The sequence below is a fragment of the Kitasatospora sp. NPDC093102 genome, from assembly GCF_040683915.1.
Classification (GTDB): Bacteria; Actinomycetota; Actinomycetes; order Streptomycetales; family Streptomycetaceae; genus Kitasatospora.
Genome location: NZ_JBFBFA010000008.1, coordinates 112,550 through 166,478, shown reverse-complemented (window position 1 = coordinate 166,478; position 53,929 = coordinate 112,550). Strand labels below are relative to the sequence as shown.

General features: G+C 72.4%; 57 protein-coding genes and 1 tRNA gene (1 of these 58 only partly in view). 24 read left to right on the top strand and 34 right to left on the bottom strand.

The window, feature by feature from the left end:
* Nucleotides 1-236 precede the first annotated feature (236 nt).
* Nucleotides 237-1,004 (top strand): CDP-alcohol phosphatidyltransferase family protein, encoded by a 768-nt coding sequence (locus AB0O11_RS14590; RefSeq protein WP_363385860.1) that lies wholly within the window; start codon nt 237-239, stop codon nt 1,002-1,004.
* 178 nt (nt 1,005-1,182) lie between these two features.
* Nucleotides 1,183-1,770, top strand: a complete 588-nt coding sequence (locus AB0O11_RS14585; protein ID WP_363385857.1) for a hypothetical protein — start codon at nt 1,183-1,185, stop codon at nt 1,768-1,770.
* A gap of 266 nt (nt 1,771-2,036) precedes the next feature.
* Here the strand turns inward: AB0O11_RS14585 and AB0O11_RS14580 are convergent, their stop codons facing one another.
* The gene (locus AB0O11_RS14580; protein ID WP_363385854.1) at nt 2,037-2,234 is read right to left on the bottom strand and encodes a hypothetical protein; all 198 of its coding nucleotides are present in this window, start codon (nt 2,232-2,234) and stop codon (nt 2,037-2,039) included.
* Nucleotides 2,235-2,399: 165 nt separating this feature from the next.
* Between AB0O11_RS14580 and AB0O11_RS14575 the strand changes: the two genes are divergently transcribed.
* The 3 genes from AB0O11_RS14575 to AB0O11_RS14565 all read left to right on the top strand — a co-directional run bounded on the left by AB0O11_RS14575 (nt 2,400) and on the right by AB0O11_RS14565 (nt 5,025).
* Nucleotides 2,400-3,689, top strand: coding sequence for a LuxR C-terminal-related transcriptional regulator (locus AB0O11_RS14575; RefSeq protein WP_363385852.1), 1,290 nt, complete (start codon nt 2,400-2,402; stop codon nt 3,687-3,689).
* A gap of 117 nt (nt 3,690-3,806) precedes the next feature.
* A complete protein-coding gene (locus tag AB0O11_RS14570) occupies nt 3,807-4,391 on the top strand; it encodes a hypothetical protein (RefSeq protein ID WP_363385849.1) in 585 nt (194 codons plus the stop codon).
* Between the two features lie 52 nt (nt 4,392-4,443).
* Nucleotides 4,444-5,025, top strand: a complete 582-nt coding sequence (locus AB0O11_RS14565) for a hypothetical protein (protein ID WP_363385847.1) — start codon at nt 4,444-4,446, stop codon at nt 5,023-5,025.
* Between the two features lie 230 nt (nt 5,026-5,255).
* On the opposite strand, the gene AB0O11_RS14560 is transcribed toward AB0O11_RS14565, so the two are convergent.
* Nucleotides 5,256-5,864, bottom strand: coding sequence for a hypothetical protein (locus AB0O11_RS14560; RefSeq protein ID WP_363385844.1), 609 nt, complete (start codon nt 5,862-5,864; stop codon nt 5,256-5,258).
* Between the two features lie 322 nt (nt 5,865-6,186).
* Nucleotides 6,187-7,119, bottom strand: a complete 933-nt coding sequence (locus AB0O11_RS14555; protein ID WP_363385841.1) for a zinc-binding dehydrogenase — start codon at nt 7,117-7,119, stop codon at nt 6,187-6,189.
* A 79-nt stretch (nt 7,120-7,198) separates the two neighbouring features.
* Here AB0O11_RS14555 and AB0O11_RS14550 point away from each other — a divergent pair, with 79 nt between their 5' ends.
* On the top strand, nt 7,199-7,906 hold the full coding sequence (locus AB0O11_RS14550; RefSeq protein ID WP_363385838.1) for a TetR family transcriptional regulator: 708 nt from the start codon (nt 7,199-7,201) through the stop codon (nt 7,904-7,906).
* A gap of 39 nt (nt 7,907-7,945) precedes the next feature.
* Here AB0O11_RS14550 and AB0O11_RS14545 read toward each other — a convergent pair whose 3' ends face one another.
* Entirely contained in the window at nt 7,946-8,536 is a 591-nt protein-coding gene (locus AB0O11_RS14545; protein ID WP_363385835.1) for a TetR/AcrR family transcriptional regulator, read from the bottom strand.
* 93 nt (nt 8,537-8,629) lie between these two features.
* On the opposite strand from AB0O11_RS14545, the gene AB0O11_RS14540 reads away from it, so the two are divergent.
* A complete protein-coding gene (locus tag AB0O11_RS14540) occupies nt 8,630-9,475 on the top strand; it encodes an NAD(P)H-binding protein (RefSeq protein ID WP_363385833.1) in 846 nt (281 codons plus the stop codon).
* A gap of 115 nt (nt 9,476-9,590) precedes the next feature.
* Here the strand turns inward: AB0O11_RS14540 and AB0O11_RS14535 are convergent, their stop codons facing one another.
* Nucleotides 9,591-11,057 carry an MFS transporter gene (locus AB0O11_RS14535; RefSeq protein ID WP_363386101.1) on the bottom strand — a complete coding sequence of 489 codons (1,467 nt, stop codon included), beginning with the start codon at nt 11,055-11,057 and terminating at the stop codon, nt 9,591-9,593.
* Between the two features lie 188 nt (nt 11,058-11,245).
* On the opposite strand from AB0O11_RS14535, the gene AB0O11_RS14530 reads away from it, so the two are divergent.
* On the top strand, nt 11,246-11,701 hold the full coding sequence (locus tag AB0O11_RS14530) for a MarR family transcriptional regulator (RefSeq protein WP_363385830.1): 456 nt from the start codon (nt 11,246-11,248) through the stop codon (nt 11,699-11,701).
* An 81-nt stretch (nt 11,702-11,782) separates the two neighbouring features.
* Here AB0O11_RS14530 and AB0O11_RS14525 read toward each other — a convergent pair whose 3' ends face one another.
* Entirely contained in the window at nt 11,783-12,118 is a 336-nt protein-coding gene (locus AB0O11_RS14525; RefSeq protein WP_363385828.1) for an NIPSNAP family protein, read from the bottom strand.
* A gap of 137 nt (nt 12,119-12,255) precedes the next feature.
* Between AB0O11_RS14525 and AB0O11_RS14520 the strand changes: the two genes are divergently transcribed.
* Nucleotides 12,256-12,453, top strand: coding sequence for a hypothetical protein (locus AB0O11_RS14520; RefSeq protein WP_363385826.1), 198 nt, complete (start codon nt 12,256-12,258; stop codon nt 12,451-12,453).
* Here AB0O11_RS14520 and AB0O11_RS14515 read toward each other — a convergent pair.
* The gene (locus AB0O11_RS14515; protein WP_363385824.1) at nt 12,450-12,779 is read right to left on the bottom strand and encodes a hypothetical protein; all 330 of its coding nucleotides are present in this window, start codon (nt 12,777-12,779) and stop codon (nt 12,450-12,452) included. The two genes, AB0O11_RS14520 and AB0O11_RS14515, sit on opposite strands and share 4 nt — an antisense overlap.
* Before the next feature lie 132 nt (nt 12,780-12,911).
* On the opposite strand from AB0O11_RS14515, the gene AB0O11_RS14510 reads away from it, so the two are divergent.
* Nucleotides 12,912-13,598, top strand: a complete 687-nt coding sequence (locus tag AB0O11_RS14510) for a proline dehydrogenase (protein ID WP_363385821.1) — start codon at nt 12,912-12,914, stop codon at nt 13,596-13,598.
* A 24-nt stretch (nt 13,599-13,622) separates the two neighbouring features.
* Here AB0O11_RS14510 and AB0O11_RS14505 read toward each other — a convergent pair whose 3' ends face one another.
* From AB0O11_RS14505 to AB0O11_RS14490, 4 genes are all read right to left on the bottom strand, one after another.
* On the bottom strand, nt 13,623-14,660 hold the full coding sequence (locus AB0O11_RS14505; protein ID WP_363385819.1) for a 2-dehydropantoate 2-reductase: 1,038 nt from the start codon (nt 14,658-14,660) through the stop codon (nt 13,623-13,625).
* A gap of 97 nt (nt 14,661-14,757) precedes the next feature.
* On the bottom strand, nt 14,758-15,144 hold the full coding sequence (locus AB0O11_RS14500) for a hypothetical protein (protein WP_363385816.1): 387 nt from the start codon (nt 15,142-15,144) through the stop codon (nt 14,758-14,760).
* A gap of 42 nt (nt 15,145-15,186) precedes the next feature.
* Complete coding sequence (locus tag AB0O11_RS14495) at nt 15,187-15,450, bottom strand: hypothetical protein (RefSeq protein ID WP_363385814.1); 264 nt, start codon at nt 15,448-15,450, stop codon at nt 15,187-15,189.
* On the bottom strand, nt 15,447-15,809 hold the full coding sequence (locus AB0O11_RS14490; protein ID WP_363385811.1) for an ATP-binding protein: 363 nt from the start codon (nt 15,807-15,809) through the stop codon (nt 15,447-15,449). The genes AB0O11_RS14495 and AB0O11_RS14490 overlap by 4 nt, the downstream gene beginning before the upstream one ends.
* Nucleotides 15,810-16,038: 229 nt before the next feature.
* Between AB0O11_RS14490 and AB0O11_RS14485 the strand changes: the two genes are divergently transcribed.
* Genes AB0O11_RS14485 through AB0O11_RS14475 form a run of 3 tightly spaced genes read left to right on the top strand, consistent with a single transcriptional unit; the run spans nt 16,039 to nt 18,727 of the window.
* Nucleotides 16,039-16,890 (top strand): helix-turn-helix transcriptional regulator, encoded by an 852-nt coding sequence (locus tag AB0O11_RS14485; protein WP_363385809.1) that lies wholly within the window; start codon nt 16,039-16,041, stop codon nt 16,888-16,890.
* 3 nt (nt 16,891-16,893) lie between these two features.
* Nucleotides 16,894-17,079 carry a DUF397 domain-containing protein gene (locus AB0O11_RS14480; protein ID WP_363385806.1) on the top strand — a complete coding sequence of 62 codons (186 nt, stop codon included), beginning with the start codon at nt 16,894-16,896 and terminating at the stop codon, nt 17,077-17,079.
* 58 nt (nt 17,080-17,137) lie between these two features.
* Nucleotides 17,138-18,727 (top strand): immunity 49 family protein, encoded by a 1,590-nt coding sequence (locus AB0O11_RS14475; protein WP_363385803.1) that lies wholly within the window; start codon nt 17,138-17,140, stop codon nt 18,725-18,727.
* 207 nt (nt 18,728-18,934) lie between these two features.
* Here AB0O11_RS14475 and AB0O11_RS14470 read toward each other — a convergent pair whose 3' ends face one another.
* A complete protein-coding gene (locus AB0O11_RS14470) occupies nt 18,935-20,020 on the bottom strand; it encodes a HEAT repeat domain-containing protein (RefSeq protein ID WP_363385800.1) in 1,086 nt (361 codons plus the stop codon).
* Nucleotides 20,021-20,364: 344 nt separating this feature from the next.
* On the opposite strand from AB0O11_RS14470, the gene AB0O11_RS14465 reads away from it, so the two are divergent.
* Nucleotides 20,365-20,904: a hypothetical protein gene (locus tag AB0O11_RS14465; RefSeq protein ID WP_363385797.1), complete on the top strand. Its 540-nt coding sequence runs from the start codon at nt 20,365-20,367 to the stop codon at nt 20,902-20,904.
* Here AB0O11_RS14465 and AB0O11_RS14460 read toward each other — a convergent pair.
* Nucleotides 20,894-21,436 carry a hypothetical protein gene (locus AB0O11_RS14460; protein ID WP_363385794.1) on the bottom strand — a complete coding sequence of 181 codons (543 nt, stop codon included), beginning with the start codon at nt 21,434-21,436 and terminating at the stop codon, nt 20,894-20,896. The two genes, AB0O11_RS14465 and AB0O11_RS14460, sit on opposite strands and share 11 nt — an antisense overlap.
* On the opposite strand from AB0O11_RS14460, the gene AB0O11_RS14455 reads away from it, so the two are divergent.
* Nucleotides 21,435-21,572 carry a hypothetical protein gene (locus AB0O11_RS14455; protein WP_363385791.1) on the top strand — a complete coding sequence of 46 codons (138 nt, stop codon included), beginning with the start codon at nt 21,435-21,437 and terminating at the stop codon, nt 21,570-21,572. The genes AB0O11_RS14460 and AB0O11_RS14455 overlap by 2 nt on opposite strands.
* Nucleotides 21,573-22,011: 439 nt before the next feature.
* On the opposite strand, the gene AB0O11_RS14450 is transcribed toward AB0O11_RS14455, so the two are convergent.
* Entirely contained in the window at nt 22,012-24,612 is a 2,601-nt protein-coding gene (locus AB0O11_RS14450; protein ID WP_363385788.1) for an FtsX-like permease family protein, read from the bottom strand.
* The gene (locus AB0O11_RS14445; RefSeq protein WP_363385786.1) at nt 24,609-25,409 is read right to left on the bottom strand and encodes an ABC transporter ATP-binding protein; all 801 of its coding nucleotides are present in this window, start codon (nt 25,407-25,409) and stop codon (nt 24,609-24,611) included. The genes AB0O11_RS14450 and AB0O11_RS14445 overlap by 4 nt, the downstream gene beginning before the upstream one ends.
* Before the next feature lie 421 nt (nt 25,410-25,830).
* On the opposite strand from AB0O11_RS14445, the gene AB0O11_RS14440 reads away from it, so the two are divergent.
* A complete protein-coding gene (locus tag AB0O11_RS14440) occupies nt 25,831-26,229 on the top strand; it encodes a hypothetical protein (RefSeq protein ID WP_363385783.1) in 399 nt (132 codons plus the stop codon).
* Nucleotides 26,230-26,306: 77 nt separating this feature from the next.
* Here AB0O11_RS14440 and AB0O11_RS14435 read toward each other — a convergent pair whose 3' ends face one another.
* The 9 genes from AB0O11_RS14435 to AB0O11_RS14395 form a co-directional block, all read right to left on the bottom strand.
* Complete coding sequence (locus AB0O11_RS14435) at nt 26,307-26,891, bottom strand: hypothetical protein (RefSeq protein WP_363385780.1); 585 nt, start codon at nt 26,889-26,891, stop codon at nt 26,307-26,309.
* Between the two features lie 127 nt (nt 26,892-27,018).
* A complete protein-coding gene (locus AB0O11_RS14430; RefSeq protein WP_363385778.1) occupies nt 27,019-27,798 on the bottom strand; it encodes an ABC transporter permease in 780 nt (259 codons plus the stop codon).
* Nucleotides 27,795-28,739 carry an ATP-binding cassette domain-containing protein gene (locus AB0O11_RS14425; RefSeq protein WP_363385776.1) on the bottom strand — a complete coding sequence of 315 codons (945 nt, stop codon included), beginning with the start codon at nt 28,737-28,739 and terminating at the stop codon, nt 27,795-27,797. Before AB0O11_RS14425 ends, AB0O11_RS14430 begins: the two co-directional genes overlap by 4 nt.
* Nucleotides 28,739-29,578 (bottom strand): DUF4097 family beta strand repeat-containing protein, encoded by an 840-nt coding sequence (locus AB0O11_RS14420; RefSeq protein WP_363385773.1) that lies wholly within the window; start codon nt 29,576-29,578, stop codon nt 28,739-28,741. Before AB0O11_RS14420 ends, AB0O11_RS14425 begins: the two co-directional genes overlap by 1 nt.
* Before the next feature lie 141 nt (nt 29,579-29,719).
* Nucleotides 29,720-30,280 (bottom strand): toxin-antitoxin system HicB family antitoxin, encoded by a 561-nt coding sequence (locus AB0O11_RS14415; RefSeq protein WP_363385770.1) that lies wholly within the window; start codon nt 30,278-30,280, stop codon nt 29,720-29,722.
* Between the two features lie 162 nt (nt 30,281-30,442).
* Nucleotides 30,443-31,504, bottom strand: a complete 1,062-nt coding sequence (locus AB0O11_RS14410) for an adenosine deaminase (protein ID WP_363386099.1) — start codon at nt 31,502-31,504, stop codon at nt 30,443-30,445.
* 120 nt (nt 31,505-31,624) lie between these two features.
* Nucleotides 31,625-32,920 (bottom strand): DUF445 family protein, encoded by a 1,296-nt coding sequence (locus AB0O11_RS14405; RefSeq protein ID WP_363385767.1) that lies wholly within the window; start codon nt 32,918-32,920, stop codon nt 31,625-31,627.
* Nucleotides 32,921-33,034: 114 nt separating this feature from the next.
* Nucleotides 33,035-34,330 (bottom strand): nucleotide sugar dehydrogenase, encoded by a 1,296-nt coding sequence (locus tag AB0O11_RS14400; protein ID WP_363386097.1) that lies wholly within the window; start codon nt 34,328-34,330, stop codon nt 33,035-33,037.
* A 2-nt stretch (nt 34,331-34,332) separates the two neighbouring features.
* On the bottom strand, nt 34,333-35,586 hold the full coding sequence (locus AB0O11_RS14395; protein WP_363385764.1) for a glycosyltransferase: 1,254 nt from the start codon (nt 35,584-35,586) through the stop codon (nt 34,333-34,335).
* A gap of 139 nt (nt 35,587-35,725) precedes the next feature.
* On the opposite strand from AB0O11_RS14395, the gene AB0O11_RS14390 reads away from it, so the two are divergent.
* Entirely contained in the window at nt 35,726-36,103 is a 378-nt protein-coding gene (locus AB0O11_RS14390; RefSeq protein WP_363385762.1) for a hypothetical protein, read from the top strand.
* Nucleotides 36,104-36,125: 22 nt separating this feature from the next.
* Here the strand turns inward: AB0O11_RS14390 and AB0O11_RS14385 are convergent, their stop codons facing one another.
* Genes AB0O11_RS14385 through AB0O11_RS14375 form a run of 3 tightly spaced genes read right to left on the bottom strand, consistent with a single transcriptional unit; the run spans nt 36,126 to nt 38,778 of the window.
* On the bottom strand, nt 36,126-37,088 hold the full coding sequence (locus AB0O11_RS14385) for an ATP-binding cassette domain-containing protein (protein WP_363385759.1): 963 nt from the start codon (nt 37,086-37,088) through the stop codon (nt 36,126-36,128).
* A 27-nt stretch (nt 37,089-37,115) separates the two neighbouring features.
* The gene (locus AB0O11_RS14380) at nt 37,116-37,988 is read right to left on the bottom strand and encodes an ABC-2 family transporter protein (protein ID WP_363385756.1); all 873 of its coding nucleotides are present in this window, start codon (nt 37,986-37,988) and stop codon (nt 37,116-37,118) included.
* Complete coding sequence (locus tag AB0O11_RS14375; RefSeq protein ID WP_363385753.1) at nt 37,981-38,778, bottom strand: ABC-2 family transporter protein; 798 nt, start codon at nt 38,776-38,778, stop codon at nt 37,981-37,983. The genes AB0O11_RS14380 and AB0O11_RS14375 overlap by 8 nt, the downstream gene beginning before the upstream one ends.
* Nucleotides 38,779-39,001: 223 nt before the next feature.
* On the opposite strand from AB0O11_RS14375, the gene AB0O11_RS14370 reads away from it, so the two are divergent.
* Nucleotides 39,002-41,329 carry a transglycosylase domain-containing protein gene (locus AB0O11_RS14370; protein ID WP_363385751.1) on the top strand — a complete coding sequence of 776 codons (2,328 nt, stop codon included), beginning with the start codon at nt 39,002-39,004 and terminating at the stop codon, nt 41,327-41,329.
* A 114-nt stretch (nt 41,330-41,443) separates the two neighbouring features.
* Here the strand turns inward: AB0O11_RS14370 and AB0O11_RS14365 are convergent, their stop codons facing one another.
* Together AB0O11_RS14365 and AB0O11_RS14360 are read right to left on the bottom strand one after the other, a co-directional pair.
* Nucleotides 41,444-41,746, bottom strand: coding sequence for a co-chaperone GroES (locus AB0O11_RS14365; protein WP_049655715.1), 303 nt, complete (start codon nt 41,744-41,746; stop codon nt 41,444-41,446).
* 186 nt (nt 41,747-41,932) lie between these two features.
* Entirely contained in the window at nt 41,933-42,274 is a 342-nt protein-coding gene (locus AB0O11_RS14360) for a DUF3618 domain-containing protein (protein ID WP_363385748.1), read from the bottom strand.
* A 166-nt stretch (nt 42,275-42,440) separates the two neighbouring features.
* On the opposite strand from AB0O11_RS14360, the gene bcp reads away from it, so the two are divergent.
* Nucleotides 42,441-42,914, top strand: a complete 474-nt coding sequence (gene bcp / locus AB0O11_RS14355; RefSeq protein WP_363385745.1) for a thioredoxin-dependent thiol peroxidase — start codon at nt 42,441-42,443, stop codon at nt 42,912-42,914.
* 89 nt (nt 42,915-43,003) lie between these two features.
* On the opposite strand, the gene AB0O11_RS14350 is transcribed toward bcp, so the two are convergent.
* The gene (locus AB0O11_RS14350; RefSeq protein ID WP_363386095.1) at nt 43,004-45,352 is read right to left on the bottom strand and encodes a chitinase C-terminal domain-containing protein; all 2,349 of its coding nucleotides are present in this window, start codon (nt 45,350-45,352) and stop codon (nt 43,004-43,006) included.
* Between the two features lie 524 nt (nt 45,353-45,876).
* Here AB0O11_RS14350 and AB0O11_RS14345 point away from each other — a divergent pair.
* A tRNA-Leu gene (locus AB0O11_RS14345) sits at nt 45,877-45,960 on the top strand.
* Between the two features lie 80 nt (nt 45,961-46,040).
* On the opposite strand, the gene rdgB is transcribed toward AB0O11_RS14345, so the two are convergent.
* The 4 genes from rdgB to AB0O11_RS14325 form a co-directional block, all read right to left on the bottom strand.
* Entirely contained in the window at nt 46,041-46,646 is a 606-nt protein-coding gene (gene rdgB / locus AB0O11_RS14340; protein WP_363385742.1) for an RdgB/HAM1 family non-canonical purine NTP pyrophosphatase, read from the bottom strand.
* Nucleotides 46,647-46,677: 31 nt separating this feature from the next.
* Nucleotides 46,678-47,067 carry a hypothetical protein gene (locus AB0O11_RS14335; protein ID WP_363385739.1) on the bottom strand — a complete coding sequence of 130 codons (390 nt, stop codon included), beginning with the start codon at nt 47,065-47,067 and terminating at the stop codon, nt 46,678-46,680.
* Between the two features lie 221 nt (nt 47,068-47,288).
* Nucleotides 47,289-48,014, bottom strand: coding sequence for a ribonuclease PH (gene rph, locus AB0O11_RS14330; RefSeq protein WP_363385736.1), 726 nt, complete (start codon nt 48,012-48,014; stop codon nt 47,289-47,291).
* Nucleotides 48,015-48,120: 106 nt separating this feature from the next.
* Nucleotides 48,121-48,354: a PTS glucose/sucrose transporter subunit IIB gene (locus AB0O11_RS14325; protein WP_224281934.1), complete on the bottom strand. Its 234-nt coding sequence runs from the start codon at nt 48,352-48,354 to the stop codon at nt 48,121-48,123.
* A gap of 401 nt (nt 48,355-48,755) precedes the next feature.
* Between AB0O11_RS14325 and AB0O11_RS14320 the strand changes: the two genes are divergently transcribed.
* The 4 genes from AB0O11_RS14320 to AB0O11_RS14305 form a co-directional block, all read left to right on the top strand.
* A complete protein-coding gene (locus AB0O11_RS14320) occupies nt 48,756-50,045 on the top strand; it encodes a PTS transporter subunit EIIC (RefSeq protein WP_363385733.1) in 1,290 nt (429 codons plus the stop codon).
* Nucleotides 50,046-50,423: 378 nt separating this feature from the next.
* On the top strand, nt 50,424-51,701 hold the full coding sequence (locus AB0O11_RS14315) for a PTS transporter subunit EIIC (protein ID WP_363385730.1): 1,278 nt from the start codon (nt 50,424-50,426) through the stop codon (nt 51,699-51,701).
* A 399-nt stretch (nt 51,702-52,100) separates the two neighbouring features.
* Complete coding sequence (locus AB0O11_RS14310; RefSeq protein WP_363385727.1) at nt 52,101-53,156, top strand: LLM class flavin-dependent oxidoreductase; 1,056 nt, start codon at nt 52,101-52,103, stop codon at nt 53,154-53,156.
* Nucleotides 53,153-53,929: the 5' portion of an LLM class flavin-dependent oxidoreductase gene (locus AB0O11_RS14305; RefSeq protein WP_363385724.1), read on the top strand. The gene runs 510 nt beyond the window's last position; only the first 777 of its 1,287 coding nucleotides appear in the window; it begins with the start codon at nt 53,153-53,155; its stop codon lies beyond the right edge, outside the window. Before AB0O11_RS14310 ends, AB0O11_RS14305 begins: the two co-directional genes overlap by 4 nt.

The window sequence follows — 53,929 nt, the reverse complement described above, 5'->3', positions numbered from 1 at the left end:
CTTCGGGTTCCGGCGAACCCGCGCAGCCTAGCCGGGGGCGCCCGGGCGGCCCACCGGTTTTCGCCCGCGGGCGCACGGGCCCGCCCAGGCCTGCGTACGCTTCGGGGGACGTCCGCGGCAGACGTTCCACCGGAGGACATCTTCCGTACCGCCGGCGGCATACCGGCTGGTCCGGGCGTTTCCCCGGAGGCCGTAGCCTGTGGTGATCGTTTCGGGACAGGTGGAGGGATGTCGTCATGGTGGCTGCTCCGGCGCTCGCCGAGCTGCGCGAGGTGTGCCAGCCGCAGGCCAAGCTTCAGAGCCGCAACGGCGAGCACTGGGCGGGCCGGCTGTACATGCGGCGGATCTCGCTGCGGACCACCCGGCTGCTGGTGCGCACCCCGGTGTCGCCGAACACCCTGACCTGGGTGATGGTGGTGTGCGGGGTCGGTGGCGGCGCGGCCCTGCTGATCCCGGGCCTGACCGGTGCGGTGCTGGCCGCCGTGCTGTTCCAGCTGTTCCTGCTGTTCGACTGCGTGGACGGCGAGGTGGCGCGCTGGAAGCGCCAGTTCAGCATGGCCGGGGTGTACGTGGACCGGCTCGGCGCCTATCTGGCGGACGCCGCGCTGATGATCGGCGCGGGCGTACGGGCGGCCCGCGGCGGGTCGGAGCTGTGGGTGTCGGCGGGGCTGGCGACCGCGCTGGGCGTGGTGCTGCTCAAGGCCTCGACGGACCTGGTGGACGTGGCCCGCGCCCGCAGCGGGCAGCTTCCGGCGACCGAGGAGTCGACGCAGCCGCGTTCCCAGGGCATCGCGACGGCCCGCAAGGTCGCCTCGCTGTTCAAGATCCACCGGGTGACGAACGGCATCGAGGCCTCGCTGGTGCTGCTGGCGGCGGCCGTGGTGGACGCGGGGCTCGGCAACCTGGACGCCACGCGGTGGTCGCTCGCGGGCATCGCGGTGATCACCTGGGGCATGGTGGTCGCGCACCTGGCGTCGATCCTGTCCTCCTCACGGCTGCGCTGAGCGGCCTGCGCCCCGGGGACGGGGGCCCCGAAGGCGGGGCCTGAAGGCCGAGGCCCGAAGGCTGAGGCGCCCTGCGCCCGGGAGTCGAGGCGCCCCTCCCCCGCCCGGGGGAGGCACCGGCGCCGAGCCCGCCGCCGGACGGACGCGGCGGGCCGAGTCCGCGCGGGAGGGTGAGGGCATGACGACCCCGCTCACTGCCGCCACCGCCGTTCCCGCCCCGCCCCGCTGGGCCGTGCGCGCCGCCCACCTCGCCGCCGTCACCGCCCTGCCGGCCGGACTGTGGCGGCTCGGGCTGGTGGCGGGCTGGCACGGCGGGTACACCGAGGCGGGCTACCGGGCGATGGGCTTCTCCGGGTGGGGCGCGGTGTGGCCCGTCTTCCTGAGCCTGGTCACCGAGGCACTGGCGCTGCTCACGATCGGGCTGGTCCGCCCGTGGGGCACGGTGCCGCCACGCTGGGTGCCGTTCCTCGGCGGCCGCCCGGTCGACCCGCGCGCGGTGGTCGTCGCGGCCTCGCTCGGCGCCGCCGGCCTGGCCCTGCTGTGGACGCCGTTCGCCGCGTGGTGGGCCATGCCGGGCACGGACATGACCCCGCGCGGCCACTTCCTGGTCGGCTTCCTCTACCTGCCGACCGTCGCCTGGGCCCCGCTGCTGGCGGCCGTCACCGTGTCGTACCACCGCCGGCACCGCCGACACCCGGCGACAGCGACGGCGACGGCGACGGCAGCCACAACGGCGACAGCGGCCGCACGCCCCCACGCGGCCTGAGGCACGGCCGGCCCGCCGAGCGGGCGGGTGCCCGGAACGGCGACGCGCCCTGCACGGGAAGTCGACTCTGCCGACTTCCCGTGCAGGGCGCGCCACTTCGCCGGGTTCAGCGACCGGAGGAGTTCGCGGACTCGGCGGAGGAGGCGGAGCCGGACCGGCCGGTGGCGGTGGTGGTGGCGGTACGGACGCGACGCTTCAGGGCCATGTGCATGACAGGGCTTCCTTTCGGGGAAGAGGAGAAGACGGGAGCCGCCTGCGACGACTCGTCAGCTCAGCGGCTTACCGGGGCACCAGGCGTCGCCCCAGGCCGTCGTCTGGACGCAGCTGTGGCCACCGTGCCCGTCGCCGGAGTTCGTCAGCGTCGCGCCGTCGAACACGGAGGCGCCGGCCGGGGCCACTCCACCCAGCCAGGCGGCGGCACCCAGCGCGACCGCGGCCAGTGTCCGCGTCACGATTCCTCGCATGACGACAACTCCCATCACCTCGGGGACAGTTCCACAGGTTTCGGACGTTTCCGCAGTTCCCGCGGCATCGCCCGGCCCGTGATCGTCACCCTGCCAGTCGGCGGATGGCCACGGCATCCCCCGCAAGGGATCATGAGCCTGCCTGGCAGCTTTAGGAGGCATGCGATGGAGCCCGGGACCGGCCCCGACCCGACCGCCGACGTACCCGCACTCGACAGCGCGGCCGTCACGCTCTACCGGTGGACGGTGGTGCACGAGCGCCTCACCCCGGCGACCCTCGCCCAGGCGGCGTCGGAGACCGACCTGGGCCTGCCGGAGTGCGAGGCGGCCGTCCGGCAGCTCACCGGAGCCTGCCTCTTCCAGGAGCTGTTCGCCGACGACGCCCCGACCGACGACGCCCCGACGGACGGTGACCCCGCAGGCAGGCGCCCGGTCGCCTGGCAGCCCGTCAGCCCCCAGGCCGCGACCGCACAGCTGCTCTCCGCACGCGACACCGCCCTGCGCGCCCGGGAGGAGGCCCTGCGCGAGCAGCGGCGGCTCATCCAGCAGCAGCGCGACGGGCTCGCGGCGCTGGTGCCCGTCTACCTCCAGGCCCGCCAGCACGCCTTCCCGCAGGGCACCATCGACCGGCTGCCGGACAAGTTCGCGGTGCGCTCGCTGCTCGCCGACGTGATCGACTCCTGCCGCAGCGAGGTGCTGGTCTCCAAGCACGGCGGGTCGTTCTCCCCGGCCGCCCTGCGCGAGGCGCTGCCGCGCGACCTGGCGCTGCTCGACCGGGGCGTCCGGATGCGCAGCCTCTACCAGCACGCGACCCGCTTCGACCAGCCCACCCGGGTGCACGCGGAGCAGCTCATCGAGGGCGGCGCCGAGATCCGGACCCTGCCGGAGGTGCTGCCGCAGCTGATCATCGTGGACGGCTCGCTGGCCCTGCTGCCCGCCAGCTCCGGCGGCGCGCTGATCATCCGGGAGCCCGACCTGCTCTCCTACCTGCTGACGGTCTTCGAACGGGACTGGGAGAACGCGACCCCGTTCGCCAGTGGCCCGCAGGCCGCGCACGACGTCACCAAGACGATGAAGCAGAGCATCCTGGTGCTGCTCGCGAAGGGCCTCAAGGACGAGTCCATCGCCCGCCGCCTCGGCATCTCCCTGCGCACCTGCCGCCGCCACGTCTCGGACCTGCTGGACGGCCTCGGCGCGCACAGCCGCTTCCAGGCCGGCGTGGTCGCGGAACGGCTGGGCCTGACCTCGCACCCGGCGCCTGCCACGCCGCCCGCCGAAGCCGGGGAGCCCGCACCGGCGGCGGCCTGCCCCGCCTGCGGCGAGCCGCTGACGGCGCCCGCCTCCTCCCCCGACGGCCAGCGTCCGGGCGGCCGCCCGCCGCGCTACTGCTCGCCCCGCTGCCGCTCCCGCGCCTACCGGACCCGGCAGCGGGAGGGCGCGAACGGCGTCACGTAACCCGGCGGCGGCGTGACGTAACCCGGGAGCCACCCACGGACCGCCGAGGCCGACCCGAGGGCCGGCGGCCGGAAACCCGCGTGACCGTCCGTGCCCGATCTGCTTGACTCCCCCGCCATGAGCACCACGAGAGCCCTGCCGATCCTGCGGACCCCCGACCGTCAGGCCGCCTACGACGCCGCCCGGCAGCTGCTGGACCTCACCGTCCAACGCGACCTGACCGAGGCGTCCGGTTTCACGAATGCGCTCACCACAACGCAGGCGCGGCAGATGTTCGAGGCCTTCCCCCACGGGTGGGGCGAGCCGACCGACCTGGACCACGACCTCGGAGGCGACTCGCTCCGACGGCTGTTCGACGTGGGCGATCCACAGCTGGCGGAGTTGGCCCCGTTCAACTTCCGGGTGGAGGAGGAGCCCGTCGGGTCGGTCGAGGAGCAGTTCCTCGACCTCGTCGGGGCCGCTCCCGCCTGGCTGTACTGGGACGGCTTCGGCTGGCCCGCCGTTCCGGAGCTCGGTCTGGGGCCGCGTCTCCACGACGCCATGCTCGAACTCATCCTCAACAACCGCAGCCTCGCCCTCGACCGGCCCTCGGACGACCACACGCTGTACGTCCACTTCCGCCAGGGCGACGTCGAACGCGCCGAGTGGCTGGCCCGGCAGGTGGGGCTGGCGCCGATCGGACCGGTGGAGCTGGGCTGGTGATCGCCCGGAAATCCGCGTGCCCGTCCGTGCTCGATTTGCTTGACTCACCGTCATGAGCACCTCGAACGTCCTGCCGGTCCTGCGCACGACCAACCGGTGGGCCGCCTACGAAGCCGCCCAGCGGCTGCTGGGCATCACCGTGCACCGCCGCTCGACGGAGGTGCACGCGTACGCGGACGAGCTCACGGCGGCGGAGGCCCGACGGCTGTTCGAGGCCTTTCCCGAGCACGTGTACCCGGGCAACCAGGAGCGGAACGTCGGGCACGACGAAGTCCGGCGGCTGTTGGCGACGGACGACCCCCGGGTGGACGCGCTGGCCCCGTTCTCGTTCCAGCTGGACGAGCAGCCCGTCGGGTCGATCGAGGACAGGTTCCTCGGCCTGCGCGGCTCCTCGCCCGCCTCACTGTCCTGGACGGGCTTCGCCTGGCCGGCCGTTCCCGAACTCGGCCTGGAGCTCCGTTCCAAGGACGCCAAGGTCCAGATCGCCCTCAACAGCAGCAACGTCGACTTCGACCGCCCGTCGGACGGCCACACGCTGTTCATCCACTTCCGCGCGGGCGACGTCGAGCGCGCCGAGTGGCTGGCCCGGCAGGTGGGGCTGACGGCCGTCGGGCCGGTGGAGTCGGGCTGGTAGCCGCCCGGGCACAGCCCCCGCCCGATCGGCGTTGGGCCGGGGAAAGCGGCGTTCGTGGAGGCCCGGCTGCGTGCCTGGGAGTCGTTCACGCGCGAGCCGGAGCGGGTGACCGGCACGGTGCAGGAGGTGCTCGGGCGTCCGCCGCGCGATGTCCGCAGCTGGGTGCGGGATCACGCGGCGGACTTCCGGTAGGCCGGGGCCCCGCGTCGGCGGGCCTCGGCCACCGGGCCTCAGTATCGGACGGCCTTGACCACTACGGGCAGGAGGGTCAGGTCGGCCGGCTGCCTGCTGAAGGCGACGGGCTGGGCCTTGCCGTTCGGCGGGACGTTCTCGGCGCCGACGATGGCGCTGTCCACGGCCTTGCCGCTGGTGTCGGTGAAGTCGACCTGGACCGCGTAGGAGGCCGCGTCGCGCCCCGAGTTCTGGATGGTAACGACCACGGCGTGCAGGCCTCCGGTGTTCTGCCGTGCGATGCCGGTGATCGTGATGTCGTTCACCGCGTTGCCGCCGTCCGGCACCCCGCTGAGCACCGAGGCGGCCTTCTCCCTGGTCATCGCCTGCTGGGCCGAGACGGACGCCTCGAAGGCGGACGCCGCCGCGGAGGCGGAGGCGGCGGCTTCGGAGGAGGCCACCGCCGCCGAGGCCGCCGCGGCCGACGCCGAGGCGAGCAGCGACTCCGCGGCGGAGGCGATGGCGGAGGGCGGCTCGCCGGAGAAGGCGCTCGCGTTGGGCGGGGTGGCCGACGGTGAGCCGGCCGCCGTGCCCGACGGGCTGCTGCCGCAGGCCGCGAGCACGACGGCACCGGATGCCGCCGCGATCAGCGCGACCGTGCGCTGCACCGTCCAGCTCCGGGCCGGTGGCCGGTCACCGCCGCCCGGGGAACGGACGAGCGGAGAACGGACGAGCGGAGAACGCCCGGGCAGCGGGCGGTGGCCGGTTCGGCCGTGGCTGGGGGGACTGTGGAGTTCACGCACCGAGGATCCCTCTCCTGGTCGGTGTTCGGCGGCCGAGGGGCCCGTACGTCCCCATGCTTGGCAACATCCCGCTCCACAGCGACAGCTCCTGACCCGTCCGAGTGGGCCGGTCCGCGCGAGCGCGGCCCGGCAGGGGCCCGGACGGGTCCGAGGGCAGGCCCCAGGAGCCTAAGGAATCCCGGGAACCTCAGGAGCCGATGGTCAGCACCGCCTTGCCGTGCAGCCGGCGCCCGAGCAGGGCGTCGACCGCCTCGGCCGCGTCGTCCCAGTCGCCGCGCCAGGTGATGCCCGGGTCCAGCTCGCCCGCCGCCACCCGGTGGGCGAGCCAGCCGAGGTCGCGGCCGAGGCCGGTGCAGCCGAGCAGGTAGAAGGAGACCACCGAGCGGTCGTGCCGGGCCGCGTCGCCGAAGAGGGTGCCGAACGCGAAGTCCTCCCCCTGCCCGGAGCTGTGGCCGGTGGCGACCAGGGTGCCGCCCGGGGCCAACGCCTGGTAGGCCTCGACCAGTTGGGGGCCGCCGACGAGGTCCACCACACCGTCGACCGGTCCGGTGGCCTCCTTCGGGGAGGCGATCACCTCGTGGGCACCGAGGCCGCGCAGCAGTTCGCCGTTGCGGGCGGGCGAGCCGGTGGACGCGACCACGTGCGCGCCCGCCGCCCGGGCGAGCTGAACGGCGTAGCGGCCGACGCCGCCGGTGGCGCCGGTGACCAGGACGCTGCGGCCGAGCAGCGGACCGATGCGGTGCAGCGCGCGCAGGGCGCTGGCGGCGGCGACCGGGATGGTGGCGAGGGCGCCGAGGTCGGCGCCGGCGGGTGCGGCACCGATCAACCCGGTGTCCACCGCCCGCAGTTCGGCCCAGCCACCGGCGGGCATCAGGGTGACCACCGGGGTTCCCTCGGCGGGGCCGGAGCCGTCGGCGGCGGCGCGTTCCACGATTCCGGCGGCGTCCCAGCCGAGGACGGTGCCATCGGGGGCCGTGTCCAGGCCGAAGGCGACCTCGCCGTAGTTGAGCGAGGTCGCGGTGACCCGGACCAGCGCCTGGTGGGGTGCCGGTTCGGGGTCCGGAGCCGTGCCGAGGCGCAGGCCGCCGGGGGCCGAGCGGTCGACCAGGAGTGCACGCATGGAGGATCCTCCCCAAGATTCTGCCACTGAGTGGCATAAGCCTACAGGTGGCACTACGGCCCGGACTAGACTGACCGCGATGACTCCCGAGAAGGCCACCGCCACGGCACCGGAGCGGGGCGCCGGGCAGGCACCCGAGGCCCCGGGCGCCACGCTCCCGCTGCGCGAGCGCAAGAAGCTGCGCACCCGCCAGGCGCTGATCGACACCGCCCTGGAGCTGTTCGGCGAGCACGGCTTCGACGGGGTGACGCTGGACCGGCTGTGCGAGGCCGTCGAGGTCTCCAAGCGGACCTTCTTCCGCGCGTTCACCAGCAAGGAAGACGTCGCGATGGCCCCCACCCAGGACCTGTGGGCGACGTTCCTGGAGGTACTGGAGAGCCACCCGCCGGGCGACGGCAGGCTGATGGCCGTCCTGGAGGGGACCCTCGCCGAGGCGATCGGCCGGATGCCCGCCGACGGCTGGGCCGAACGCACCCTGGCGAGCCGCCGGCTGGCCGCCCGGACGCCCTCGATGGACGCCCACGGGCTGGCCTTCTGCGAGCGGACGACCCGGGAGGCGGTGTCGGCGGTCGGCCGCCGGTTCGCCCTCGACGGACCCCCGGCCGGCACCGGACTGCGCGCCCGGCTGGCGGTGGACATGCTGGTCGCCGCGTTCCACCAGGCGATGGACGGCTGGGTGGCGCAGCCGTCCGGGCACACCCGCGCCGACCTCGCACGGCGGCTCCGGGCGGCCTGCGCCGAGCTGCCGGGCGCACTCGCGTCGACGGTCGAGCCACGGCAGGCCTGAGCGGAAGCGCGACGGGCCGCCGAACCCGCCCGGAGGGGCCTACGCGGCCCGCAGGGAGTCGAGCCAGCGCAGCAGGCGAGCCCCTTCGCGGGTCATGACCTCCGGGTCGCGCAGGGCGCTGGCGAGCAGGGACATGCCCTGGTAGCCCGCGACCAGGGTGAGCGCCAGGCCGTCCGGGTCGGGCTGGCCCAGCTCGCGGAACTGGCCCGCGGCCCAGTCGAGCAGCCGCCGGATCACCGCGCCCGCCTCCGCGTCGAGGTCCCCGTCGGCGCGCTTGTCGAGCTCGACGGCCAGGGTTCCGGTCGGGCAGCCGTGCCGCGCGGCGGTGTCGCGCCGACCGACCCAGGCCTCGACCAGCGCCTTGAGGCGGTCCAGCGGGTCGGGCAACTGCTCCAGCCGGCCGGTGAGTTCGTCCAGGTGCGCGCTGTGCTCGGAGAGCGCGGCGCGGACCAGCTCGTCCTTGGTCTTGAAGTAGTAGTAGACGTTCCCGACCGGGACGTCCGCCTCGCGCGCGATGTCGGCGAGGGTGGTGCGCTCGACGCCCTGTGCGTGCAGGACCCGGGCCGCGGCCGCGGTGAGCCGCCGGCGCTTCTGCGACGCCGCCGCGCGGCGATCCACTGAGTCAGTCATCCGACTGACTATAGACAGCCGCCCGGGAAGGCGGCTACGGTCTCCCCCGAGCCAGTTCTCAGTCAGCCAACTAACTCACTCATGGGGGCGGAAATGATCACGGTGACGGGCGCGACCGGCACCATCGGCCGGACGCTGGTGGAGCTGCTGGCCGGGGCGGGCGAGCAGGTGGTCGCCGTGTCCCGGCAGCCGCAGCCCGCCCACCCGGCGGCCGGGGTCCGCTGGGCCCGGGGCGGCCTCGGCGACGCCGCCGGCCTGCGCCCGGCCCTCGAAGGGTCCCACGCGCTGTTCGTCCTGCTGGGCGGCGAGCTCAACAGCCACGGCGAGAGCCCGGACGCCCTGCTGAGGACGGTCGCGGACGCCGGGGTGGAGCGGATCGTCCTGCTCTCCTCGCAGGTCGGCGCCACCCGGCCGGACGCACCCTCGCACGCCCGGCTGCGGGAGTTCGAGGCCGCCGTCCGCACCTCCGGACGGGACTTCACCGTCCTGCGCCCCGGCGGCTTCGCCTCCAACGCCTTCGCCTGGGCCGAGACGGTCCGTACGAAGCGGACGGTCTTCGCGCCGTTCGGCGAGGTGGCGCTGCCCGTCGTCGACCCGGCGGACATCGCGGCGGTCGCCGCGGCCGTGCTGCGTGAGGACGGACACGGCGGCCGCATCTACGAGCTGACCGGCCCCGAGGCGATCGGGCCGCGTCGGCAGGCCGAGGTCCTCGCCGAGGCACTCGGCGAGGAGGTGGCCTTCGTGGAGCTGTCCCGGGAGCAGGCCCACGCCCACCTGGCGCGATTCATGCCGGAGCAGGTGATCGCCGGGACCCTGGACGTGCTCGGCGCCCCGCTCCCGGCCGAGCAGGCGGTCAGCCCCGACGTGGCGACCGTGCTGCACCGCCCGGCCGCACCCTTCCGGGCCTGGGTCGAACGCAACCTGCCGGCCTTCCGGTAGAGCCGGCACGGCGGTCCCGGGCGGTCCCGGGCGCGCACGAAGCGCACGAAGCGCACCGAGCGCACGAGGCGCACCGAGCGCGGCGCGCCCGGGACGGGGCCCACCCGGGCAGGGCTCAGGCCGTGGCCGGGTCCGCCGCCTCGGCGCCCGCCGCCTCCGGGGCGGGAACGGCGCGCAGCTGGGGAGCGGGCGGCGCGGGGATGACGGCGGCGACGGCGGCCGCGATCAGGGCGACGCCGCAGCCGATCACCAGGCCGACCCGGAAGCCGCTCTCCGAGGGCAGGGCGTGGCCGCCCAGGGTGACGGTCATCTGCGACAGCACCACGCCCATCACGGCGGCGGACACCGAGGTGCCCAGCGAGCGCATCAGGGTGTTGAAGCTGTTCGCCGAGGCCGTCGCGGACAGCGGCACCGCGCTCATGATCAGCGCGGGCATCGCGCCGTAGGCCAGGCCGACGCCGCTGTTGCAGACGATCGTCACGATCAGCACGCCCCAGGTGGAGCCCATCAGCGGCAGCGCCAGCCCGTACCCGACGGCGATCGTCAGCGCCCCGGCGACCAGCGTGAACTTCGGTCCGCGCGCGGCCGACAGCTTGCCGCCGAACGGGGAGACGACCATCATCATCAGCCCGCCGGGCGCCATCCACAGGCCCATCGCCAGCATCGACTGCCCCAGCCCGTAGCCGGTGGCCGTCGGCAGCTGGAGCAGCTGCGGCACGATCAGCGCCTGGGCGTACATGCCGAAGCCGACCAGGACGGAGGCGGCGTTGGTCAGCAGCACCCTCGGGCGCGCGGTGACCCGCAGGTCCACCAGCGGGTCGGTCACGCGCAGCTCCCAGCGGGCCCAGAGCATCAGGATCGCCGCGGAGGCGGTGAACAGGCCGAGGGTTCCGGTGCTGCCCCAGCCCCAGTCGCCGCCCTTGGAGACGGGCAGCAGCAGGCAGACCAGGCCGACGCTCAGACCGATCGCGCCGACGAAGTCGAAGCGGCCACCGGCGGGGCGGCCGGTCGGGGCCGGGGCCGGGATGACGGTCCAGAGCATGCCGATGATGACGACGGTCAGCACGGCGGTGCCCCAGAACAGCACGCGCCAGCTGGCGTAGTCGGCGACGCCGGCCGCGATCGGCAGGCCGAGGCCGCCGCCGATGCCCATGGAGGCGCTGACCAGCGCGATCGCCGAGCCGAGCCGCTCGGGCGGCAGGACGTCGCGCAGCAGGCTGATGCCGATCGGCACCAGGCCCATGCCCATGCCCTGGAGGGCCCGTCCGGCGATCATCGGCACCACGGAGTCGGCCACCGCGCACAGCACCGAGCCGAGCAGCAGCGGGACGCAGGACGCGATGAGCATCGTCCGCTTGCCCAGCAGGTCGCCGAGGCGGCCGCTGATCGGGACGAAGACGGCGGCGGAGAGCAGGGTCGCGGTGATGACCCAGGAGGCGTTGGACGCGGTGGTGTGCAGGAGTTGCGGGAGCTGACTGATCAGCGGGGTGACCAGGGTCTGCATGATCGCGGCGACGGTGCCGGTGAAGGCGAGCGTCGCGACGATCGGACCGGTGCGGGGAGCGGGGGCGGGGCCGTTGATGACGGGCCTCCTCGGGCAGTCGAAGAGCAGGAGTGTGCACAAAACACACGATGTGCATGAAACACAAGACGGTCAGTTTACACATGATGTGCGCTCTACACATCATGTGTGGTGCGCATACCTCTGGCATACTGAAGGGTGATCCACGGAGAACCCGCAGGTCGAAGCGGCGATGAAGGGACTTCGACATGACCAGCCCCACGCACGAGGTCGCCCTCGAATTCCTGGTGTTCGCCCGGCACCGAGACCTCAGCCAGGTCAACGCCAGGCCCGAGGGCAGCCAGCTCGAACGCAGCGCCTACATCCTGCTCAGCCGGGTCGACGCCGAGGGGCCCATGTCCATCGGGCAGTTGAGCGACGCCTTCGCCCTGGACGTCTCCACCCTCAACCGGCAGACGGCGGCCCTGAAGAGCGCGGGCCTGCTCGAACGCATCCCGGACCCGGACGGCGGGATCGCCCGCAAGTTCCGCCTCACGGAGGAGGGCCGGCGCCGGCTGGACGCGGAACGCGAGGCGCACGTCCGGGCGCTGAACCTCGTGATGACGGACTGGCCGGAGGAGGACATCGCCTCCTTCGCCGGCTTCCTGCGCCGCTTCAACACCGGGATCGAGCGGCTCGACGGCCGCCCCTGGCCGCGGAGCTGAGAGAACGGGCGGGGGCGACGGGGCGGGGGCGGCTCCAGGCCCGAGACCTGCCGGGGTCTCGGGCGGCGAAGCGCCGTGGGATCAGGAGCGCTTGAACAGCTCGACGGCGCCGTCGGCGACCTCGACCACGATCGAGTGCAGGCTCTCGATGCGCGAGACGATCGCCTCGCGCGGACCCTGCCGCCAGATGTCACTGCCGTAGAAGGCGTCCTCCTGCGAGCGGTGCTGCCCGATCGAGTCGAACGCCCGGATCAGGTACGCCTCCTCGTGCCCGTCCTCGTCCACCAGCGACGCCCCGTGGTCGACGACCCGGATCCCGGCGGCCTGGAGGAGCGGGACGGCCTCCTCGGCCATCACCCGGACGAAGTCGGCGCGGGTGCCCGGCTTGAGGCGGTAGGTGCGGAGTTCGAGTATCACGGTGGTTCCTCCCGGCACTTGACGGCGCGTGGGACCGAAGGCCCATCCCCCGGTCGGGGCGGAAGCCTACGCTGGAGCGGGAACTCGGGGTCGCCCTCCCCGCCGACTTCCGGGACTTCACCGACGCCTACGGTCCGGTGGAGATCAACAAGCAGCTGTACCTGGAGCATCCCGGCCATCCGATCAGGAACCTGGGCGAGAAGATCCGGGAGTCACTCGAACTCTGGCGCGATGTGGGGCGTCGGCAGCGTTACGCCTGGTCATCAACGGGCGGCACGTGGGAGACGATCCTGCGGGCCGTCCGGCCGATGCCGGCGGGCCCATGTCTTCCCTAGACCCAGTTTGCCCAGCCGAAGGCGAACAGATAGGCGCGACGACCTGCGTCCAGCCCCCGGATGCCCAGAAGGAGCATGACCGTCAGAGCAGCAAGGAACAGAGCGGCAAAGGCCCCGGCCACGAGGGCTCCAGCAATGGGTCCCGCGAACAGGCCCACCACCGCACTCGCCACGATGACGATTCCAAGGCCGAAGTGCGCGGCAGGCAGGTCAGCTCTGATCGCCTCTCGCAGAGCCTTGCGCTCCGCCCGCAGATCAGAGGCATAGCGCTCCCGGGCCGCCTCCGGGTCAGCGGCAGGTCCCTCGGGCCACTGTTCCGTCATCATCCCCCGATTCCGTTCGAACAGATCCTAACGGGCGGGCTCCGTGGACCACACGCTGCCGGCCGCCGCAGACCGTCGTCCGCACCTGAACACCTCTGCCCCAGGACTCCCACGAAACGTCACCCGATCCAGGGGTTGGGCGACTTCAAGACGTTCCTCTCCGGCACCGCCCTGACCAGCCACCCGCACGGCCCAAAAGTGGGGCCAGACGAAACCGTTCCAACAGGACCAAAACACACCGTCGAAAACAACCGGCCGCAAACCTGGCTGCTGACGGATCAAAAGGGACGACAGAATGGGGTCATGGATGCCGGACTCGCCGCATTGCTCGGTGCCGCCGTGGGCTCCCTCGCCACCGTCGGCGCGGCGATGGTGAGCGGGCGTGCGACAGCACGCTCGCAGTTCGACCAGTGGCGAAGGCAGCACCGCAGGGACGCCTACGCGAACTACCTCGGTGCTCTTCACGACCGGGACATCGCCATGGATGCCGTGTTGGCCGCACTCCAGCCGGAGACTCCCCACCTGCGGGAGGTGGACGAGAAGGTCCACCGTTTCGTCGCACTGGCTCGGGAGGTCCACCGCGCCGTTGAAGTCGTCATCCTCGAAGGCCCGCCTTCCGTGGTGGAAGCAGCCGACCGCGTGGCTCGCGCATCCGACGAACTCTCCGATGTGATGCGGCGGATGGTGAAGAACGCCCGTGCGGGAGAATCCGCTCAGAAGGCAGTGGACACCACTCTCGCCACCGAGCGGGAGCACTCTCTCTACGAGGCCGTGAAGGACTTCCGCATGGCAGCCCGCGATGCCCTCGGCAACGCGAACTGACCACTCCGCGCCCCGGGCCGACTGTCAGCCGGCTGCGGCGAGTTCGGCGAGGAGGGCGGGGCCGGCCCAGGCGGGGGCGGTGCCGGGGGCGGCTGCCTCGGCTTCGCGGACGAGGGTGACGAGGCGGGCGTTGGCGGGGGCGGTGAGGCCGTGGCGTTCGGCGAGGGCGACGATCTCGCCCTGGAGCGAGTCGACCTCGGTGGGGCGTCCGCGCTGGAGGTCCTCCCACATCGAGGAGCGGGCGGTGGCGTCGATCCGCAGGCTGGCCCCGGCCAGCCGCTGGAACAGGACGTCCGGCAGGCCGAGCACCCGTGGCATCAGCCCCGATGCCACCGGGCCGAGCCGCGCCGGCGCGATTCCGGCGGCCCGGAACGCCGCCAGTGCCTCCCGCTGGCAGCGCGCCACGCACAGCCGGTACGCCCGCTGCCCGACCTGCTCGCGCAGCGGCAGGCCGGAGAGCGCGTTGACCGCGTTGTTGAGGTTCATGAGCAGCTTCGCCGCCTGGACGGCCGGCATGTCCGACCGCAGTTCCAGTTGCAGGCCGCTCGCCCGGGCCGCGTCGGCGAGGGCGTCCGCGCCCTCCCCGGCGGCCAGCATCAGCGACCCGCCGCTGCCCTGGTGGAAGGCGGCGGGGCCGGTCCGCACCACGTTGTACGGGACCATGCCGGCCAGCACCCGGTGGGACGGCAGCGCGGCCGCGAGGACCGCGGGGTTGCGCAGGCCGTTCTGGAAGCTCACCACCACCGTGTCGGGGCCGAGGTGCGGGGCGAGTTCCCGGGCGGCGGTCGCGGTGTCGGCGGACTTCACCGTGACCAGGACGTAGTCGGCGCCGGCCGCGGCCTTCGGGTCGGCGGCGGCAGCGGTCAGGTCCCGCACCTCGCGGCGGGCCTCGCCCGGGCCGGTGAGGGTCAGCCCGTCCGCGTCGATCGTGGCCATGGCCGTCGGCCGGCCGATCAGGGTCACCTCGGCGGTCGAGGCGAGCATGCCGCCGAGGTGGCAGCCGATGGAACCGGCACCGAACACGGTGATCCGGAGCTTTCTCCGGGCGGGAGTGGTGGACACGGGGCGGCTCCGGGGCGAGAGCGGAGGGGCGTGGAGTACGGGGGCCGGCCAGCCGAAGAGGTCGGGGCCGGAGACGGTGATCTGGTCGGATGAGGCGTCACGCCGGAGTGGCAGCGGACGCACGGAAGCGGTCGAGCAGCTCGTGGGCGGGCGGGCTGTCGGCGTCGAAGCTCTGCATGCCCCGGAGGTCGGCCGGCACTCCGGGGCCTGCCAGCCAGGCGCCGTGGCAGCTGAAGCAGAAGGAGATTTCGAGGAGGAGCCCGTCGGGGGCATGGGCCCGGATGCCGTAGCCGGGCGCGAAGCAGCGCCGCAGTTCGCCTTCCGGCAGCCTGCCGATCAGGTCGAGGGCGGAGCGGAGGTGCTCCGCCTCCCAGAGGGCGAGGGTCTCGCCGATTACGGAGTCCGAACCGTAGGCGCTCGTCGGGTCGGAGATCCGGACGACTTCGATCAGGTGGGCCTGCGAGGCGGTGTCGGGGAGAAGCATCCGAACAGGATCACAGAGCTGGGCTGATCCGGGAAGGTGTCGTCACTCCGCCCGGTGCTGGGCACCGCGGTTGCGCCGGAACTCGCGGATGAGCGCGAGGAGGTTGATCAGGGTGCTGGCCGGGATGTTGCCGACGTCGATCAGGCGACGGCCGTGGAGGTTGGTGTCACCCGGGGTGGCGGAGGGCCAGAGGAGGCCGAACTCGCGGCCTTCGGTGCGGAGTTCGACGATCAGTTCGGCGACCTGGCGCGAGGTGAGGTGGAGCAGGGCCGGGTCGGCGGGGTGGATGGGGTGGTGGGCGATCACGCGGCACCGTCCAGCTCGAACCAGACCGTTTTGCCGAGGTGTTGAGGGTCGACGCCCCAGCGGTGGGTGAGGCCGGCGACGAGCTGGAGGCCCCGGCCGGTCTCGGAGAGGAGGGAGAGGGGTCCCTGCTCCGGGAGGAGGGGGCTGCGGTCGGAGACCGCGACACGGAGGGTGTTGGCGCGGTGGTGGATCAGGATGACCGGGGAGGTCGTCCCGCCGTGACGCCAGGCGTTGACGATGAGTTCGACCATGGCGAGTTCGGCGTCCGCGATGAGGGAGGGCGGCCAACCCGCGCTGGTCATCCCGTCGCGGAGGGCGTCACGGGAGAGGGTGAGGGAGGGGGAGTTGAGGTTACGCACAGTGTCTCCCAGGGGGAATGGAAGGGTGAACCGAGCGAGCTGTCGCCGTGAGCCAGTCCGGGCATGGGTGCTCTGCGGTGCGAGGCAGCGTTACTGACGCCCGCATCGGTGATCGGTGCGTCACCGACTGTAGGGCATTGCTGGTACATGTACCGGCACTTCTACCTGATCCTTCACTCGATCGATGGATTGCTGGACCCCTCGTGGGATTGCGATGGATGCTTGGGGCATGCCACCAGGAACCACCCCTTCTGCCCGGCAGGAACGAGTCGGCATCGAGCTGCGGAAGATGCGCGACTGCGCCGGACGCACAACTGCCGAGGCTGCCGCGCTGTTTGGGTTCTCTCGAACGAAGATCACGCAGATCGAGAAGGCGCAGTACCCAATCAGCGCCGAGCGCGTGAGGATGCTCGCCTCCGACTACCAGGAGGGCGACACCGCCTACATCGAGGCGCTCGGCACCATGGCCGAAGAACGCCACAGAGGCTGGTGGGAGGACTTTCGCGGTTCGGTTCCAGTCGGCTTCCTCGACATTGCGGAGATGGAGTACTTCTCCAAGGGAGCGCGCTCATACCAGGTCTCGCACGTTCCTGGCGTTATGCAGACGGAGGAGTACGGGCGGGCGATCTTCAGAGACGTCTACCCGCCGCTTTCACCTCGCCTCCTTGAAGCGCGGGTTGAACACCGAGTGCAACGCTCGGCAGTCGTGATGCAAGACGGAGCTGAGCCATACTCGGCGTTGGTCCACGAGGCCGCCCTTCGCATGCTGTTCGGCGGCCGCGATGCCGCGAGGCGACAGCTGGACCAGCTGCTTGAGTACTCGGAACTGCCCCACGTGACACTTCGAGTGATCAGCTTCAGCACCAACGGGTTCATGGGGGCAGGTCAAGGGATCTGCTATGCGAAGGGGCCGGTCCCCCGCCTGGACACCGTTCAGCTCGACGCGGTCGGCGGCCCGGCATTCCTGCACGAACAGAAGCACCTGGAAAACTACCGGCACATTATCGACGTGATGACTGAGCGATCCCTGACCGAGAGCCAGTCTCGCGATGCCATCAGGCTAATCAAGAAAGAGCTCTAAGCCATGGAAAACCTTCACTGGAAGCGCCCTGAGGCCTGCCCGGACGGCAACTCCTGCCCTGAGGTGGCTATAGGCCCCGACGCCGTCTACGTCCGTAGCAGCCTCCGGCCTGATGCCATCGCCCAACTCGATGTCAGCGAATGGCGCGACCTCGTCTCCGCCATCCGCAACGGTGAGTTCGACGTCTGATCCTCCCCCGCTGCACCGGCCGGGTCCTCTGCCCCCGGCCGGTGCTTCAATCGTCCCCATGCGGATAGAGCGCCACCAGGTAGCCACCCCAGCCCTCGACGACTTCTCCGACCGCATCGGTCGCCAAGTCCACTCCTACTCCCGCGCCGGCCTGATGACCGCCACCGAATGGCAGCTCATCTCCGACGCCTTCCTCGACCAGCTCGGCGCCCTCTCCGTCACCTCCCCCGAGCTCTCCTCCCCCGAGGCCGAGGCCCTTCTGCGCAACGCCGCCGAAGCCGCCGCCGGCGCCGTCTCCTTCGCCGCCTACTACCCCCGCGACCGCTTCTCCGTCTTCCTCGACTACGTCAACATCGGGATGAGCTATGACCCCGAGGCCGCGGACACCCCCAGCCCCCTCACCGCCCACCGGTGGGTCAACGCCTTCTGCCTCGCCGTCCTCACCGACACGTTCGACCGCCACGCCGAAGCCTTCATCTTCACCTGGCAGGCCCTCGCCCCCTCCTCCGACCTCGCCACCGCCCTCCTCGCCCACTCCCTCACCCGCATCGACGCTCCCTCGGACACCGGCGACGACCCCGCCCTTCGCGCCCTCCACGCTCTCGCCACCCGCGACCGCCCCGCCTTCGACACCGCCGTCCTCGCCCTCCTCGACCGCACGGACGGCACCCGCCCCCGTACTCTGCTCCCCCTCCTCCCGCTCGCCCTCTCCGCTCTCGCCCACCGCGCCCACGGCTGGCTCCCCGCCGTCGAGAGCGACTACCTCCCCCACTCCCTCGTCACCGGCTTCGCCACCCCCGAACGCCGCCCCGAGGACATCGCCTGGCCCGTCGCCGTCGACCGCCCGACCCCGCCTCTCCCCCTCCACCCGGACAGCGAGGCCCACTACGAGCGCGGCATCCGGCGGGCGATCGCCCCCGAGCCCGACGACGGCTACCCCGTCTCCAGCCTCGCCCACGCCCTGGGGCAGCAGGTCCGCCTGTTCCGCGCCCGCGCCTCACACGCCGACGACATCACCGACACCCAGCTCGCCGACCTCCGTCTGGCCTCCGAGATCGGCTCCGCGCTCTCCCGGATCGCCCTCGCCGACCCGGGCACCACCGTCGCCGTCACCCTGGCCGGCCGGACCGTGCACTTCCCCGCCACCCGCGACGACGACACCGGCCCCGGCCACTGGCAGCTCGCCGTGAACCTCGCCCTCATCACCGGCAACCAGGACGACCTCGCCCCGCTCCTCCTCACCGGCCCCACCCACTCCACCGACGACCGCTCCGTGTACGCGGCCTACCGCCTCGCCCTGCACGACCACCTCCGCGGCCTCGACGCCCGCCCCGCCGTCGAGAAGGCCCGGCTCGAAGCCGCGCGCGCCAAGGAGTGGAGCTTCTTCCCCGCGCCCGTCGCCCTGCTCTCCCAACTCGTCGACGGCGACGAGGCCGGTTTCAACCTCGCCCTCCTCGACGCCCTGACCGCCCACCGCGACCACCACTGCGTCGCCGACCGGGCCACCGAGCCCACCGCCGTGCTCAACCTCGACGTCCTCGCCCTCGCCTGCCACGCCCACCGCCACCACGGCTGGGCCGTCCGCGTCGAGTCCCCGTACCTCCCGGCCCGGCTGCTCCGGGAGCACGATTCGGAGCACCTGCACTGAGCTGCTAATATTCCTGGTGTCGCGAGGGACATGAGTCCTCGTCAGGCGTCAGCGGTGCTACCAGAGCACGTCCTACTTTCAGTAGGAAGAGTCCGTGCAACCCGGGCCTGGCGCTCCACCGTCGGAAGGGTCCGGCACCACACAGGTGCCGGACCCTTCCGCGTTCCGCCCCCGCCCATGCGGCACTGGCGGCCCCCTCGACGACGCTCAGCCCGAGAACTCCGAGAGACCGCCGGTCCGCGGTCCGCTCCCGGCAGGAGCAGCGAGGTCGGCCACCACCAGCGCGGCCGCCCGCACCGGGTCACCGCCGGCGCGGGTGAGCAGTGAGGCCGCGTCGTAGCATGCGTCGACCGCATCCGGGAAGGTCACTTGCAGACAGTGCACGGACTCGTAGCGCGGTGAGCTGAGCGCCGCGCCGATGCCGGGGCGCAGCCGCTCCAGCTCCACGACGACCCTCCAGGCGTCGTCCTCCATCCGGGCCCGCCGCACCGGGTCGCAGGCCGCGACGGCCCGGTCGGTTTCGGAGGCGTCGAACGCATAGGCGCCCAGAGCCGGCAGGAGCTCGGGGACGCCCAGGATCGCCGCTGCGTCCAGGGTGAGGAGGTGAGACCCGTCGTCGGAGCCCAGCAGTTGCGCGATCAGTGGGACGGCCCGCGGGTCGTGCCGTCTGGCCAGCCCTCGCGCGCCCTCCTCCCGGACCTCGCCGTACTCATCGGCGGTGCACCTCCACAGCGCGTCCCTGATGGCGGTCGTGTCCTGGTCCAGTTGGACTCCCAACGTGAAGGCCGCCCAGTTGCGGACCTCGGGGTCCTGGTCCTCGGTGAGCCGGATCAGAGCCCGCACATCGGGCCCGTCGGGCAGCCCGCTGTTGGCGGAGCCGATCGCCGAGGCGGCCTGAAGCCGCAGGTCGGCGTCCTCGTGTCCGGAAAGCGGTACCAGCAGGGGAACGGCGCGCGGGTCCTGCGCCCGCCCCAGCCCGACGACGAGGGAACGCAGCACGCGGACCTCCGTCTCCGCCTCGGCCAGCGCCATCAGGACGGTCGCCGCCTCGCTCCGCAGCGACTCATGCGCGTCGGCCGCGTTTCCCACCAGGTCGCAGCCCACCTGTCGCTCCAGGACATCGGCCGACTCCAGCAACCCCGACCCGCAGCGCAGCGCGGTCTCCCCGCTCTCCCCCTTCGCCGCCTCCCTGACCAGCGCCCAGTAGGCGTGCGAGTCCTCGTCCGCCTCCGAGGCCTCCGCCGCTCGCGCCGCAGTCATCATGCGCCCCGCCAGCCCCACCGCGTTGTCCATGTGCGCTTTCCTACCCGAAGGGCCCGGTGCCGGGGTACTGGATTCCCGCCGCCTGCCCCAGCAGCAGGCCCCTTCGCAGCCACGGAACGGAGGCGTGACGGGCATGCGTCCGCACCCCTGGGCCACGATTCGGCGCAGGGGCGTTGAGCTGCTAATATTCCTGATGTCGCGAGGGACATGAGTCCTCGTCAGGCGTCAGCGGTGCTACCAGAGCACGTCCTACTTTCAGTAGGAAGAGTCCGTGCAACCCGGGCCTGGCGCTCCACCGTCGGAAGGGTCCGGCACCACACAGGTGCCGGACCCTTCCGCATTCGCGGCGGCTCGGCCGCGCCAGGAGGCCTACGGTGTCCGGTCCTCAGGACCTGTTCGACCACTGGTGGACCGTCACCCCCGACAGTGAGCGACTCCAGTGGACGCTGGAGCCCTTCACGGCCGCCGGCCCGCTCCGCTTCGGCATGAACCACGACGAGGCCCTCGCCGCGCTGGACAGCCCCGAGCGCCCGCACCTTGAGCCATGCGGCCGCGTCCTGGAAAGCCGGCTGCGACACCTCGGCCTGACGCTCTACTTCGGCCAGCGCAGGGAAGCGCTGTTGGGCATCGCCGTCGACGCCCTCAGGGGGCCGCAGGTCCTCGCGGACGGGATGGCCCTCACCGGTCGCACGCCCTCGCTCCTGGAGCGGTGGATCACCGACCGCGGCACCCGCCCGCCCAGGCCCGAGATCCTCCGCATGCCCGGCGGCCAGCCGGCGTCGCGCACGCTGGGGGTGGTGATCAGCTTCCAGCGCTCCCACGACCTCCTGCTCACGCGGCCGGTGCTCCTGTCTCGCGAGGCCGCCGTGAACCCGTCCCACGTCCTGCCGGAGGAGGCCTGGTTCATCCGCTGATCCGGAACGCCTCGTCGGGCAGGAAGTCGTACAGGTTGCGCAGTCCCTCGGCAGGGAAGAACACCGGCCGCGTCAGCAGCCGGTCCCCCGCCCGCTGCGTCCCGATCACCACCCCGAGCGACTCCGAGCAGAAGTCTCCCCCACCCATGATGGCGAGCTCCGAGCCCGGCGCGAGGCCCTCACCCCGGCCCCACAGCCACTTCCCCACGGCGGACGGCGCGCGCCCGGTCAGCGCCACCCCCTCCACCGTCACCTGCGGCCCGCGCAGCGCGTCCGCCGAGACGCCCCGCAGCCGCTCGTCCCAGTAGTAGAGCGTGAGCCCGAAGCTCCGGTAGCGGCCGGTCACCAGCCCGTACGGATCCTCGGCCAGGCACGGGCCCGAGTACCGCTGGAGGTCGCCGGTGTGGCGGCTCAGGGTGTTGGACACCTCGTCGATCAGCATCCCGAAGCGCAGCGGCCCGACACTCTCGAACGGCTCCAGCGCCCACTGCTCGCGCTCGCCGTCGGGCAGCACGTCCCATCGCTCGCACATGATCACGCAGCCTAGGCCTCGGTACGTCGTCGCCGGCGCCCGCGCCCACCGCGATGTCCACCCGCTCGGTGTCCCCGGGCGTGGGCCGGTGGGCCAGGGCGGCACCCTCCAGGCCCAGCAGCGGTTCGACAGGTAGTCCGACGAGGCCCTCCGAATTTCGCGGGGGCCTCCAGGCCCGGCCGCCTCCGGACCGCGATTCGGCACACGGGTGTTGAGCTGCTAATATTCCATTCGTCGCGAGGGAGATGATTCCTCGTCAGGCGTCAGCGGTGCTACCAGAGCACGTCCTACTTTCAGTAGGAAGAGTCCGTGCAACCCGGGCCTGGCGCTCCACCGTCGGAAGAGTCCGGCACCTGCACAGGTGCCGGACCCTTCCGCATTCGCGGCCCCGAAACGGGGGACGCCCTGCCCCTGGGCCGCGCATCCGGTCGTGATACCCGGTCACCTACCCGGGTCCGAAGCCCCGGGCTTGTGGCCGACCGTGGATGGCGTGCCCGACCTGAACGGGCGGTACGCCGCCGCGCACCGCCCGTTCAGGTCCACCATCCGGGTCGGCCCCGGTGCGGCCGTTCCCCCTACCGCCGTCCGCTCGCCGCGAGCGGACGGGACCGCAGCAGGGCCCGGGCCGGCAGGGCTGTCGCGGCGAGGCAGAGCACCACGGCCCCGGCAGCCAGCGGCAGGGCGGTGCCCGGCGGGACGTACGGCGAGGCGCCGGCGAGTCCCCGGGCGATCGGCACCAGGGTGATCCAGGCGATCAGACTGCCCAGCAGCAGCCCGGCCGCGGCCACCAGCAGCGCCTCCCAGCGCATCATGCCGCGCACCTGCCGCCGGGTGGCGCCGGTGAGGCGCAGCAGCGCCACCTCGCGGCTCCGGTCCAGGACCGTCATCACCAGCGTGTTGGCGGCGGTGATCGCCGCGAAGCCGCCGAGGACGCCCGCCATCACGGAGTTCGCCCAGTCACCGGCCTCGCGCTTGCGGTCGGTCTGCGCGACGTACCCGGCACGGTCGGTCTCCGTGATCCTGCTGACCGCGGCCGCTCCGGGGGCGGCGGTTTCGCCGGGGAGCTCCGTCAGCCTGGCGGTGACGTCGGCGCGGTCGGCGCCGGGGGCGTCCGCGACGAGCACCTGGCTGTCATTGGCGACGCCGGCGTGTGCGGCGACGGCCGCCCGGGGCAGGATCAGTTGCCCGAAGCCGAGCCCGCGTTCGTACGTGGCGACGACCGTCTGCTGTGTCTGGGCGCCGTCGCCGAGCCAGAAGGAGGCGCGGTCGCCGACCTTGAGGCCGAGCTTGTCGGCGAGGGCCACGTCGAGGGCGACGGTGTCGGTGCTCCGGGCGAGGTCGGCGAGCGAGCCGCTGCGCACGCCCAGGTCGAGCACCCGGGGCAGCTTCGCCGGGTCGCCGGACACGCCGAGGGCGTTGGCGGAGCGGAGCTTCCCGTCGGAGCGGTAGACGGCCCCGGTGCGCAGCAGGCCGATCGCGGCGTCGACGCCGGGCACCTGGGCGGCCCGTTCGGCGGTGGCGGCGGGCAGGCCCGGGCCGGCCGAGCCGAGCACGTGGTCGGCGACGACCCCGTCACGCACCTGCTCGCCGGTGGCGTGCTGGACGGTGCTCTGGATGAACAGCATGGTGCCGCAGAAGGCGCTGACCATCGCGATGGGCGTGATCGCGGCGGTCAGCCGGCGGGCGTTGGCCCGGGCGTTGTCGGCCGCCAGCGAACCGGAGGTGCCGCCCGCGCCCGCCCGCAGCGGCAGGCCGAGCACCCCGGCGGCGATCCGGGCCACCCAGGGGCCGAGCAGGGCGATCGCCACCAGGAAGCACATGACCACGCCGAGCGCGGTGTTGGCGGCGTTCTCGCCGCTCAGGTTGGCGGCGACGACGGTCAGCACGACGCCGCCGGCGATGGCCACCAGGCCGAGGAGGGTCCGCACCACGCCCGCCCGTCCGGCCTCCACCGACGCCTCGCCGAGCGCCTGGCCGGGGCGCAGGCCGGAGGGACGGCGCGCGGCGAGGTAGCCGGCGGCCAGCGCGGCGAGCAGGCAGGTGGCGACGGCGACGAGCGCCGGGATCGGGCCGACGTCCAGTTCGACGCCCTCGGGGACGGCGCCGCGCGAGACCAGCCCGTCGAACCACCAGCGGGCCAGCGCCACACCCGGGATGAGGCCGAGCGCACCGGCGAGGGGAGCCACCAGCAGCGCCTCCGTGGCGACCGTGCGGCGGATCTGGCGGGGGGTCGCGCCGACGGCACGCAGCAGGGCGAACTCGCGGGCCCGCTGGCCGATGGCCAGGGCGATGGTGGACACCACCACGAAGACGGCCGTCATGGTGGCGGTGCCGCCGAAGGAGCCGCCGATCGCGATGAGCAACGTCCGGCTCTGCCCGAGCGCCGGATGTTCGACGGAGCCGCGGCCGTCGCCGGTGACCACCCTGATCCCGGTGGGGGACGCCGCGGCGGCCTGCGGGCCGGCGGTGTCACGGAGGGCTTCGCGGAGCCGGCGGGCGAGTTCCTTGGCGTCGACGCCCTCGCGCGGCTGGACGGCGATGGCGTCCACCCGGCCGGGGTGACCGGAGAGCTGCCCGGCCACGCTGTCGGCGAACCAGGCCGTCGGACCGGCGCTCTGCGGCGCGGCCAGGCCGGAGATCCGGTAGGTGTCGCTGCCGCCAGGTGCGACCAGCGTGAGGCTCGCGCCGGGTGCCAGCCGGGCGTCCCGTGCGGTGGCGGCATCCAGGACCACCTCGCCCGGGCCGGGGGCTCGCCCCTCGACCAGGGTGTCCGTGCCGCCGGCGATGCCGAGCGCCCCGTACCCGCGCCCGGTCAGGCCGGGGGTGGCCGGCCCCGGCTGGATCGGGAAGGCGGTGTCGGGGCGGGCCGCCGCGACACCGGGCTGGGCAGCGATGCGCTGGGTCAGGGCGGCGTCCACGCGGGCCCGGTCGGGCACCGGCCGTTCGACGGTCTTCTCCTTGTCGGAGACCTTGCGGATGATCGTGACGTCCGGATTGGCCGCGACGACCACCGGCGCGTTCGCGTAGCGCACCGGGGGCACGCTCGCGGTGATGCCGGTCTGCAGCAGGGTGCCGCAGCCCATGATGACCGCCGCACCGAACAGCAGGGCGATGAAGGTGCCCACGAAGGACGCGGGCCGGAAGCGCACCGAGGAGCGCGCGAGTCCGTTGCTCATGCCGCCGTCCCCACCGGGGCGGTGGACAGGGCGACCATCCGGTCGGCGACGGACTTCGGGTCGGGGTGGTGCAGTTCGCCCGCCAGGGCGCCGTCGGCCAGGAAGACCACCCGGTCGGCGAAGGAAGCGGCCACCGGGTCGTGGGTCACCATGACCACCGTCGCGCCCATCGTGTCCACGGCACGGCGCAGCAGGCCGAGCACCTCGTGCGCGGTGCGGGTGTCCAGCGCGCCGGTCGGCTCGTCCGCGAACACCACGTCGGGGCGGGTGATCAGCGCCCGGGCGATCGCCACCCGCTGCTGCTGGCCGCCGGACAACTGGCCCGGGCGGCGCGAGGCGTGCTCACCGAGACCCACCTGCGCCAGTAACTCCCTTGCCCGACCGCGGTCCTGACGCTCACCGGCGAGGCGCAGCGGCAGCAGGACGTTCTGCAGCACGGTCAGCGAGGGCAGCAGGTTGAAGGACTGGAACACGAACCCGACCCGGCTGCGCCGCAGCACGGTGAGCCGGTTCTCGCTCAGCCCGGTGATCTCCTCACCGCCGAGGAACACCTCGCCCGAGGTCGGCTTGTCCAGGCCCGCCGCGCACTGCAGGAAGGTGCTCTTGCCCGAGCCGGAAGGCCCCATCACGGCGGTGAAGCTGCCGTGGCCCAGCGCGAGGTCGACCCCGCGCAGCGCGTGCACCGTCTCACCGCCGCGCCCGTAGCTGCGTCGCACCGCGCGCAGTTCGATCGCGGGGCGGGCGGGGTCGTGGGGCCCGGTCGGCCCGTGCTCCGAACGGTGGTGGCGGGATGCCATGGTGCTGCCTTCCCTCGTGGATCGTCGTCGGTCAGCGACGTGGTCCAGGCTAGGAACGGCGGGTGGCGCGAACCATGGAGGCGGCTGGCGGACCCGGGGTGGGGATAACCCCACCGTCAGGAACGGGAACGCCCGTGCAGTGAGGGCCCCGCTGCCGAAGCTGCGCTCGAACGGCGGGCGGCCGCCCGGCGGCAGGCCGAGGAACGGTACCGCGGTCGGTGAGCCCCCATCCCTCCACTTCGACAATCCTATTGAAGCAAAATCAGGCAAAGGCCAGATCTCATCGTCGGCGAACTTCCCGAGCGGAAGCCGGTTTTCCGCTGCCGGGGGCCGGGGTAGGGCGGAGGCGTTCGCACCCCGACCGTTTCGGTGCTCATGAGGGGGCGAATCCTTGACGCTTTCTCATCGGAAGGACACCCTCATGCACAGGACCCTTCGGAACGCCCTCGCGACCGTCATCGTGACGGGTGCGCTCACCGCCGCTGTCGCTCCCGCCGCCGTGGCCGCCGAGCAGACGCAGTCGACGGCCGGGGCGCGGGCGGAGCTCCGCAACCCGAAGACGATCAAGGTCGCCGACTTCAACCAGGCCCGCAGCACCCTGATCAACGCCGGCAGCAGGACGGCCGGCAAGTCCCACCCGGCACACGGGACGAAGGACGTCCCGGTCACCCACGGCACCAGCCTGCTGGCCGAGGCCCGCGACGAGTTCCGGGCCGCCGACCGGAACCTGCCGGCCAACCAGAAGAAGTCCGACATGTCGATCCCGCACTACAACGCCATCCACAGCGCGGCCAACACCATGGGCATCGACCGCTGGTGACGCCTTCTCGCCTAGGCGAAGGCCCGGGCCCTCCTCCGGCCTCCGGAGGAGAGCCCGGGCGGCCCCTGCTACGGGCCCTATCGGGCCCGGGGGGTCACCGAAGGGCCGCCCAGCGCCCCGCCCTCGTCCACGGTGAAGACTCTGATCTCCTTCTCCGAGGTCACCGTGATCCGGCCCGGGCCCGACCACTCGGCCTTGATGAAGCCGTCGTGCTCCTCCCAGGTGCCGAGGCTCCAGTGGCGGGCCGACCAGCCGCTGCCGGTCAGCAGCTCCACCCGGTAGACCGGATCGATCGAGAAGGCGATGTCGGTGACACTCAGCACGTGGTCGGAGCGGTTCGGGTCGGGCGTGCGGTCGACCTGCCGGCCGTCGCCACCGAAGACGTACGCCAGGGCTCCGATCGCCGCCGCGATGAAGAGGAGCGGTGACAGGGCGGCCGCGCAGCCGATCTGCGCCCACCTGGTGCGGAACTCGATCTGGGCCACCGCCGAGGCCACGGCCAGCGTGATCGCCGTCCCGAGCAGCACCACCGGGTGGTTCAGCCAGCGCTCGACCTCGACCAGCCCGCCCTGGCGGGAGGAGACCCAGCCCGGCAGATACACCAGGAAGGCCGCCAGCGCTGCGCCTCGGAGCCACCACACGACCTGCCTGCGGCGCGTCACCGTCATTTGCTCCCCCCGGAGTTGTCCTTTGCCGGGACTTTACTACGGGGGCACTACGGGGATGCCGAGCGGCCCGGACGACGGGTGCTCCGTCGTCCGGGCCCGCTGGACCACCGACCGCCCCGTGTCACCGCCGGTAGAAGACGCTCCGAGACCAGAAGTAGCCGACCAGTGTCATCACCGTGCACCAGGCCAGGGCGCTCCAGGCACTGGCGCCGATCCCGGTGCCCATCAGCAGTCCGCGCAGGGTCTCGATCATGGGGGTGAAGGGCTGGTACTCGGCGAACCAGCGCATGGCCGTCGGCATGGAGTCGGTCGGCACGATGGCGCTGCCGATGAAGGGCAGGAACTGCAGCGGCATCGGCATGTTGCTGGCGCTCTCGACCGTCTTGGCCACCAGGCCGATGCCGGCCGATATCCAGGTCAGGGCGATGGTGAGGAAGAGCAGCAGGCCCATCGCGGCCAGCCACTCCACCGGCCCGGCGTTCGGCCGGAAGCCCATCGCGAGGGCCGCGCCGATCACCAGGACCAGCCCGATCATGGTCTGGATGACGCTGCCGACCACGTGCCCCGCCAGGAAGGCGGAGCGCGATATGGCCATCGTGCGGAAGCGGTTGACGATGCCCTCGGTCATGTCGGTGCAGATGCCGATCGCGGTGACCAGCGATCCGGACGTGGCCGCCATCAGCACGATGCCGGGCGTGACGTAGTCGATGTAGTGACCGCCGCCGATGCCGGCGCCCAGCGTGCTGCCGTAGGCGTAGTTGAACAGCAGCAGCATCATGACCGGCATCACCACGACCGCGAAGGTCAGGGACGGGTACCGCAGCGCGTGCTTGAGGTTGCGGCGCAGCATGGTCAGCGAGTCGCTGAGCGCGTAGCCGGCCGTACCGGTGGCCATGCTCATCGCGCCCCCTCCCCGGTCAGTTGGAGGAACGCGTCGTCCAGGTCCGCCGTCTCCACGACCAGAGACTCGGCCTGCACGGACGCGTTGTCGAGCGCGTCCAGCACGGCCTTCACGGTGAGGACGGAGTTGTCCCCCGGGATCTCCAGCCGCAGCGCCTCGGGGTCGGCCGTGGCGTACTCGAACAGTGCGGCGGCGGTGGCCAGTCGGGCGGCGTCCGCGAACTGGAGCCGGATCCGCCCGCCGGGGGCGAACCGCTTCAACTCCTCGGCCGTGCCCTCGGCGACGATCCGGCCGCCGTCCAGGACGGCGATCCGGTCGGCGAGCTGGTCGGCCTCCTCCAGGTACTGGGTGGTGAGGAAGATCGTCACCCCGTGGTCGGCGACCAGGCCCCGGATGATCTCCCACATGGTGCGCCGGCTGCGCGGGTCCAGCCCGGTGGTCGGCTCGTCCAGGAAGATCACCTTCGGGTCGCCGACCAGCGTCATCGCGAGGTCGAGCTTGCGCCGCATGCCGCCGGAGAAGGTGGTGACGGCCTTGCGGGAGGCCTCGGTGAGATCGAAGCGCCGCAGCAGTTCCTCCGCCCGCCTCCGCCCCTCCCGACGGCGGAGGTGGTTGAGGTCGGCCATCAGCATCAGGTTCTCCTCGGCGGTGAGCAGGTTGTCCACCGCCGAGAACTGGCCCGTCACCCCGATCGCCTTCCGCACCGCGTCGGCCTCGCGTTCCACGTCGTGCCCGGCCACCCGGGCCGAGCCGCCGTCGGCGGGGATCAGGGTGGAGAGGATCTGCACCGTGGTGGTCTTGCCCGCACCGTTGGGCCCGAGCAGGGCGAACACGCTGCCCACCGGGATCTCCAGGTCGACACCCCTCAGGACCGCCTTGTCCCCGTAGGACTTGGCGAGTGCGGTCGCCGAGATCGCCGGGACCGCCGCGTTCCCCGCCATCACGCCCTCCGGACGACGACGTTGCCGACCTGGGTGCGGCCGCGGACCTCGACCGTCTCCACGGCGTCGCCCGGGCCCTGGGTGGGGCCGAGGTCGTTGCGGACGCCGCCGACCTTGCTGTGCACGTCGAGCCAGGCCGCAGTGCCCTCCGCGATGCCGACCTCCACGTCCCCCACGCTGGTCTGGAGGGTGACCTGACCGCGGACCACCCGGCCGACCCGGATGTGGCCGTGCGCCGACTTGGCGTCCACGTTCCCCTCGGCGAGGCCGATCTGGATCCGGCCGTTGGAGGCGTTGGCGTGCAGTTCGCCGCGCACCTCGTCGATCTCGGTGTCGCCGTTGCTGTTCTTGACCGTCAGCCGGCCCCCGACGGAGCCGATCTCGATCCGGCCGGCGCCGGACACCTCGGCGTCCCAGGCCGTCCCCCCGAGCCGGATGTCCCCGAAGCTGCTGTCGAGCCGCACGCTGTCGGCGTGCTCGACCTGGATCCGGCCGAGCGAGGTCTTCAGCCGGCAGGCGCCGAGCGGCCCCTCGGTGACGAACTCGGCCATCGGGGACTCGCTGTGGACCTCGGAGCCGACCGGCAGCTCGACCAGGACCTCGATCGCGCCCTTCTTGCTGGCGAAGACGGAGCGCTGCTTGGGGGCCTTGATACCGAGCCGGCCGCCGGAGAAGTCGACCTGGGTCTGCTCTGCGGCCTTGACGTCCGCCTCCTTGGCCGGGTTGGCCGGCCGGACCTCGACCACGGCGTCGGTGCGCTTGCTCGCCTTGATCCAGACCGAGCCGATGTCGAACTCGAGGATGGCGGAGATCGGTCCGTCGGTCTCGTACGTAGGCATGGCTGTCCCGTCCTCTTGACTCGTGTAGGTGTTCCCGCTGGTCGGAGCGGGGGTGACGTCGAAGGTGCAGAAGGTGGTGCGGGAGGTGGTGCGGGAGGTGGTGCGGGGGGTCGTACGGATGCTGCGGGTGTTGCGGAGGTACTAGTGGACCCAGCCGGTGAAGCCCTGGCCGCCGATGCTGCGCGGGACCCGGCTGCTCGGGTCGGCGACCGGCCGGCGGGCCGGCTCACCGCCCTCCAGTGCGCCGGCCAGGGCCCGGGCCAGCCAGGCGTTGAGCGAGAGGCCGGCCTCAACGGCAGCCTCCTCCGCCCGGGCCTTGAGGTGGGCGGGCAGGCGCAGGTTGATCCGGGCGGTGCCCGTCTCGTCCGCCTCCGGCGCCACCGGAGGTGCCACCGGCGGCACGGGTGGCGCCATCGGCGCCACCGGAGGCGCCACATCACCGTGGAAGGCGTCCGATCCGGGCGGCGCCGTGACCACGAACTCCGGGTCGAGTCCGCGCAGGCGCACGTCCACCGAGCCGGGGGCGAGGTCGCGGGTGACTTCGCCCATGGCGGCCGAGAGCGCGTTGAGCAGGGTGAGCCGCACGGCCGACTCCAGCGGGAGCGTCAGCCGCTCGGCCAGCGCGCGGGCTTCGTCGCCGCCGGTGGCGGCGGCCACCGCGAGCTCGTTCCGGAGGTTTTCCACGTACGGCGTGAGGTCCATGGCCGATAGCCTGGCACAGCGATGGCGCCATGTCGAGTCATTAGTGGCACCACTTTGGCGCCACTGCTCGCGCGGGTCCGGCACCGACAGCGGAACCGCCCCGCCGACCGAGGTCGACGGGGCGGTTCACCAGGGAGAACGTCAGTTCTGCGACGTCGGGGACTACGGCTGCTGCCAGCCCGCCAGGTAGGCGTCGATCTCCCCGGCCAGCCGGGTCTTGCCCGCCTGGTCCAGGAAGGAGGCCTCGACGGCGTTGCGGGCCAGCCCCGCCACTCCCGCCTCGTCCAGGTTCAGCAGCCGCGCCGCCACCGCGTACTCGGTGTTGAGGTCGGTGCCGAACATCGGCGGGTCGTCGCTGTTGACCGTCACCAGCAGCCCGGCGTCGACCATCCGCTTGATCGGGTGGTCCTCGATCCGCTCCACGGCCCGGGTGGCGATGTTGGAGGTCGGGCAGACCTCCAGCGGGATGCGGTGCTCGCCCAGGTAGTCGAGCAGCGCCGGGTCCTTCACCGCCTGGGTGCCGTGCCCGATGCGCTCGGCGCCGAGCACCCGGATCGCGTCCCAGACCGTCTCCGGCCCGGTGGTCTCGCCCGCGTGCGGGACGCTGCGCAGGCCGGCCGCCCGGGCCCGGTCGAAGTACGGCTTGAACTGCGGGCGCGGCACACCGATCTCCGGGCCGCCCAGGCCGAAGCTGACCAGCCCCTCGGGGGCCAGCTCGGTGGCCAGCCGGGCGGTCACCTCGGCCGACTCCAGCCCGGCCTCGCCCGGGATGTCGAAGCACCAGCGCAGCACCACGCCGAGCTCCTTCTCGGCGCGCAGCCGGGCGTCCTCGATCGCCTCCATGAAGGCGACCTCGGGGATGCCCCGGCGGACCGAGGAGTACGGGGTGATGGTCAGCTCGGCGTACCGGATGTTCTGCCGGGCCATGTCCTCGGCCACGCCGTAGGTGAGCGCGCGGACGTCCTCGGCGTCCCGGACCAGGTCCACGACGCTCAGGTAGACCTCGACGAAGTGCGCGAAGTCGGTGAAGGTGAAGTACTCGGCGAGCGCCGCCGGGTCGGTCGGCACCTTCGAGTTCCCGGAGTGCCGGGCGGCCAGTTCGGCGACCACGCGCGGCGAGGCCGAGCCGACGTGGTGGACGTGCAGCTCCGCCTTGGGCATCCCGGCGATGAACGCCTCGATGCTCCGGTCTGCGGGCTCGATCCGACTGACACTGGGGCCGATCCGACTTCCGTCCGGCTGGACCACGGTGGTTCCCTTCTTCCTTCTACGCGCGTACCGAAGACAGTTGCTGGCAAGGATAGGCCGCGCCCGGGATCACCCGCCAGGGATCACCTCCGGGGGTCAACCCCCGAGCGCGACCGACACGGTGTGGATCAGCAACCCCGCCAGGGCGCCGACCACGGTGCCGTTGATCCGGATGAACTGGAGGTCGCGGCCGACGTTGGCCTCGATCTTGCGCGAGGCGTCGTCGGCGTCCCAGCTCGCCACCGTCTCGGAGATCAGCGAGGTGATCTCGGTGCGGTAGGTGTCGACCAGGTACTGGGCGGCGTCCTGGAGCCAGCCGTCCACCTTGGCCTGGAGCCTGGGGTCGGTGGCCAGGCGCTCGCCGAAGCGGCGCACGCCGTCGCGGATGCGCCGGCGCAGTTCGCTGTCCTCGTCCTCGGCCGCCCCCATCACCAGGGTGCGCACGGCCGCCCAGGTGGAGTTGATCAGGTCCTGCACCTCGGGGCGGGCCAGCAGCTCGCCCTTGGCCCGCTCGACCCGGGCGATGGTCTCCGGGTCGGTCTGCAGCTCGGTCGCGAAGTCGGCGAGGAAGTTGTCGATCGCGCCGCGCGCCGGGTGGTCGGGGTCGTCCCGGATGTCGGTGACGAAGCGCAGCAGCTCCTTGTAGACCCGCTCGCCGACCTGGTGGTCGATGAACCGGGGCGTCCAGCCCGGGGTCTTCTGGGTGACCTTCCGGACCACGTCCTCGTGGTTGGTGGTCAGCCAGCCGTGCGCCCGGACCGCGACGAGGTCCACCACCCCGTGGTGCCCGCCGTCCGCGACCACCTTGCCCAGCATCCGGCCCATCGGCTCCGCCACCGAGGTGGCGGCGGCCCGCCTGGTCACCGCTTCGGCGACCACCGCCCGCACGTCGTCGTCGCGGAGCACCGCGAGCAGGCCGCGCAGCGCCGCCGAGGCCTCCTTGGTGACCCGCTCGGCGCTGCCCGGCGCGGCCAGCCACTCCCCCAGCCGGCGGCCGATGCCGAGCGCCGCCAGCCGGCCCCGGACCACGTGGCCGGAGAGGAAGTTCTCCCCGACGAAGTCGCCGAGCGAGCGGCCGAAGGCGTCCTTCTTGGTCGGGATGATCGCGGTGTGCGGGATCGGCAGGCCGAACGGACGGCGGAACAGCGCGGTCACCGCGAACCAGTCGGCCAGCGCGCCGACCATGCCCGCCTCGGCGGCGGCCGCCACGTACCCCGTCCAGGGGCCGGCACCGGCCGCCCCGGCCCAGGTGGAGAGGGCGAAGACCAGGGTCGCGAAGGCCAGCAGGCCGGTCGCGATGGTCTTCATCCGGCGGACGCCGCGTCTCTTCTGCTCGTCGGCCGCGGTGAACCGGACCCCGGGGCCGGTCCCGCTGAAGGCATCGTCACTCACCCCGCCAGTCTGCCTGCTGCCCGGAGTGGACGGGGACGTGCCTCGCGATCACGCGCTCCCGGCAGGCGTCACGCCCCGGACAGGGCTGGCGTCATGCCCCGGACAGGGCGGGCCTCACGCCCCGCCCAGCACCATCCGCCGCACCTCCGTGCCCGCCCAGCGCTTCGGGTCCGTGCACCGCCGACCGTCCAGCAGCACCCGCACCCCCGGCAGGTCCACCGGCGTCAGGTCCCGGTACTCCGGGTGGTCCGCCTGCAGCACGGCCGCCACCACCGGCTCCCCGCCGTACGGCGGCAGCCCGAGCGCCGCCAACTCCTCCGCCTCGTACAGCGGGTCGCTGACGTACGGCCGCGCGCCCGCCGACCGCACCGCCTCGACCAGCGGGAACACCCCGGAGTGCGCCGTCTCCTTGACCCCGCCCCGGTACGACGCGCCGAGCACCAGCACGCCCTGCCCGGCGATCCCGCCCGGCACCGCCCCCGCCAGCACGCCCACCGCGTACCCCGGCACCGCCAGGTTGGCCTCGCGCGCCGCCCGGACCACCGTCGCGCCCGGGTCGTTCCACAGGTACAACCGCGGGTACACCGGGACGCAGTGCCCGCCGACCGCGATGCCCGGCCGGTGCAGGTGGCTGTACGGCTGCGAGTTGCAGGCGTCGACGATCTCCGCGAAGTCCACCCCGACCTCGTCCGCGTACCGGGCGAACTGGTTGGCCAGCGCGATGTTGACGTCCCGGTACGTGGCCTCGGCGAGCTTGCTGAACTCGGCCGCCTCCGCCGAGGCCAGCTCCCAGACGCCGTTGGGCCGGGGCAGGTCCGGGCGCGGGTCGAAGTCCAGCACCGCCCGGTAGAACTCGGCGCCGCGCCGGGTGGAGGCCGCATCCAGGCCGCCGACCAGCTTGGGGTGGCGCCGCAGGTCGGCGAAGACCCGTCCGGCGCGGACCCGCTCCGGGCTGAACACCAGCGCGAAGTCCGCCCCGGCCGCGAGCCCCGACCCGGCCGCCAGACGGGGCGCCCAGCGCTCCCTGGTGGTACCGACCGGCAGGGTGGTCTCGTAGCTGACCAGGGTGCCCCGGCGCAGTCCGGCCGCGACGGCGTCGGTGGCCGCGTCGAGCAGGGCGAAGTCCGGGCTGCCGTCGGCGGCGGTGACCAGCGGGACGACCAGCACCACGGCCTCGGCCAGGGCCGCCGCGGCCGTGATGTCGGCGGTGGCCCGCAGCCGCCCCTCGGCGACGACCCGCTTGAGCGCCTGGTCCAGGCCCGCCTCCCGGGGGAACGGCGGCACGCCCCGGTTGACGCCGTCCACCACGTCGGGCGCGGTGTCCGCGCCCGTCACCCGGTGGCCCTTCAGCGCGAACTGCACCGCCAGCGGCAGGCCCAGCCTGCCCAGCCCGACCACGCAGACATCCAGACTCATCCCCGTCCTCCGATCACCGAGTCGGCCAGCCGGCGCCACGCCGGATGGCGCCGCAGCCCGCGCCGCAGCTGCTCCGGGACGAGCCCGCGCCACAGCTGCTGCGCGAGGCCGAGCGGCGGGGCGGCCACCTCGACCGCCTCCTCCCGCAGCAGGAACAGCTCGTCCGGCAGGCCGAGCCCGGTGTTCCGGAACGCCGGGTAGCCCGCGTACTGCCGCCGCCCGTCCGCCACCACCGGTGGATCGCCGTGCGCCGCCTCGTAGCGGATCTGGTCGCGCAGCGCCTCCGGCCGTACCGAGCAGGCGAGTTCGATCCGCACCCGCTCGGCGACCGGCAGCCGGTGGTACACCTCGCGGGCGCCGAACCGCTCGACCAGCCGGGCGACCTCGACGCACACCCGCTCCTGCGCGTCCTTCGACAGCAGCAGGAAGCCGTCCTGCAACAGGCGCGGCACGTCCCAGGCGAAGCTGCGCGCCCTGATGGCGTCCAACTCCTCGCCCGGCCGGGCGAGTTCGGCGGCCACCTGCTGGAGCGCGGCGATCCCGCGCAGCCGGTCGAGCACCCCGGCCCGCTCGGTGGCGTTGCTCCGGTCCTCGCGCAGCACCAGGAAGCAGCAGTCGTAGGAGGCGAGGACGGACACCCTGGCCGCCCGCAGGCAGGCCTCCAGGGTGAACGGCTGGTCCGAGAAGACCTTCAACCCCTCGTCGTGGCGCAGCCCGTGGCGCCGGACGAGGTCGAGCCGGAACAGCTTGGTGTCGGACAGCGCCCAGGCCAGCGCGGAGTCGGCGAAGCCCACGGACTCGGCGTCGGCGTGGAAGATCCCCTGCGGCACCGGCCGCCCGTTCACCCCGACCTGCTTGGGCACCACCACGTCCGAGCCCCAGGCGTCGGCAGCCGCGACCAGCCGCTCCAGCGCCTCCTCGCCGAGCCGGTCGTCCGCGCCGAGGAACAGCACGTAGCGGCCGCGGGCCAGCCCCAGGCCGCGGTTGGCCGGGGCCGCCGGGCCGCCCGAGTCGGGCTGGTGCACCACCGTGAACAGCCCGGGGTGCCGGGCGGCGTACTCGTCCAGCAGTTCCCCTCCGCCGTCCGTGGAGCCGTCGTCCACGGCCACCACCTCCAACCGCCCCGGCGCCAGCGACTGCCCGACCAGCGAGTCCAGGCAGGCGGTGAGGTACGGCATGGTGTTGTGGACCGCGACCACCACGGTCACGTCGGGTACGGCCATCGGGCGACGGGCCTCCGGTTCCGGCATCGGTGAATGATGCCGGATCAACTCGCGGACGGGTCGATGAGTCACGTACCGGCCACGGAAGGGTGGAGGCATCCGCACGGCCGCACGGGATCCGAACGGATGCGTAGGCTCTGCCGTCACGGACGGCGGGCGGGGGGCGGTGGACGAGCAGCGGCGGATGACGGTGTGGCGCGGCAAGGCCTGGCGCCTGGGCAGCGAACGGGTCGGCTGGGTGGAGCCGGACGGCGGTGTCTTCGGCGGCGACCGCCGGTTCGGGCCGCTGATCGGGACGGTCGGCTCCGACGGATGGGTGTGGCGCGGCCGGGAGTGGCGCGGGGAGCGGCTCGGCTTCGTCGACTACGCCGACGGCCTGATCTGGCGCGGCCGGCAGTGGAGCGGGGAGGCCGTCGCCCGAGTCCATCCGGACGGTGTCGTCCACCTCGGGCGCCGCTGGGTCGGCCAGCAGGTCGGCACCGTCGAGAACGTGACGACGCTGCGGCCGGCCGGGGGCGCCGCCCTGCTGCTCCTGTTCGACTGACCGGCAGCAGGGCGGCCGCACCTCAGCCGATCGCGACCTCCGCGTACATCCGCGCGATCACGTCCTCGATGGCCGGCTCGCGCACCGACAGGTCCACCAACGGGTAGCGCGCGGCGACCGCCGCCACGATCGGCGCGGCGCTCTCCTCGGCCGGGAAGGCCAGCCACTGGCGCGGCCCCTCGACCCTGGTGACCCGGGCCCCGGGCACCTCGACCGGGTGGGCGAGCTCCTGCGCGAGGTCCACCACCAGCGTCCGCTCGCTGCGGCCGGTGGTGTGCAGGCCCTCCAGCCCGCCGTCGTACACCACCCGGCCGTGGTCGATCACCATCACCCGGCCGCAGAGCTGCTCGATGTCGGTCAGGTCGTGGGTGGTGAGCAGCACGGTGGTGCCCCGGTCCCGGTTGACCTCGCGCAGGAACTCGCGCACCTTGCCCTTGCTGACCACGTCCAGGCCGATGGTGGGCTCGTCCAGGTAGAGCACCTGGGGGTCGTGCAGCAGCGCCGCCGCGAGGTCCCCGCGCATCCGCTGGCCGAGCGAGAGCTGGCGCACCGGGGTGTCCAGCAGGCCGCCGAGGTCGAGCAGTTCGACGCAGCGGTCGAGGTTCTCGCGGTACTGGGCGTCGGGGATGCGGTAGATCCGGCGGGCGAGTTCGAAGGAGTCGCGCAGCGGCAGGTCCCACCAGAGGGTGGTGCGCTGGCCGAAGACGACGCCGATCCGGCGGGCCAGCGCGACGCGCTCGCGGGCCGGGTCGACCCCGGCCACCCGCAGCCGCCCGGAGCTGGGGACGAGGATGCCGGTGAGCATCTTGATGGTGGTGGACTTGCCGGCCCCGTTGGGCCCGATGTAGCCGACGCACTCGCCGGCCTCGACGGTGAAGCTGAGCCCGTCCACCGCGCGGACCTCGCGTTTGACCCGGCTGAACCGGCCGGTGCGGGCGCGCACGGTGAAGCTGCGGCGGACGTCCTGGAGTTCGATCAGTGCCATGGAAAGCTCCTTCAGGGGGTTGGGGGTTCAGCTGCCGGTGCCGCGGTAGGCACGCAGCCCGGCGCGCCAGGCGAGCCCGGCGGCGAGGACGCAGAGCGCGGCGGCGACCGGCGAGGCGAACTGGAAGGCGGCGGGTAGGCCGAGCGGGTCGGGCCGGTCGAGGATCCGCAGTGCGGGCAGCCAGTTGACGAAGGCCAGCGGGACGCCGAAGACCACCCCGGCGACCAGTTCCTTGGCGAAGATCGTCGGCGGGTAGTGCAGCAGCGTCGCGCCGCCGTAGGTGAAGGAGTTCTGGATCTCCTTGGACTCGCCCCACCAGAACTGGACGGTGGCGCCGCCGATGAAGACGGCGCCGAAGATGACGGTGCCGCAGACCAGCAGGACGGGCACCAGCAGCACCCGGTCCCAGGTCCAGTGCACGTCCAGGGCGGCCAGCGACCAGACCAGCACCACGACGGCCTGGAGCGGGCGGCCGAGCCGGCGCAGCGAGAAGCGTTCCGCGCACAGCTGGGAGAGCGCGGGCGCGGGCCGGATCAGCATGGTGTCCAGCGAGCCGCTGACGATCCGCGCACCGAGCCCGTCGGCCGAGCCGACCAGCAGGTTGGCGACGCCGAGCGAGAAGGTGGCGGTGGCGTACAGGAAGGCGATCTCCGGCAGGCTCCAGCCGCCGAGCCGGTCGGTGTGCAGGAACATGATCACCAGCACCACGAAGTCGAGGGAGTGGATGACCACGCTCGCCACCAGGTTCAGCGCGAAGGAGGCCCGGTAGGCCATCATCGAGCGCATCCACATCCGGGCGCAGAGCCACCAGGAGCGCAGCGCCCAGGCGGCGCGGGGCACGAAGGGCTCCCGCACGAAGGGCTCCCGCATGAAGGGCTCCCGCACGAGCTGCTCAGCCACCCTGCACCACCACCCTGCGGGTGGCCAGCCACTGGGCGCCCCGCCCGGCGACGAGCAGCACCGCCGCCCAGCCGAGCTGGAAGCCGAGCGCCCCGAGCACGGCGGTGCCGCCCGTCCGCTCCAGGAAGACATCGGTGGGGACGTTCACCAGCGCCGACCAGGGCAGCGCCCGGCCGAGGTCGCCGAGCCGGCCGGGGAACAGCGCGACCGGCAGCAGCATCCCGGAGAAGAACATCGAGACCACCAGCATCACCGAACGCACCCCCTCCGAGTCGTGCAGCCAGAAGCCGGTGATCGAGACCAGGAAGCGCAGCCCGAAGCTGACGACCACCGCCAGCAGCACGGAGAGCAGGAAGAACGCCCAGGTCAACGGGTGTTCGGGCAATCGGATGCGGAACACCAGGGCGCCGATCAGCATCGGCACGGTGCCGCGCACCAGCGCCTGGTAGCCGGCCCGGCCGAGGTCGGAGGCCAGCCACCAGCCCTGGAAGTCGACCGGGCGGTAGAGGTCGACGGCGATGTCGCCGCTGCGGAAGCGCTCCTGGAGGTCGTCCTGGAAGCCGCCGCCCCAGACCGCGACGGTGATCAGCAGGCTCTGGCTGACCCAGATGTACGTGACGGCCTGGCTCTGGTCGTAGCCACCGAGGCCGGGGCGGGCCTGCCAGAGGGCGAGGAAGGTGTAGGCCAGGATGATGCCGAAGACGGTGTTGGTGAAGGTGCCGGCCACGGTGGCGGCCCGGTAGGTGGAGTAGCGGCGGAAAGCGCCGCGGGCAACGGCGGCATAGAGCATATTGTCTCCTTGTCGACAAATACAGGCAGAGGAATGCCCCTCGACATCCGCGCACGCCCCAGCGGCTCCGACCGGCCGTACCCGGGGGTGCCGGGCCAGGCGGGCGGAGCTGCGAAAGTAGGTGCGCTATGTGGTTTGCACCTTTCACCGTACCTCCGGCCCGCACCACCCGCACCCGATTTTTCACACCCTGACCCGACGTCAAATAGCAGATAATCGCGGCATGACCTTGAGCACCCGACGCCAGGCCAAACGGGCCGCCCGCCGCGAGGCCCGCCGCGCCCTGCCGTTCTGGCGCCGGCTCCTGCCCACCTGGCGAGTCACCCTCGGCACCCTCACCGCACTGTTCCTGCTCGCCGTCGGCGCCTTCGCCGTGCTCTACGTCATCGTCCCGGTGCCCGACCCCAACGCCCACGCCGTCGCCCAGAACAACATCTACCTCTACGCCGACGGCACCACCGAGATCGCCCGCACCGGCGCCGTCAACCGCACCGACGTCACCATCGACCAGATCCCGCTCCAGACCCAGCAGGCCGTCGTCTCCGCCGAGGACCGCTCCTTCTACCAGAACCGCGGCATCGACCTGAAAGGCATGCTCCGGGCCGGCTGGAACACCCTGCTCGGCAGAGGCATGCAGGGCGGCTCCACCATCACCCAGCAGTACGTCAAGAACTACTACCTCACCCAGGACCGGACCATCGAGCGCAAGGGCCGCGAACTGCTCATCGCCCTCAAGGTCGACCAGCAGCGCGACAAGCGCGAGATCCTCGCCGGCTACCTCAACAGCAGCTACTTCGGCCGCGGCGCCTACGGCATCCAGAGCGCCGCCCACGCCTACTACGGCGTCGACGTCTCCCAACTCACCCTCGGCCAGGGCGCCTACCTCGCCTCCCTGCTCCAGGCCCCCAGCCTCTACGACGTCAAGACCGCCACCCCCGCCAACCGCGAGAAGGCCGTCGCCCGCTGGAACTACGCCCTCGACGGCATGGTCCAACTCGGCTTCCTCACCCCCGCCGACCGCGCCGCCACCACCTTCCCCGACCCGATCGACCCCCAGCCCGCCACCGGCCTCGCCGGCCAGGCCGGCTACCTGGTCGGCGTCGCCGACGACTACCTCATCTCCTCCGGCACCCTCGACGCCGTCACCCTCAAGGCCGGCGGCTGGCGCATCACCACCACCTTCGACCAGCCCCGGCAGGACGCCTTCGCCAAAGCCGTCCAGGACCAGCTCACCGGCGAACTCGACCCCCGGGCCCGCCCCGACACCGACACCGACGTCCGGGTCGCCGGCGCCTCCGTCGAACCCTCCACCGGCCGGGTCGTCGCCGTCTACGGCGGCCCCGACTACGCCAAGCAGCCCTACAACGACGCACTCCGCCAGGACAACCAGATCGGCTCCACCTTCAAACCGATCGACCTCGCCGCCGGCCTGGTCGCCCAGCACGCCCTCGACGGCCGCCCGATCACCACCGAATCCCGCTACGACGGCACCAGCGAACGCCCCGTCACCGGCGGCCCCACCCCGTACGCCCCGCCCAACGAGGACGACATCGACTACGGCAACATCACCCTGCGCTACGCCATGGTGAAGTCCGTCAACTCCGTGTACGCGCAGGAGGGCGTGGACGCCGGACTCGCCCGCGTCCGCGAGACCGCCGTCAAACTCGGCATCCCCGACAGCGTCCGCGGCATGGACCCGGCCAACACCTCGATGACCCTCGGCACCGCCACCCCCAGCGCCCTCGACCTGGCCGGCGCCTACGCCACCCTCGCCGACCACGGCCAGGCGCACACCCCCTGGTCCGTCCTCAAACTCGAACGCGTCAATCCCGGCGGCGCCATCGACGTCCCCAAGATGCCCGAGCACAACCCCACCCAGGCACTCGACCGGGAGATCGCCGACTCCGTCACCGACGTGCTGCGCGACGTCATCAGCCCGCGCGGCACCGGCGCCGCCGCCCTCGACCTGGGCCGCCCGGCCGCCGGCAAGACCGGTACCACCGACTCCAACCTCTCCGCCTGGTTCGCCGGCTACACCCCCGAACTCGCCACCACCGTCGGCCTGTTCCGAGAACACCCGAAGACCCACGCCAAGGAACCGCTGGCCGGCACCGCGGGCCTCACCCGGATCAACGGCGGCACCTTCCCCACCCGGATCTGGACCGCCTACATGACCGCCGCCCTCAACGGCACCCCCACCCAGGACTTCGACCTCCAGGCCGGCCACGGCGCCCCCGACGCCACCCCCTGGCCCACCGCCCCCGTCAGCACCGCCCCCAGCGCCACCACCACCCCCACCGGCGGCGCGGCCACCAACACCGACCCGGCCCCCGGCACTCCCCCCGGCCACGCGCCCAGCGCCCCGGCCACCACCGGACAACCCGCGCCCGGCCCGACCGCCCCCAGCCCGCAGGCCACCAGGCCGACCACGGACCCGGAACAACCCAGCCCCGCCCCCAAGCCCACCCCGGTCCAGCCGACCCGTCCCACCACCCCGCCCAGCGCCACCGGAGCGCCCACGAGCCGCCCGGCAGCGCCGCCCACGCCCTAGGTGTTCCGACCCGTGAGGTTGGGGACGCGGCCGGCGGGTGGTTTGCCCGCGCCGAAAGCACGGTGCCCCCGACCCGAGTCGGGGGCACCGCAGGGTGTCGGGTGGATCAGGCCGTCACAGGTACAGACCGGTCGAGCCCTCCGTGTCACCGAAGCGGGTCGCGGCGACGGCGTGCAGGTCGCGCTCGCGCAGCAGCACGTAGGTGGCGCCGCGGACCTCGACCTCCAGCTTGTCCTCCGGGTCGTACAGCACCCGGTCGCCGGGCTCCACCGAGCGCACGCTCTGGCCCACCGCGACGGCCTCCGCCCAGGTGCACCGCTTGGACAGCTCCGCCGTGGCCGGGATCAGGATGCCGCCGGTCGAGCGGCGCTCGCCCTCGCCGCCCTCGATGCGTACCAGCACGCGGTCGTGCAGCATCCGGATCGGCAGCTTCTCGCCGAGCCGGTCGTGGCGGGCGGGCTCGTGCGCATGGTCGGAGCGGGTCGCTTCGTCGTTCGTACTCACGGTCCCGAAGGTACCTCCCCCGGGCGCGGAGCGTGACGCTGGCCCGGCATGCGGAAGGCCGGGCACCAGTTGCGCCCGGCCTCCTCCGTCCCCCGGCGCTCAGCCCTTGCGGCGCTTGCGGGCCGAGGCGACCAGCAGCACCAGGCCCACGCCGACCAGCGCGGCCGGGACGACCCGCTCCCTGCGCGGCTGCCCCTTCTCGTCCACGAACTGCGCCCGGACCTTCTCCACCACGCCGCTGGCGGCCACGTACGCCCGGGCGGTCTTCTCCTCGACGGCGGCCGCCGCCTTGGCCTTGACCTGGGCGGAGATGGTGCTCGGGTGGACGCGAACGGCCAGCTCGTCCAGGGTCGACGCCAGCCGGTCACGCGTCCGCTCGATGTCCGCCTCGATCTGGGCGGTCGTCCGCGCCGACTTGTCCTGCGTGCTCGCCTCGCCCACTCGGGCCACCCCATTCACTTGCCGGTGTTGTTCCGTCCGATCCGTGCGATCGGTTCGACTGACCCAGTGTGTCAGCTGCCGCACACGGCCGCGCGGCCCCACCCACCATCGGAGGTAAGTTTGCCGTGGTACGACCGCCCGTCCCAGCCTCCAGGAGAGTACGACCGTGAGTGAGCGTCTCCAACCCGGCGACACCGCGCCCGCCTTCAGCCTGCCCGACGCCGACGGCAACCAGGTGTCCCTCGCCGACCACGCGGGCCGCAAGGTCATCGTCTACTTCTACCCCGCCGCCCTGACCCCCGGCTGCACCAAGCAGGCCTGCGACTTCACCGACAACCTGGAGGTCTTCGCGGGCGCCGGCTACGACGTCATCGGCATCTCCCCGGACAAGCCGGAGAAGCTCGGCAAGTTCCGCGAGGCCGAGAACCTCGAGGTCACCCTGCTCTCCGACCCGGACAAGAAGGTGTTGGAGGCCTACGGCGCCTTCGGCGAGAAGCAGAACTACGGCCGCACCTACCTCGGCGTGATCCGCTCCACGGTGGTCGTGGACGAGCACGGCAAGGTCGAGCACGCCTTCTACAACGTGCGGGCCACCGGCCACGTCGCCAAGCTGCTGCGCGACCTCAAGGTCGGCGCGTAGGAACGGGCCGGGACGACGAAGCGGTGGCGGCGCACCCCCCGACCGGGTGCACCGCCACCGCCGTCCCTCACCTCAGCGGACCGCCCTGATCAGCAGGCCCCGAGGTCGCTCCAGACGCCCCACGCACCGCCGGCCGCGGGGTCGTCGCCCTTGGTCCACCACTTGTTCTGGTAGTAGTGGCCCTTCCACGAGACCTTGGTGGGGGTCGCGTAGGTGGTGCCCGCGTCCCAGCTCGGGGCGGCCGTGCAGGTGCCCGGGGTCGGCGTCGGTGTCCCGGTCGGCGTCCCGGTCGGCGTGCCCGTGGGGGTCGGCGTCGGGGTGGCCGTCTGCGACGGGGTCGGGGTCGGGGTCGGCGTGCCGCCGTCCACCGCGCCACGGGTCAGGTCGCCCTTGATCCCGTACAGCGTGCCGCCCACGTTGACCGTCCAGTTCGACGGCGTGGACACCGGCAGGTAGTAGACGAAGTCCATGTCGATCGAGGCGCCCGGCGCCAGCGACTGCCAGCCCGGCAGCTTGACCGACACCCGGTTGTAGGTGCCCTTCAGGCCCCCGACGTTGCCCGGGCCCGGGTTGTCCTGCTTGATGACCTGGAGGCCGAAGCCGGACTGGTCCTTGGCGTTGCCCGGGGCCGAGTTGCCGTAGTCGAACTGGAACTCGGTGCCGCCCGGCAGGGTGAGTGTCGAGTTGTTGACGATGTGCAGCTTCGGGTTGATCGGGTAGTTCGAGTCGCCCAGCGCGAAGTTGGTGAACGACACGTCGACCGGCAGGGTCTGCTGCGGCAGCGCGGTCGTCGAGCGGGTCGCGCCGTACGGGGCCGCCGCCTTGAACTTGTCGTACATCAGCGAGGTCAGCGTCGCACCGGGGACGTACTCGCCCTTGCCGCCGTTGGCGGTGGCGTCCCACCTGTAGTCGCCCGCGAGCTCCCAGATCATCGCGCCGCCGGCGCCCTGGTCGACGATGTAGTCCGCCTTGGCGCCCACCGACTGCTCGTCCTCGGTGGAGAGGAACACCTTCTTGGTGTCGTTCCACAGCCACGGCGCCACCAGGGCGGAGCTGTAGTTGCGGGTGTAGGTGCCCTGGAGCGCGGTGTCGGACACCCCGTACTTGGCCAGGTAGTCGGGCAGGATGCCCTTCTCCAGGTTCTTGGCGTGCCACATCGGGTTCGACCCGGCCGGGGACTCCTTGCCCGCGTCGTCCTTGTCGTTCCAGATGTTGTCGATGCCGACCGCGCCGTCACCGCAGGCGGTCAGTCCGGAGCCGGCCGGACAGGTGGTCGCCGAGGCGGTGCCCCAGAGGCCGTTGGCGCCGCCCTGGACGTTCTTGAAACCGCGGGTGTAGTACGGCAGGCCGACGTTGATCCGGCCGCCGGGCATCGAGCCGCGGAAGTAGTGGTACGACCAGTCGGCGTTGAGGTAGCCGATGCCGCCGTACTGCGCGGTGCCGTAGACGTTGGCGGCGGCCAGCTCGCCGTCCTTGCCGTCGTCGAACAGCGAGGCGTTCGGGCCGACGTACTTGTTCCAGGCGCCGTGCAGGTCGTACGACATGATGTTGACGTAGTCCAGGTACTTGGCCACCTGGAAGGTCTCCATGCCGCGCAGCAGGTAGCCGGAGGACGGGGCGGCGACCGACAGCAGGTAGTGCTTGCCGTCGGCGGCGCCGGCCTTGTCCAGGCTCTCGCGCAGGGTCTTCATCAGCGCCGCGTAACCCTTGGCCAGCGAGCCGCGCTTGGCGTTGGCGAGCTGCCAGTCCAGCGGGTTGCCGGCGTCCTTCATCGAGGTCGGGTACTCGTAGTCGATGTCGACGCCGTTGAAGCCGTACTTGCGGATGAAGTCGACCGAGGAGGCCGCGAAGGTGTCGATGCCGGCCTGGTTGACGCTGCCGTCCGCGTTGACGGTCATCGAGTAGAAGCCGCCGGAGTTGACGCGCTTGCCGTCGTCCCCGAAGTAGCCGCCGGTCTCGGTCCAACCGCCCACCGAGATCAGGGTCTTGACGTTCGGGTACTGCTTCTTGAACTTCGTCAGCAGGTTGAAGTGGCCCTTGTACGGCAGGCTCGGGTCCAGCTCGGCGCCGGGGACGCCGGGGAAGGAGATCCCGGTGGCCTCGTTGGCCGGGCCGTCGGTGCCGACCGAGAGCTTGTTGTCGCCGCCGACGTGGCCGAAGGCGTAGTTGAGGTGGGTGACCTTGCCCCAGGGGACGTCGTTCACGAGGTACGGCGCGTCACCGTTCTTGCCGGTGCGCCAGCCGGTGAAGTAGCCGATGATGCGGCGCTGGTGGTCCGCGCCCATCTTCTCGCGCCCGCTGGTGTCGTAGACGGAGCAGTACGGGACGTCCACCCCGGGCGTCTGGTACAGGCCGTCCGGGCGGCAGGCCGCGTTGTCGACGGCCGCCGACGCCTGCGAGGGCGCCGCGCCGAGCGTCGCCATCAGCAGCCCGGCCAGCGAGGCCGCCGCGAGCGAGGCGACACCGGCCCTGGCCGCCGGGCTCTTCCGGCGGTGGGCAGCGGTGGGACGCCGCTCCGCCGTGTTTCGGATCAACACTCGGTCCTCCAGGAGAGAGTGTCGGCGCGTGCCTGTGGGGGAGCACGCACGTGGGGGATTGCAATTGGCGCAGAAGCTATGTGGTCTGAACCACATAGGTCAATAGGTCTGTACCAATTGGTAATCAACAGCCAAACACCACAGGTCGGGGCCCTCGACAACCAGTCAGCCCCTGGCCGAAACCCACCCCTGCCCGTAACCGAACCCCATCTCGATCGTTCGCATGCCGGGGGACGGGCGCACGACTGCCCACAGGGGGACGACCATGCCGGTCACGTACACCCGCGAACTGCTCGCCGCGCTCGCTCCGCCCCAACTGCCACTCCGTCACCGACACCTATTGCGGACGGAACAAGAACAAGCGTGAGGCGTCGAACGAAATCGCGGTGTTCCCACCGGAAGCGAGGCCCTAGACTAGGGGCTACGCGGCCTTGGCGGAGCTGGCAGTCGCGCCGGATTTAGGTTCCGGTGGGGGAAACCCCGTGAGGGTTCGAGTCCCTCAGGCCGCACTAGCCTTACACCTAAGAATCGAAGGCCCGCCCCGAGACGATCTCGGGGCGGGCCTTCGACGTGTCTGCCGGACGGAACGTCAGCCCAGGAGGTCCTGGACCACCGGCGCCAGAGCACGGAAGGCCTGGCCGCGGTGGCTGATGGCGTTCTTCTCGTCGGCCGTGAGCTCCGCGCAGGTGCGGGTCTCGCCGAGGGGCTGGAGGATCGGGTCGTAGCCGAAGCCGCCGTCGCCGGCCGGGGCGGTGCGCAGGGTCCCGAGGAGGCGGCCCTCGACGACGCGCTCGGTGCCGTCGGGGAGGGCGAGGGCGGCGGCGCAGAAGAAGTGGGCGCCGCGGTGCGGCTCGGCGATGTCGGAGAGCTGGGCGAGCAGCAGGTCGAGGTTGGCCCGGTCGTCGCCGTGCTTGCCGGCCCAGCGGGCGGAGAAGATGCCGGGCGCGCCGTTGAGCACGTCCACGCAGAGGCCGGAGTCGTCGGCGACGGCGGGCAGGCCGGTGGCGCGGGCCAGGGCGTGCGCCTTGAGCAGGGCGTTCTCGGCGAAGGTGACACCGGTCTCGGGGACGTCCGGGATCTCCGGGTAGGCGTCGGCGCCGACGAGCTCGACGTCCAGGCCGGCGTCCGCCAGGATGGCGCGGAGCTCGGTGACCTTGTGCTGGTTGCGGGTGGCGAGGATCAGGCGGGTGGACATGTCACCCACCCTATCGAGTGGCCGGGGACCGTCAGCCGCTGCAGACCGAGGTGAGGTTGCCGGCGGCGTCGCCGAGCGGCTTGAGGTCCGGGACCTCGTTCTTGTCGGCGGCCCGCTGCACGTTCTCGACCTGCTTCTGCAGATCGGTCACGGCCTTGGCGACGTCGGTGTTCTTGGAGTTCTTCCCGACCTGGTCGAGGTCGTTCTTGAGCTTCTGCAGGGCCTTCCCGGCGACCGCCGAGTCGTTGCTCGCGTTGTCGTAGGCCTTGGTGACGTCGGCGATGTCACCGGTGATCCTGACGGCGGTGTTGCCGCAGTCGAGCGCCTTCTGGGCGGCGGAGCAGCTCACCATGCTGAGCGGGAGGATCGCGATGAGTCCCGCCACGGCGAGGGCGGTGGGGCGGGCGATGCTCGACGGCATCCGATCCTCCTGTGGGGCGCGGGTTCCGTAGGTGGGACGCGCGCCGGGAGGTACGCGGTTCCCGCAGCGGGAGTGCTGCGGGAACCGTACGGTCTCCGGGCCCGGCCTGTACAGCAGGCCGGGCGTTCGGCGGGCCGTTCGCCCGCGGCCCGAACGGCCGTCCGCACCACGGAGCTGACCGTGCATCCGATCCGGTCGACGGCGGCGGGAGCCGCGCGGGTTCAGCCCTCCAGGGCCTTGCGCTGGATCTCGTCGAGCTCGGCGCAGCCGAGGCTGCCGAGGTCGAGCAGCCGGTCGAGCAGGTCGCGGTCGAACGGGGCGCCCTCGGCGGTGCCCTGGACCTCGACGAAGCGGCCGTCGGAGGTGCAGACGATGTTCATGTCGGTCTCGGCGCGCACGTCCTCCTCGTACTGGAGGTCGAGCATCGGGACGCCGTCGATGATGCCGACGCTGACGGCGCTGACGCCGCCGGTGATCGGCTGGCCCTTGGCGCGCAGCAGCTTCTTGTCGCGGGCCCAGGCGACGGCGTCGACGAGGGCGATGTAGGCGCCGGTGATGGCGGCGGTGCGGGTGCCGCCGTCGGCCTGGAGGACGTCGCAGTCGAGGACGATGGTGTTCTCGGCGAGCGCGCGGTGGTCGACCACGGCGCGCAGCGAGCGGCCGATGAGCCGGCTGATCTCGTGGGTGCGGCCGCCGATGCGGCCCTTGACGGCCTCGCGGTCGCCACGGGTGTTGGTGGCGCGCGGGAGCATGGAGTACTCGGCAGTGACCCAGCCTTCGCCGCTGCCCTTGCGCCAGCGGGGCACGCCTTCGGTGACGCTGGCGGTGCACAGCACCTTGGTGTCGCCGTAGGAGATGAGGACGGAGCCTTCGGCGTGCTTGCTCCAGCCCCGCTCGATGGTGATCGGGCGGAGCTGTTCGGGGGTGCGGCCGTCGATGCGTGACATAGGCACTGAGCGTAGTCGCTCCGGGAGGTGGCGCCGGATGCGCCGCGGCCCGCCGTCCCCCTGAGCGGGTCGGCGGGCCGGGCGGGCCGGGCCCGGGTGGCTCAGCTCACATCATGTCCTCGATGTCGGCGGCGATCGGGTCGGCGTCGGTGCCGATGACGACCTGGATCGCGGTGCCCATCTTCACGACGCCGTGGGCGCCGGCGGCCTTGAGGGCGGCCTCGTCGACCAGGGCGGCGTCCTTGACCTCGGTGCGCAGGCGGGTGATGCAGCCTTCGACCTCTTCGATGTTCTCGATGCCGCCCAGACCGGCGACGATCTTCTCAGCCTTGCTGGCCATCTGGTTTCTCCCTCTGTCTCGGCCCGTCGGCGGCTCTGCCGGGTGCCGTCCTGCGCTGGTGCTGGGGTGTCCCTCGACCGCCGGGCGGTGAGGTCCGTGCCGGTGGCTGACGCGGGTTCGGCTGCGGTCGTGCCGGCGAGCAGCGCGACCAGCATCACCCGTGCCGGTCCGGTCCGCCACGTTAGTCCACTTTTGGCCCATTTCGGCGGGCAGGCTCCCGGTCGCCGCCCGAGGATGACGACCAGTGGGGCTCACGCCTCCGGAGTACGGCCTGCTTCTATGTGGTCTACACCAATATATGTGTACTCCGAGGAACGCGGGAACGGCCCCGGGTGTTCCCGAGCCCCGCCCGAGGGTCCCGCAGGGGCCCCGGGTCGGCAACCGCTCCCGAAGGGCGAAGGATGAGTTCGGCTGGCGCCACGGCTCCGCGGACCACGTGGTGGCACACCTTCTACGGCGGCCTCCAGAAGATGGGCCGCTCCCTGCAGCTCCCGGTGGCGGTGCTCCCCGCTGCGGGCATCCTCAACCGGCTCGGCCAACCGGACGTGTTCGGCAAGGACGGGCTGGGCTGGGACGACGTCGCGAAGGTCTTCGCCGCCGCGGGCGGCGCACTGCTCGACTCCGCCTTCGGCCTGCCGATGCTGTTCTGCGTCGGCGTCGCGATCGGCATGGCGAAGAAGGCGGACGGCTCGACGGCGCTGGCCGCCGTGGTCGGCTTCCTGGTCTACTTCCGGGTCCTGCACGCCTTCCCGGAGAGTTGCAGGCCGCCGACGGTGCTGGTCGGCGAGCAGTGCGTGGACTACGGCTCGGCGAAGGCGGCGGCCGCGACGTACCAGAACCCCGGCGTGCTGGGCGGCATCCTGATCGGCCTGATGTCGGCCTGGCTGTGGGTCCGGTTCCACCGCACCAGGCTGGTCGACTGGCTCGGCTTCTTCAACGGCCGCCGCCTGGTCCCGATGATCACCGCCCTGGTCGGCATGCTGACCGCCGTGGTGGCGCTCTGGGTCTGGCCGCCGATCGGCCGCGGCCTGAACGACTTCTCGCAGACCCTCGCCGACCTGGGCGCGGGCGGCGCCGGCATCTTCGGCGTGTTCAACCGTGCCCTGCTGCTGATCGGCATGCACCAGCTGCTGAACACCTTCGTCTGGTTCCAGTTCGGGGAGTTCGTCAGGCCGGACGGCACGATCGCGCACGGCGACATCCCGCGCTTCCTGGCGGGCGACCCGACGGCCGGCCAGTTCCAGTCCGGCTTCTTCCCGATCATGATGTTCGCGCTGCCGGCGGCCGCCCTCGCCATCGCGCACTCGGCGAAGCCGCACCGGCGCAAGGAGATCTACGGCCTGATGCTCTCGGTCGGCCTGACCTCCTTCGTCACCGGCATCACCGAGCCGATCGAGTACTCCTTCGCCTACATCGCCCCGGCCCTGTACGCCGTGCACGCGCTGCTGACCGGCGCCTCGATGGCGGTGACCTGGGGGCTCGGGGTGCACGACGGGTTCAGCTTCTCGGCCGGCCTGATCGACTACGTGATCAACTGGGGGCTGGCCACCAAGCCGTGGCTGATCATCCCGATCGGCCTCTGCTTCGCCGTCGTGTACTACGCGCTCTTCCGGTTCATCATCATCAAATTCAACCTGAAAACGCCGGGCCGGGAGGACGAGTCCGAGGTCGAGGACGTCACCAAGGCCTGAAACCGAGCGCCACCGGGGTTATCCCCGCAATGGCCTCCGGACCGACGGGTTCGGAGGCCTCCGGCATTTCCCAAAGGCCCGCCGCCGCGGCCCAACGCCCCTGGCAGGACACGCCGCGCTTTTGTTGCGCCATTAGCCAAAATCGATTTTGTTGCGCAGTCGGCCAAAATCCCAATCGCGACGGGTGACCATGATCGCCATTCGGTAAGTAGGTTTCGATTTCATAGCACTTCGCGGTGACACCGCTTTCCGGGGTTCCTCGACTTCTCCGCCCGTGCTACAAAACTGGTCTACACCACGTGTGGTGTAGACCAGTTCGCGGTTCGGCCCCTGTGCCCTCCCCCCGACCGACCGCCATGCCGTTAGGAACCCACCCCCATGAGTCAGTCTGCGCAGGCACCGGCGCCCGCCACGGCTCCGGCCTCGCCCAGCCCCGCCAAGAAGTTCGGCCAGAACCTCCTCCAGGGTCTGCAGAAGATCGGCCGCAGCCTCCAGCTGCCCATCGCCGTGCTCCCCGCCGCCGGCCTGCTGATGCGTCTCGGCCAGGACGACGTGTTCGGCAAGGACGGCCTCGGCTGGGACAAGGTCGCCTCGGTCTTCGCCACCGCCGGTGACGGCGTCTTCTCCAACCTGGCGCTGCTCTTCGCGGTGGGCATCGCGATCGGCTTCGCCAAGAAGGCCGACGGCTCCACCGCCCTCGCCGCGCTGGTCGGCTTCCTGGTGTACAAGAACGTCCTCACCGCGTTCCCGGTCTCCGAGGGCCACGTCGACGGCGACAAGTGGATCAAGCCGGTCTACCAGGACCCGGGCGTGCTCGGCGGCATCGTGATCGGCCTGCTGGCCGCGGTGCTGTGGCAGAAGTACCACCGCACCAAGCTGGTCGACTGGCTCGGCTTCTTCAACGGCCGCCGTCTGGTCCCGATCATCATGGCCTTCGTCGGCACCGCCGTCGGCGTCTTCTTCGGTCTGGCCTGGGGCCCGATCGGTGACGCCGTCAAGAGCCTGAACGACACCCTGATCGGCGCCGGCGCGATCGGTGCGGGCGCCTTCGGCCTGGTCAACCGTGGTCTGCTGCCGGTCGGCATGCACCAGTTCGTGAACTCCTTCGCCTGGTTCCAGACCGGTGACTTCACCAAGGCCGACGGCACCGTCGTGCACGGCGACCTGACCCGCTTCTTCGCCGGCGACCCGTCCGCCGGACAGTTCATGTCGGGCTTCTACCCGATCATGATGTTCGCGCTGCCCGCCGCCGCGCTGGCCATCGCCCACGCCGCCAAGCCGCACCGCCGCAAGGCCGTCACCGGCATGATGGTGTCGCTGGCCCTGACCTCCTTCGTCACCGGTGTCACCGAGCCGATCGAGTTCTCCTTCGTCTTCATCGCCCCGGTCCTGTACGTCATCCACGCGCTGCTCACGGCCGTCTCGATGACCGTCACCTGGGCGCTCGGCGTGCACGACGGCTTCACCTTCTCCGGCGGCCTGATCGACTACGCGCTGGCCTGGAACAAGGCCACCGACCCGTGGATGATCATCCCGATCGGCCTGGTCTTCGCCGCGATCTACTACTTCCTCTTCCGGTTCGCGATCACCAGGTTCGACCTCAAGACCCCCGGTCGCGAGGACGACGACGAGATCGAGGACGTCACCAAGGCCTGACGCCCGCGTCACCGTCCGCCTCGAAGGCCCCGCCCCGCCGCCGCTCCCCCCGCGGCGGGGCGGGGCCTCGCGCGTACCGGGGCGCGCCGAGCGGGCGGAAACGGCGGTTGACGAACCGACGGACGCCCTGGTCAACTGAAGCGGTGAACGCCTCGTGCCCGCTGGTCACCCGCAGCCACATCGACTTCGGTCGCGTGTGGTCCGCGGCGTGTCGCGGCTGAGCTGACCGTTCCCCCGCCGCCGCCCGGCTGACGTCCCGCCCGGCGCCGGTCCCTCCCTCCCCGCCCGTACGGGCTCCGCCCGCGGGCCGCCACCGCGCGTCGGCGTGCCCCCGCGCACCCGTCTCCGCACGGGTGCGCCGGTGCCCGCACGCGTCCGCACGAGGAAGTCAGGCTCACCATGCCCCGCCAGTTGCACCTGTCCGCAGCCCTCGACAGCCCCGGCCGTTTCGACGCCGGGCACTACACCTCCCTCGCCCGCCTCGCCGAGCGGGCCACCCTGGACTTCGTCACCCTCGACGACTCCTTCGCCCCCGCGCCGAGCCGTCCCGACGCGCTCGCCACCCTCGCCCGGATCGCCCCGCCGACCAGCCGGGTCGGGCTGGTGCCGACCGTCACCACCACCCACACCGAGCCCTTCCACACCTCGATCTCGGTCAACACCCTGGACTGGGCCAGCGAGGGCCGGGCGGGCTGGCTGGTCGGCGTCTCCGCGACCGAGGCCGAGGCGCGGGCCTTCGGCCGCCGGCCGGTCGCCGCCGAGGACGAGCTGTGGGCCGAGGCCGCCGACGCCGTCGAGGTGGCCGCCCGGCTCTGGGACAGCTGGGAGGACGACGCGGAGATCCGCGACACCGCCACCGGGCGGTTCATCGACCGCGACAAGCTGCACTACATCGACTTCGAGGGCCCGCACTTCTCGGTCCGCGGCCCGTCCGTCACCCCACGCCCGCCGCAGGGCCGCCCGGTGGTCGCGGTACCGGTCGCCGCCGCCGACCTCGCACCGGACGCCTCCCCCGGCGGGCGCGCCCGGGTCGCCGCCGCGATCCGGCACGCCGACGTCGTGCTGCTCGACGCCCCCGACCCCGCCACCCGGCTGACCGCCGCCACCGAACTGCGGCTGCGGGCCGGCGAGGGCCTGCGCATCCTCGCCCGGCTCGATCCCGCCCTGTCCGCCCTGCCCGACCGGGCCGCCGACGAGCGGCTGCTCACCGAGCTCACCGCGACCGGCACCGGCGTCGACGGCTTCCACCTCTCCCCCGCCGACCCGCCGCGCGACCTGGCCGCACTGGCCGACCGGATCGCCCCCGCCCTGCGCGCCGCCGGACTGCTGCGCGCCGAGTACACCGGCCGCACCCTGCGCGAGCACCTCGGCCTGGCCCGCCCGGCCAGCCGCTACGCCGCCCGCCCCGCCGACGCCTCCACCGCTTCCCCCGCCCTCGCCGAGGTGACCCGATGACGGACCGACCGCTCAAGCAGATCCACCTCGCCGCGCACTTCCCCGGCGTCAACAACACCACCGTCTGGAGCGACCCGGCCGCCGGCAGCCACATCGAGTTCTCCTCCTTCCGCCACCTCGCGCAGACCGCCGAACGCGGGAAGTTCGACTTCTTCTTCCTCGCCGAGGGCCTGCGACTGCGCGAGACCAAGGGCCTCATCCACGACCTCGACGTGGTCGGCCGCCCCGAGTCGATCACCGTGCTGAACGCGCTGGCCGCCGTCACCGAGCGGCTCGGACTGGCCGCCACCGTCAACGCGACCTTCAACGAGCCGTACGAGCTCGCCCGCCGCTTCGCCTCGCTGGACCACCTCTCCGGCGGCCGCGCGGCCTGGAACGTGGTCACCTCCTCGGACGCCTTCACCGGGGAGAACTTCCGCCGCGGCGGCTACCTGGACCGGGCCGACCGCTACACCCGGGCCGCCGAATTCGTCCAGCTGGCACGGGAGTTCTGGGACGCCGGGGAGGAGCCCGTCCGGCACTCGGGACCGCAGTTCGAGGTCGAGGGCCGGCTCTCCCTGCCGCGCCCGCCGCAGGGCCACCCGGTGGTGATCCAGGCCGGTGACTCCGACGAGGGACGTGAGTTCGCCGCCGCCACCGCCGACGTGGTCTTCTCCCGGCACTCCACCCTCGCCGACGGCCGGGCCTTCCACGCCGACGTCAAGCGCCGGCTCGCCGCGTACGGACGCAAGCCGGACGAGCTGAAGATCATGCCCGGGGTCACCTTCGTCCTC

Coding starts and splice junctions, on each gene's coding strand:
- AB0O11_RS14590 (WP_363385860.1), top strand. CDS start 237: ATGGTGGCTGCTCCGGCGCTCGCCGAGCTGCGCGAGGTGTGCCAGCCG.
- AB0O11_RS14585 (WP_363385857.1), top strand. CDS start 1,183: ATGACGACCCCGCTCACTGCCGCCACCGCCGTTCCCGCCCCGCCCCGC.
- AB0O11_RS14580 (WP_363385854.1), bottom strand. CDS start 2,234: ATGCGAGGAATCGTGACGCGGACACTGGCCGCGGTCGCGCTGGGTGCC.
- AB0O11_RS14575 (WP_363385852.1), top strand. CDS start 2,400: ATGGAGCCCGGGACCGGCCCCGACCCGACCGCCGACGTACCCGCACTC.
- AB0O11_RS14570 (WP_363385849.1), top strand. CDS start 3,807: ATGAGCACCACGAGAGCCCTGCCGATCCTGCGGACCCCCGACCGTCAG.
- AB0O11_RS14565 (WP_363385847.1), top strand. CDS start 4,444: ATGAGCACCTCGAACGTCCTGCCGGTCCTGCGCACGACCAACCGGTGG.
- AB0O11_RS14555 (WP_363385841.1), bottom strand. CDS start 7,119: ATGCGTGCACTCCTGGTCGACCGCTCGGCCCCCGGCGGCCTGCGCCTC.
- AB0O11_RS14550 (WP_363385838.1), top strand. CDS start 7,199: ATGACTCCCGAGAAGGCCACCGCCACGGCACCGGAGCGGGGCGCCGGG.
- AB0O11_RS14545 (WP_363385835.1), bottom strand. CDS start 8,536: ATGACTGACTCAGTGGATCGCCGCGCGGCGGCGTCGCAGAAGCGCCGG.
- AB0O11_RS14540 (WP_363385833.1), top strand. CDS start 8,630: ATGATCACGGTGACGGGCGCGACCGGCACCATCGGCCGGACGCTGGTG.
- AB0O11_RS14530 (WP_363385830.1), top strand. CDS start 11,246: ATGACCAGCCCCACGCACGAGGTCGCCCTCGAATTCCTGGTGTTCGCC.
- AB0O11_RS14515 (WP_363385824.1), bottom strand. CDS start 12,779: ATGATGACGGAACAGTGGCCCGAGGGACCTGCCGCTGACCCGGAGGCG.
- AB0O11_RS14500 (WP_363385816.1), bottom strand. CDS start 15,144: ATGCTTCTCCCCGACACCGCCTCGCAGGCCCACCTGATCGAAGTCGTC.
- AB0O11_RS14485 (WP_363385809.1), top strand. CDS start 16,039: ATGCCACCAGGAACCACCCCTTCTGCCCGGCAGGAACGAGTCGGCATC.
- AB0O11_RS14480 (WP_363385806.1), top strand. CDS start 16,894: ATGGAAAACCTTCACTGGAAGCGCCCTGAGGCCTGCCCGGACGGCAAC.
- AB0O11_RS14475 (WP_363385803.1), top strand. CDS start 17,138: ATGCGGATAGAGCGCCACCAGGTAGCCACCCCAGCCCTCGACGACTTC.
- AB0O11_RS14470 (WP_363385800.1), bottom strand. CDS start 20,020: ATGGACAACGCGGTGGGGCTGGCGGGGCGCATGATGACTGCGGCGCGA.
- AB0O11_RS14455 (WP_363385791.1), top strand. CDS start 21,435: ATGATCACGCAGCCTAGGCCTCGGTACGTCGTCGCCGGCGCCCGCGCC.
- AB0O11_RS14460 (WP_363385794.1), bottom strand. CDS start 21,436: ATGTGCGAGCGATGGGACGTGCTGCCCGACGGCGAGCGCGAGCAGTGG.
- AB0O11_RS14450 (WP_363385788.1), bottom strand. CDS start 24,612: ATGAGCAACGGACTCGCGCGCTCCTCGGTGCGCTTCCGGCCCGCGTCC.
- AB0O11_RS14445 (WP_363385786.1), bottom strand. CDS start 25,409: ATGGCATCCCGCCACCACCGTTCGGAGCACGGGCCGACCGGGCCCCAC.
- AB0O11_RS14440 (WP_363385783.1), top strand. CDS start 25,831: ATGCACAGGACCCTTCGGAACGCCCTCGCGACCGTCATCGTGACGGGT.
- AB0O11_RS14430 (WP_363385778.1), bottom strand. CDS start 27,798: ATGAGCATGGCCACCGGTACGGCCGGCTACGCGCTCAGCGACTCGCTG.
- AB0O11_RS14425 (WP_363385776.1), bottom strand. CDS start 28,739: ATGGCGGGGAACGCGGCGGTCCCGGCGATCTCGGCGACCGCACTCGCC.
- AB0O11_RS14420 (WP_363385773.1), bottom strand. CDS start 29,578: ATGCCTACGTACGAGACCGACGGACCGATCTCCGCCATCCTCGAGTTC.
- AB0O11_RS14415 (WP_363385770.1), bottom strand. CDS start 30,280: ATGGACCTCACGCCGTACGTGGAAAACCTCCGGAACGAGCTCGCGGTG.
- AB0O11_RS14395 (WP_363385764.1), bottom strand. CDS start 35,586: ATGCCGGAACCGGAGGCCCGTCGCCCGATGGCCGTACCCGACGTGACC.
- AB0O11_RS14385 (WP_363385759.1), bottom strand. CDS start 37,088: ATGGCACTGATCGAACTCCAGGACGTCCGCCGCAGCTTCACCGTGCGC.
- AB0O11_RS14375 (WP_363385753.1), bottom strand. CDS start 38,778: ATGCTCTATGCCGCCGTTGCCCGCGGCGCTTTCCGCCGCTACTCCACC.
- AB0O11_RS14370 (WP_363385751.1), top strand. CDS start 39,002: ATGACCTTGAGCACCCGACGCCAGGCCAAACGGGCCGCCCGCCGCGAG.
- AB0O11_RS14365 (WP_049655715.1), bottom strand. CDS start 41,746: ATGCTGCACGACCGCGTGCTGGTACGCATCGAGGGCGGCGAGGGCGAG.
- rdgB (WP_363385742.1), bottom strand. CDS start 46,646: ATGTCCACCCGCCTGATCCTCGCCACCCGCAACCAGCACAAGGTCACC.
- AB0O11_RS14335 (WP_363385739.1), bottom strand. CDS start 47,067: ATGCCGTCGAGCATCGCCCGCCCCACCGCCCTCGCCGTGGCGGGACTC.
- rph (WP_363385736.1), bottom strand. CDS start 48,014: ATGTCACGCATCGACGGCCGCACCCCCGAACAGCTCCGCCCGATCACC.
- AB0O11_RS14325 (WP_224281934.1), bottom strand. CDS start 48,354: ATGGCCAGCAAGGCTGAGAAGATCGTCGCCGGTCTGGGCGGCATCGAG.
- AB0O11_RS14320 (WP_363385733.1), top strand. CDS start 48,756: ATGAGTTCGGCTGGCGCCACGGCTCCGCGGACCACGTGGTGGCACACC.
- AB0O11_RS14315 (WP_363385730.1), top strand. CDS start 50,424: ATGAGTCAGTCTGCGCAGGCACCGGCGCCCGCCACGGCTCCGGCCTCG.
- AB0O11_RS14310 (WP_363385727.1), top strand. CDS start 52,101: ATGCCCCGCCAGTTGCACCTGTCCGCAGCCCTCGACAGCCCCGGCCGT.